53 protein-coding genes and 1 pseudogene are annotated in these 53,548 nt (G+C 60.9%); 38 read left to right on the plus strand and 16 right to left on the minus strand.

The window, feature by feature from the left end; genetic code table 11:
• Positions 1-173 precede the first annotated feature (173 nt).
• The 7 genes from ftsZ to BKN05_RS02315 all read left to right on the plus strand — a co-directional run bounded on the left by ftsZ (position 174) and on the right by BKN05_RS02315 (position 5,574).
• On the plus strand, positions 174-1,493 hold the full coding sequence (gene ftsZ, locus BKN05_RS02285) for a cell division protein FtsZ (protein ID WP_198491693.1): 1,320 nt from the start codon (positions 174-176) through the stop codon (positions 1,491-1,493).
• Positions 1,494-1,517: 24 nt separating this feature from the next.
• A complete protein-coding gene (gene pgeF, locus BKN05_RS02290; RefSeq protein ID WP_286687856.1) occupies positions 1,518-2,249 on the plus strand; it encodes a peptidoglycan editing factor PgeF in 732 nt (243 codons plus the stop codon).
• Complete coding sequence (locus BKN05_RS02295; protein ID WP_286687857.1) at positions 2,249-2,947, plus strand: YggS family pyridoxal phosphate-dependent enzyme; 699 nt, start codon at positions 2,249-2,251, stop codon at positions 2,945-2,947. Before pgeF ends, BKN05_RS02295 begins: the two co-directional genes overlap by 1 nt.
• A 104-nt stretch (positions 2,948-3,051) precedes the next feature.
• The gene (locus BKN05_RS02300; RefSeq protein WP_049377643.1) at positions 3,052-3,504 is read left to right on the plus strand and encodes a cell division protein SepF; all 453 of its coding nucleotides are present in this window, start codon (positions 3,052-3,054) and stop codon (positions 3,502-3,504) included.
• Positions 3,505-3,580: 76 nt separating this feature from the next.
• A complete protein-coding gene (locus tag BKN05_RS02305; protein ID WP_049377641.1) occupies positions 3,581-3,874 on the plus strand; it encodes a YggT family protein in 294 nt (97 codons plus the stop codon).
• A gap of 203 nt (positions 3,875-4,077) precedes the next feature.
• The gene (locus BKN05_RS02310) at positions 4,078-5,253 is read left to right on the plus strand and encodes a DivIVA domain-containing protein (RefSeq protein WP_286687858.1); all 1,176 of its coding nucleotides are present in this window, start codon (positions 4,078-4,080) and stop codon (positions 5,251-5,253) included.
• Between the two features lie 99 nt (positions 5,254-5,352).
• Positions 5,353-5,574 (plus strand): hypothetical protein, encoded by a 222-nt coding sequence (locus tag BKN05_RS02315; RefSeq protein WP_049377639.1) that lies wholly within the window; start codon positions 5,353-5,355, stop codon positions 5,572-5,574.
• Between the two features lie 75 nt (positions 5,575-5,649).
• Here the strand turns inward: BKN05_RS02315 and BKN05_RS02320 are convergent, their stop codons facing one another.
• Positions 5,650-6,651 (minus strand): HNH endonuclease signature motif containing protein, encoded by a 1,002-nt coding sequence (locus BKN05_RS02320; RefSeq protein ID WP_286687859.1) that lies wholly within the window; start codon positions 6,649-6,651, stop codon positions 5,650-5,652.
• 288 nt (positions 6,652-6,939) lie between these two features.
• Between BKN05_RS02320 and ileS the strand changes: the two genes are divergently transcribed.
• Entirely contained in the window at positions 6,940-10,110 is a 3,171-nt protein-coding gene (gene ileS / locus BKN05_RS02325; protein ID WP_286687860.1) for an isoleucine--tRNA ligase, read from the plus strand.
• 70 nt (positions 10,111-10,180) lie between these two features.
• Here the strand turns inward: ileS and BKN05_RS02330 are convergent, their stop codons facing one another.
• The 3 genes from BKN05_RS02330 to BKN05_RS02340 form a co-directional block, all read right to left on the minus strand.
• The gene (locus BKN05_RS02330) at positions 10,181-11,413 is read right to left on the minus strand and encodes an MFS transporter (RefSeq protein WP_049377633.1); all 1,233 of its coding nucleotides are present in this window, start codon (positions 11,411-11,413) and stop codon (positions 10,181-10,183) included.
• On the minus strand, positions 11,410-12,054 hold the full coding sequence (locus BKN05_RS02335; protein WP_286687861.1) for a GntR family transcriptional regulator: 645 nt from the start codon (positions 12,052-12,054) through the stop codon (positions 11,410-11,412). The genes BKN05_RS02330 and BKN05_RS02335 overlap by 4 nt, the downstream gene beginning before the upstream one ends.
• A gap of 65 nt (positions 12,055-12,119) precedes the next feature.
• Positions 12,120-12,743 (minus strand): metallophosphoesterase, encoded by a 624-nt coding sequence (locus BKN05_RS02340; protein WP_286687862.1) that lies wholly within the window; start codon positions 12,741-12,743, stop codon positions 12,120-12,122.
• Between the two features lie 304 nt (positions 12,744-13,047).
• On the opposite strand from BKN05_RS02340, the gene BKN05_RS02345 reads away from it, so the two are divergent.
• Positions 13,048-14,436 carry a DNA polymerase IV gene (locus BKN05_RS02345; RefSeq protein WP_286687863.1) on the plus strand — a complete coding sequence of 463 codons (1,389 nt, stop codon included), beginning with the start codon at positions 13,048-13,050 and terminating at the stop codon, positions 14,434-14,436.
• On the opposite strand, the gene BKN05_RS02350 is transcribed toward BKN05_RS02345, so the two are convergent.
• On the minus strand, positions 14,433-15,326 hold the full coding sequence (locus BKN05_RS02350) for an asparaginase (protein WP_198491684.1): 894 nt from the start codon (positions 15,324-15,326) through the stop codon (positions 14,433-14,435). The genes BKN05_RS02345 and BKN05_RS02350 overlap by 4 nt on opposite strands.
• Before the next feature lie 108 nt (positions 15,327-15,434).
• Between BKN05_RS02350 and BKN05_RS02355 the strand changes: the two genes are divergently transcribed.
• Positions 15,435-16,085, plus strand: a complete 651-nt coding sequence (locus BKN05_RS02355) for a WKL family lipoprotein (RefSeq protein ID WP_286687864.1) — start codon at positions 15,435-15,437, stop codon at positions 16,083-16,085.
• On the opposite strand, the gene BKN05_RS02360 is transcribed toward BKN05_RS02355, so the two are convergent.
• Positions 16,086-17,027 (minus strand): hypothetical protein, encoded by a 942-nt coding sequence (locus BKN05_RS02360; RefSeq protein ID WP_286687865.1) that lies wholly within the window; start codon positions 17,025-17,027, stop codon positions 16,086-16,088. It abuts the gene before it with no gap.
• Positions 17,028-17,068: 41 nt separating this feature from the next.
• On the opposite strand from BKN05_RS02360, the gene lspA reads away from it, so the two are divergent.
• From lspA to BKN05_RS02385, 5 genes are read left to right on the plus strand one after another with little or no spacing between them, the layout of a single operon-like run.
• Complete coding sequence (lspA, locus tag BKN05_RS02365) at positions 17,069-17,560, plus strand: signal peptidase II (protein WP_049377622.1); 492 nt, start codon at positions 17,069-17,071, stop codon at positions 17,558-17,560.
• On the plus strand, positions 17,553-18,479 hold the full coding sequence (locus tag BKN05_RS02370) for an RluA family pseudouridine synthase (RefSeq protein ID WP_286687866.1): 927 nt from the start codon (positions 17,553-17,555) through the stop codon (positions 18,477-18,479). The genes lspA and BKN05_RS02370 overlap by 8 nt, the downstream gene beginning before the upstream one ends.
• Positions 18,476-19,012, plus strand: a complete 537-nt coding sequence (locus BKN05_RS02375) for a hypothetical protein (RefSeq protein WP_286687867.1) — start codon at positions 18,476-18,478, stop codon at positions 19,010-19,012. Before BKN05_RS02370 ends, BKN05_RS02375 begins: the two co-directional genes overlap by 4 nt.
• 60 nt (positions 19,013-19,072) lie before the next feature.
• Positions 19,073-20,098 carry an HNH endonuclease signature motif containing protein gene (locus tag BKN05_RS02380; protein WP_049377617.1) on the plus strand — a complete coding sequence of 342 codons (1,026 nt, stop codon included), beginning with the start codon at positions 19,073-19,075 and terminating at the stop codon, positions 20,096-20,098.
• A gap of 53 nt (positions 20,099-20,151) precedes the next feature.
• Positions 20,152-20,421, plus strand: coding sequence for a hypothetical protein (locus BKN05_RS02385; RefSeq protein WP_049377616.1), 270 nt, complete (start codon positions 20,152-20,154; stop codon positions 20,419-20,421).
• Here the strand turns inward: BKN05_RS02385 and rarD are convergent.
• A complete protein-coding gene (gene rarD, locus BKN05_RS02390) occupies positions 20,408-21,259 on the minus strand; it encodes an EamA family transporter RarD (RefSeq protein ID WP_198493278.1) in 852 nt (283 codons plus the stop codon). The genes BKN05_RS02385 and rarD overlap by 14 nt on opposite strands.
• A 45-nt stretch (positions 21,260-21,304) precedes the next feature.
• Here rarD and dnaE point away from each other — a divergent pair, with 45 nt between their 5' ends.
• Positions 21,305-24,877 carry a DNA polymerase III subunit alpha gene (gene dnaE, locus BKN05_RS02395; protein ID WP_198491678.1) on the plus strand — a complete coding sequence of 1,191 codons (3,573 nt, stop codon included), beginning with the start codon at positions 21,305-21,307 and terminating at the stop codon, positions 24,875-24,877.
• A gap of 72 nt (positions 24,878-24,949) precedes the next feature.
• Positions 24,950-26,140 carry a cobalamin-independent methionine synthase II family protein gene (locus tag BKN05_RS02400; protein ID WP_286687868.1) on the plus strand — a complete coding sequence of 397 codons (1,191 nt, stop codon included), beginning with the start codon at positions 24,950-24,952 and terminating at the stop codon, positions 26,138-26,140.
• A gap of 50 nt (positions 26,141-26,190) precedes the next feature.
• Here BKN05_RS02400 and BKN05_RS02405 read toward each other — a convergent pair whose 3' ends face one another.
• Complete coding sequence (locus BKN05_RS02405) at positions 26,191-26,676, minus strand: hypothetical protein (RefSeq protein WP_049377611.1); 486 nt, start codon at positions 26,674-26,676, stop codon at positions 26,191-26,193.
• 62 nt (positions 26,677-26,738) lie between these two features.
• Positions 26,739-28,604: a choice-of-anchor I family protein gene (locus tag BKN05_RS02410; RefSeq protein WP_286687869.1), complete on the minus strand. Its 1,866-nt coding sequence runs from the start codon at positions 28,602-28,604 to the stop codon at positions 26,739-26,741.
• Positions 28,605-28,703: 99 nt separating this feature from the next.
• Here BKN05_RS02410 and ilvA point away from each other — a divergent pair, with 99 nt between their 5' ends.
• The 4 genes from ilvA to BKN05_RS02430 are packed head-to-tail and all read left to right on the plus strand — an operon-like array spanning position 28,704 to position 31,242.
• Positions 28,704-29,972 (plus strand): threonine ammonia-lyase IlvA, encoded by a 1,269-nt coding sequence (gene ilvA / locus BKN05_RS02415; protein ID WP_286687870.1) that lies wholly within the window; start codon positions 28,704-28,706, stop codon positions 29,970-29,972.
• A complete protein-coding gene (locus BKN05_RS02420) occupies positions 29,972-30,610 on the plus strand; it encodes a YigZ family protein (protein WP_269953135.1) in 639 nt (212 codons plus the stop codon). Before ilvA ends, BKN05_RS02420 begins: the two co-directional genes overlap by 1 nt.
• Before the next feature lie 2 nt (positions 30,611-30,612).
• On the plus strand, positions 30,613-30,852 hold the full coding sequence (locus BKN05_RS02425; protein WP_225746746.1) for a hypothetical protein: 240 nt from the start codon (positions 30,613-30,615) through the stop codon (positions 30,850-30,852).
• Positions 30,853-31,242 carry an RNA-binding S4 domain-containing protein gene (locus BKN05_RS02430; RefSeq protein ID WP_286687871.1) on the plus strand — a complete coding sequence of 130 codons (390 nt, stop codon included), beginning with the start codon at positions 30,853-30,855 and terminating at the stop codon, positions 31,240-31,242.
• 21 nt (positions 31,243-31,263) lie between these two features.
• On the opposite strand, the gene BKN05_RS02435 is transcribed toward BKN05_RS02430, so the two are convergent.
• From BKN05_RS02435 to BKN05_RS02455, 5 genes are all read right to left on the minus strand, one after another.
• The gene (locus tag BKN05_RS02435; RefSeq protein ID WP_269953133.1) at positions 31,264-32,262 is read right to left on the minus strand and encodes a GTP pyrophosphokinase; all 999 of its coding nucleotides are present in this window, start codon (positions 32,260-32,262) and stop codon (positions 31,264-31,266) included.
• A gap of 10 nt (positions 32,263-32,272) precedes the next feature.
• Positions 32,273-32,890, minus strand: coding sequence for a hypothetical protein (locus BKN05_RS02440; RefSeq protein WP_005328828.1), 618 nt, complete (start codon positions 32,888-32,890; stop codon positions 32,273-32,275).
• Between the two features lie 80 nt (positions 32,891-32,970).
• Positions 32,971-34,302 (minus strand): exonuclease domain-containing protein, encoded by a 1,332-nt coding sequence (locus BKN05_RS02445; RefSeq protein WP_286687872.1) that lies wholly within the window; start codon positions 34,300-34,302, stop codon positions 32,971-32,973.
• 13 nt (positions 34,303-34,315) lie between these two features.
• A complete protein-coding gene (gene glgX / locus BKN05_RS02450) occupies positions 34,316-36,514 on the minus strand; it encodes a glycogen debranching protein GlgX (RefSeq protein ID WP_225746749.1) in 2,199 nt (732 codons plus the stop codon).
• A 21-nt stretch (positions 36,515-36,535) separates the two neighbouring features.
• A complete protein-coding gene (locus BKN05_RS02455; protein ID WP_198491669.1) occupies positions 36,536-37,075 on the minus strand; it encodes a TetR family transcriptional regulator in 540 nt (179 codons plus the stop codon).
• A 162-nt stretch (positions 37,076-37,237) separates the two neighbouring features.
• On the opposite strand from BKN05_RS02455, the gene BKN05_RS02460 reads away from it, so the two are divergent.
• Positions 37,238-38,017, plus strand: coding sequence for a hypothetical protein (locus tag BKN05_RS02460; RefSeq protein WP_198491668.1), 780 nt, complete (start codon positions 37,238-37,240; stop codon positions 38,015-38,017).
• Position 38,018: 1 nt separating this feature from the next.
• Positions 38,019-38,504, plus strand: a complete 486-nt coding sequence (locus BKN05_RS02465; protein ID WP_286687873.1) for a hypothetical protein — start codon at positions 38,019-38,021, stop codon at positions 38,502-38,504.
• A 9-nt stretch (positions 38,505-38,513) separates the two neighbouring features.
• Here BKN05_RS02465 and BKN05_RS02470 read toward each other — a convergent pair whose 3' ends face one another.
• Positions 38,514-39,410 (minus strand): YbjN domain-containing protein, encoded by an 897-nt coding sequence (locus BKN05_RS02470; RefSeq protein ID WP_286687874.1) that lies wholly within the window; start codon positions 39,408-39,410, stop codon positions 38,514-38,516.
• Between the two features lie 126 nt (positions 39,411-39,536).
• Between BKN05_RS02470 and hisD the strand changes: the two genes are divergently transcribed.
• From hisD to BKN05_RS02545, 15 genes are all read left to right on the plus strand, one after another.
• Entirely contained in the window at positions 39,537-40,847 is a 1,311-nt protein-coding gene (gene hisD, locus BKN05_RS02475; RefSeq protein WP_286687875.1) for a histidinol dehydrogenase, read from the plus strand.
• A complete protein-coding gene (locus BKN05_RS02480; RefSeq protein ID WP_286687876.1) occupies positions 40,848-41,978 on the plus strand; it encodes a histidinol-phosphate transaminase in 1,131 nt (376 codons plus the stop codon).
• Entirely contained in the window at positions 41,975-42,577 is a 603-nt protein-coding gene (gene hisB, locus BKN05_RS02485) for an imidazoleglycerol-phosphate dehydratase HisB (protein WP_049377598.1), read from the plus strand. Before BKN05_RS02480 ends, hisB begins: the two co-directional genes overlap by 4 nt.
• 5 nt (positions 42,578-42,582) lie before the next feature.
• Positions 42,583-42,750 carry a CG2302 family histidine operon protein gene (locus BKN05_RS02490; RefSeq protein ID WP_049377597.1) on the plus strand — a complete coding sequence of 56 codons (168 nt, stop codon included), beginning with the start codon at positions 42,583-42,585 and terminating at the stop codon, positions 42,748-42,750.
• A complete protein-coding gene (locus tag BKN05_RS02495) occupies positions 42,747-43,997 on the plus strand; it encodes an MFS transporter (RefSeq protein WP_198491665.1) in 1,251 nt (416 codons plus the stop codon). The genes BKN05_RS02490 and BKN05_RS02495 overlap by 4 nt, the downstream gene beginning before the upstream one ends.
• 3 nt (positions 43,998-44,000) lie before the next feature.
• Entirely contained in the window at positions 44,001-44,633 is a 633-nt protein-coding gene (gene hisH, locus BKN05_RS02500) for an imidazole glycerol phosphate synthase subunit HisH (RefSeq protein WP_239273624.1), read from the plus strand.
• Between the two features lie 14 nt (positions 44,634-44,647).
• The gene (gene priA, locus BKN05_RS02505; protein ID WP_284836296.1) at positions 44,648-45,436 is read left to right on the plus strand and encodes a bifunctional 1-(5-phosphoribosyl)-5-((5-phosphoribosylamino)methylideneamino)imidazole-4-carboxamide isomerase/phosphoribosylanthranilate isomerase PriA; all 789 of its coding nucleotides are present in this window, start codon (positions 44,648-44,650) and stop codon (positions 45,434-45,436) included.
• A gap of 3 nt (positions 45,437-45,439) precedes the next feature.
• Positions 45,440-46,222 carry an inositol monophosphatase family protein gene (locus BKN05_RS02510; RefSeq protein WP_239273627.1) on the plus strand — a complete coding sequence of 261 codons (783 nt, stop codon included), beginning with the start codon at positions 45,440-45,442 and terminating at the stop codon, positions 46,220-46,222.
• A gap of 30 nt (positions 46,223-46,252) precedes the next feature.
• Positions 46,253-47,023: an imidazole glycerol phosphate synthase subunit HisF gene (gene hisF, locus BKN05_RS02515; protein WP_269953121.1), complete on the plus strand. Its 771-nt coding sequence runs from the start codon at positions 46,253-46,255 to the stop codon at positions 47,021-47,023.
• Positions 47,020-47,382, plus strand: a complete 363-nt coding sequence (gene hisI, locus BKN05_RS02520; RefSeq protein ID WP_239273629.1) for a phosphoribosyl-AMP cyclohydrolase — start codon at positions 47,020-47,022, stop codon at positions 47,380-47,382. Before hisF ends, hisI begins: the two co-directional genes overlap by 4 nt.
• Positions 47,379-48,017: a TIGR02234 family membrane protein gene (locus BKN05_RS02525; protein ID WP_286687877.1), complete on the plus strand. Its 639-nt coding sequence runs from the start codon at positions 47,379-47,381 to the stop codon at positions 48,015-48,017. The genes hisI and BKN05_RS02525 overlap by 4 nt, the downstream gene beginning before the upstream one ends.
• Positions 48,018-48,101: 84 nt before the next feature.
• The gene (locus BKN05_RS02530; RefSeq protein ID WP_198491659.1) at positions 48,102-48,932 is read left to right on the plus strand and encodes an indole-3-glycerol phosphate synthase TrpC; all 831 of its coding nucleotides are present in this window, start codon (positions 48,102-48,104) and stop codon (positions 48,930-48,932) included.
• Positions 48,933-48,977: 45 nt separating this feature from the next.
• On the plus strand, positions 48,978-49,931 hold the full coding sequence (gene lgt / locus BKN05_RS02535; RefSeq protein ID WP_049377583.1) for a prolipoprotein diacylglyceryl transferase: 954 nt from the start codon (positions 48,978-48,980) through the stop codon (positions 49,929-49,931).
• Positions 49,932-50,090: 159 nt separating this feature from the next.
• On the plus strand, positions 50,091-51,506 hold the full coding sequence (gene pyk / locus BKN05_RS02540; RefSeq protein ID WP_152687326.1) for a pyruvate kinase: 1,416 nt from the start codon (positions 50,091-50,093) through the stop codon (positions 51,504-51,506).
• Positions 51,507-51,799: 293 nt separating this feature from the next.
• A complete protein-coding gene (locus BKN05_RS02545; protein ID WP_049377580.1) occupies positions 51,800-52,690 on the plus strand; it encodes a cation diffusion facilitator family transporter in 891 nt (296 codons plus the stop codon).
• 30 nt (positions 52,691-52,720) lie between these two features.
• On the opposite strand, the pseudogene BKN05_RS02550 reads toward BKN05_RS02545, so the two are convergent.
• Positions 52,721-53,457: pseudogene (locus BKN05_RS02550) on the minus strand (IS1634 family transposase); the annotation flags it as partial.
• Positions 53,458-53,548: the final 91 nt, after the last annotated feature.

Below are 53,548 nucleotides of genomic sequence, written 5' to 3' on the forward strand. Positions count from 1 at the left end.
TGAGAAACCCTAAAGTGGAACTTGAGGGTCTCGACACGCGGAAAATGTGCGTGAAAATTACACCGCTGTCGTTAAAGATGGAAAGGAACGCGATTCGCCCTCGGCGGACCGCATTACATTCCTCGTTTAATGCACGTGCAGACTTAAAGTAGCGAAAGGTGAGACCAACTCACATGATCTCTTCCAATAACAATCTCGCGGATATCAAGGTCGTCGGCGTCGGCGGTGGCGGCGTCAACGCCGTGAACCGCATGATCGAAGAAGGCCTCAAGGGCGTGCAGTTCGTCGCCATCAACACGGACTCCCAGGCCCTCATCTTCTCTGACGCAGATACCAAGCTCGACATTGGCCGTGAGGCCACCCGCGGCCTCGGTGCCGGCGCTAACCCTGAGGTAGGCAAGACCTCCGCAGAAGACCACAAGTCCGAAATTGAAGACGCCCTCGAGGGCTCCGATATGGTCTTCGTGACTGCCGGCGAGGGTGGCGGCACCGGCACCGGTGCTGCTCCGGTCGTGGCGTCTATCGCGAAGAAAATGGGTGCGCTGACCGTCGGTGTTGTCACCCGCCCGTTCAAGTTCGAAGGTGCTCGCCGCACCCGCCAGGCCATGGCCGGTATTGAGGAGCTGCGCGAGGTCTGCGATACCCTCATCGTCATCCCAAACGATCGCCTGATGCAGCTCGGTGGGGAAGAACTCTCCATCGTTGAGGCTTTCCGCGCTGCCGATGAGGTGCTGCACAATGGCGTGCAGGGTATTACCAACCTGATCACCATCCCGGGCATGATCAACGTCGACTTTGCGGACGTCCGCTCCGTCATGTCCGATGCCGGTTCTGCGCTTATGGGTATCGGTTTCGCCCGCGGCGATAACCGCGCAATGACTGCCGCTGAGCAGGCCATTAATTCCCCGCTGCTGGAATCCACGATGGAAGGCGCCAAGGGCGTGCTGCTTTCCATTGCTGGTGGCTCCGACCTTGGCCTGCACGAGGTTAATGCCGCCGCCTCCATGGTGGAAGAGCGCGCCGATGAGGACGTCAACCTCATTTTCGGCACCATCATTGATGACACCATGGGCGATGAGATTCGCATTACCATCATTGCTACTGGTTTTGACGCCGAGGCCAACATGGCTCAGGCTGCTGCCGATCAGCAGCCGCAACAGGAACAGCGCAAGCCGGGTTCTCTTTTTGACAATCGTCAGCGCGAGAATGCAGAGTCCGTCACCCCGGCGCCGGCGCAGCCTGCTGCCGCTCAGCCGGTACAGGATGACTACTCCCCGCGCCACTCCTATGAGCCGCGCGCCGGCCAGGAGCGAGAGCACTACACCCCGCAGCGCCCTGCCGAGGAGCGTCGCCCAGAATCTAGCGGTCTGTTCACCAACTCTGATCGTTTCTCCCGCGAGGAACGCCGCGATGACTACCGTTTGTCCCGCCCGTCCCAGCGTCGTGACGATGACGGCGACGACGATCTGGACGTGCCTTCCTTCATGCGCTAAGCGCAAAGCGCTACGCTGGTGTGCATGCCAGTAAACGAGGAACATCGCACCACACGCCCCGTCCGCATGGTTTTTACTAGCCGTGCTGGCGGGGCGTCTGCTATTCCATACGACTCCTTCAACTTGGGGCACCATGTTGGCGATGACCCCGCCGCGGTTGCCGCTAACCGCGAGCGCCTGAAGCGCGTGACCGGTCTGGACGACATCGTGTGGATGGAACAGCTGCACACCAATACCGTCACCGTCGTCGATGGTCCACAGGACGAGCCCGTGCCAGCCACAGACGCAATTGTCACCACCCAGCGACGCCTCGGGCTAGGCGTTCTCGTTGCGGATTGCACGCCGGTGCTGCTTGTCGACGTCGCCGCTGGCGTCATTGCTGCCGCCCACGCCGGCCGCTTGGGCGCCCGCAACGGCATTGTGGTCAATACCGTGCGCGAAATGCAGAAGCTTGGCGCACAGCCCGAGCGCATTCAGGTGGTTATGGGGCCGGCTGCTTTGGGAAAGAATTATGAAGTGCCCGAGGAAATGGCCACTGACGTCGAGCGTCGCCTGCCCGGCTCCAAGACTCGGACGTCGAAGGGCACGTGGGGCATCGATGTGCGCGCAGGGCTGATTCGCCAGCTCATGGGGCTAGGTATCACCGCGATTGAATCCGACCCGCGCTGCACCATTGAAGACGAAGACTTCTTTTCCTATCGGCGCGAAGGAACCACCGGCCGCCAGGCTGGACTAATTTGGTTGGAGGCTAAGTAATGTCAGACCGAAAGGCACAGCTAGAACACAACCTATCGGACACCCGTGCCGAGATTGAAAGGCTAGCAGCGCAGTCAGGGCGGAAACCGCCGCAGCTGTTGCCGGTGACGAAATTTCACCCAGCTGCGGATATTTCCCTGCTGGCAGATCTAGGAGTTACCGACGTCGCCGAAAACCGGGAACAAGAGGCCCGTGCCAAGGCCGCTGAGCTGCCGCAGCTGCGTTTCCACATGATTGGCCAAATCCAGACCAAGAAAGCCAACCATGTAGCCCGATGGGCGGCCAGCGTGCATTCGCTTGATTCCCTCAAACTCGCCCACGCACTGGAGCGAGGCGTTTCCTTAGCCAAGGAACGAGGCGAGCGCGAAGGTAATCTGCCAGTTTTCATCCAAGTCTCCGTCGACGGCGATGGGGCTCGTGGTGGTGTAACTCCAGACGTACTCGATGAGGTCGTGCGTGCCGTAGAAGACGCGCAGCACTTGGAACTTGCCGGACTCATGGTTGTTCCGCCTCTCGACGCCGACGCAGGTGAGGTATTCCGGAACGTGCGTGGAGAGGTAGATCGCTTATCGTCTGATCTCAATCGACCGCTGAAAATGTCTGCTGGCATGAGTGCGGACATGGCCGAGGCAATTGCTGCGGGCAGCGATATCGTGCGTGTCGGAACCAGCATCATGGGACCGCGGCCAGTAGGTTAAAAACATCGCAAAAGCGCATTTCACAGCGTAAATCACATGAGTCACACCAGACACATTTTACGCGTTTAGACTTGTACAAATTTAGGTCAGAGGGAGACCCAAAAATGTCATTCATTGATAAGACGAAGGATTTCTTCGGGCTGGGCCCGGTGGATATCGAAGAAGACGATGCCTACTACAACGAGGAGCCGCGTTACTCCGAAAATAGCTCCTCGGCCTACGCACCTCGCCGCGCCCCGCAGTCCTATGAGCCGGCGCCAGTACACGAGGAATTCGTTCCGACTATCGTGGCTATTTCGTTGACGTCTTTCAATGATGCCGCCAAGGTAGGCGAGCCCTTCCGCGACGGTGATGCTGTGGTCTTCGAGTTGACTGACGCCGAAAAGGCCACCGCCAAGCGTTTCATCGACTTCGCTGCCGGTCTCTGCTTCGGCCTGGAGGGCCGTATGCTCAACCTCACCAAGGGCATGGACACTGAGCGCAAAGTCTTTTCCATCGTGCCTAAGTCTGCAGACATTGCAAAGCACGAACTCGAGCGTGCCGCAGGCCTGCGCTAGAGCGGCACGGTTCATTTAGCCCCCGCGGGGTGCCGATTGGGCACCCGCGGGGGTTTATTCGATAGGCTCGGTCATTGTGACACAACTCGGAATTATTCTTATCCTGCTCGTGCGGATCTACACGTGGGTGCTCATCGCCCGCATCATTATTGAGATGATCCAGTCCTTCTCGCGGCAGTTCAACCCTCCACGCTGGTTCATGGTTATAGCGGAGCCTTTGTTTGTAATTACGGACCCGCCGGTCAAGGCGTTGCGGCGCCTGATCCCGCCCCTGCAAATGGGTGGCATAGCGCTTGATGTATCGGTGCTTGTACTGTTCGTCTTGCTCTCGATACTCACACTGATCTTGCAGATGATTTTTCTGACTTAACACCCCCGTCGCCTCGAAACCTGTGGTAAACGTTGAGACTCGGCGGGGCGTCGATTATTGTGGGCGTTTGGTTACGATAAATCGCGATAACCCGTATTATGAACCACATGTACCTTTGTGGGGAAGGTTTAGTTAGACCTGAACCGCACTCCTAAGGCCCTGGAAGCTCCGGGGTTGTACCAACCTGAAGGGGAAGAGAAGACATGCCACTGTCACCAGCTGATGTTCACAACGTCGCGTTCAGCAAGCCGCCGATTGGCAAGCGCGGCTACAACGAAGACGAGGTGGATCAGTTCCTCGACCTCGTAGAGGACGCCCTTGCCCAGTTGCAGGATGAGAACGAAGACCTGCAGGCGCAGGTTAGCGATCTGAACTCCCAGGCCAAGGCGGGTGCTGGCGCCGGTGCTGCTGGTACCGCAACTGCGGCTTCCACCCGCACCGATGAGGCTGCGCTGCGCAAGGAGATTGAGGCTAAGCTGCGCGCCGAGTACGAAACCAAGCTGGCGGACTCCAAGTCCGAGGTTTCCCGTGCCAAGGAAGAGACCAAGAAGGCACAGGAGCAGGTTAAGGCAGCTCAGGCTGAGGCTTCCAAGGCACAGGCGTCTGGCTCCGCTGCTGCTTCCTCTTCCGCAGACCTGAAGGTAGCCCGCGATGAGGCGGCTCAGGCCAAGAAGGACGCCGAGGCAGCTCGCGCTGAGGCAGCCCAGGCAAAGAAGGACCTCGAGGCTTCCAAGAAGGAAAACGAAGAACTGAAGAAGTCCGCTTCCGCAGCTGGTTCCTCCAAGGCTGGTGCAGCGGCTGCGGGTATCGCAGGTGCTGGTGCTGCTCAGACCGCCGATGGCCTGGCTACCCCAGAAACCCACATGCAGGCTGCCCGCGTTCTGGGGCTGGCACAGGAGATGGCAGACCGCCTGACCTCCGAGGCTCGTGCGGAGTCCGAGTCCATGCTGTCCGAGGCACGCACTGCCGCTGAGAAGCAGCTGGCCGATGCAGATTCCCGCTCCAAGGCACAGCTTGCCGACGCCCAGAAGAAGTACGACGCCCAGCTGCAGGATGCAGATTCCCGCTCCAAGAAGCTGATATCTGACGCTGAGGCTAAGGCAAAGCAGACCGAGTCTGATGCTTCCTCCCGCGCTGAGGCACAAATCCGCCAGGCAGAGGAGAAGGCCGCTTCGCTGCAGGCCGATGCCGAGCGCAAGCACACCGAGGTTATGAACACCGTCAAACAGCAGCAGACCGCACTGGAGGCTCGCATCTCCGAGCTGCGCACCTTCGAGCGTGAGTACCGCACTCGCCTGAAGACCCTCCTCGAGTCTCAGCTGGAAGAGTTGGCTACCCGCGGCACCGCCGCACCGAACGGCGAGGCTGGCAACAATTAAGCCACCCCGTTCTTCGTAGCGCCTCCGCCACCGCGGCGGGGGCGCTATTGTTGTTTTAGACCGTCGTGCTTTAGCCCGCTCCTACCGAAAGGAACCACTGTGCTCGTTGCCGCTTTAGTTCTCGCCCTCGTGGCATTCGTGGCCTTGGTCAACTTCGTTATCTCGGGAGCCGACTGGTCGTTGTATATCGTTTTCGCCGCTGCTGGACTCGGACTCGTGTGTTTCATCCTGGACTGGGCGCATAAGCATCGCGCTGACAAAGCCCAAGCAACTGAATCCCCCGAACAAGAGGCTCTGCGCGCGGCCTTCCGCGAGGACTAACGCCGCGAGACCGCAAGCTTTCGGTTGCAGGCATGCCAATAAGGCGCACGAAGCGCCTTATTTCGCAGTCGGGTTCTAGCAATCGGGCGGTTGCCACTGAATCTGTCCGTTGGTACGGGCAAGTCGCCCGCGCAGCGGAGGGGCATTGGGATCGTCATCGTTGGCGCCATTGTGGTACGCGCAAGCTGTGGATAAGTTCGCGATATTGGTCAATCCACCGTGCAACCACGGCTCCAGATGGTGAATTTGGCATTCGTCGGCAGGCTTAGCGCAGCGCGGCCATGGGCATACCGGGTTTTCCGCGCCCGCCATCAACCGCTGCTTTGTATTGGCGAAGCGCTCCGTGCGGTACAGGTTCACCGCGCCTTCATAGGGGCTCAGCAGGGTAATGAGCCCCTGCTCCTTTAATGCGCGGCGCACATATTGCGCACCCGTAAGCGTTGCTCCGTTGGTCATCTGCAAGGTGATTTCTTCACCGTCACCGTTGACGATGCGCACGTAGTCCTCCAGCTGCACGATGACGTTGGTTACCACGGTGCTTCGTTGCCCCGTATTGTTGCCGAAGAAGGTATCTTCCACCACATCCAGCGGCTTTTTATCCTGGTTTTCCACCGCCGCGTGGAGGTCCGCAATAAACGAAGACGAGCCATCGATCGCTAGCGTCCACGGCGCATCCTTGCGTCTGATGATGCGTACACCAGGCTTCACCTTGCGCTTTTTCTTCGGGACCTTGGACTGGGCCAGCTTTTCTAGCGCCCCTGCTGTGGCCTTGGTGGTGCATAGCTGTTCGCGGAGGACCCAGGCGTCAAAAAGCGTAGGCATCTTGCGCGCATACTTTTCAATGATGGATAAAGCAACGATGGAATGCCCATTGTGCTGGGCACCTTCGATAGCACGACGACGCTTCCTAGTGAACTTGGTCGTGCCGCAGTACGCCTCTTTTAGCAATGCCAACTCGCGGGCCGTTTTTTCAGCGGCGCCTCGCGCGCAGAGGTCGTCCTCAGACATGCCTGCGCACCCGAGGACGATGTCCATCCCGGGTGCCATGGCTGCGAGGTAAGTATCTAGCGCGTTCACGATTCACAATTTATTTCCCCGCGCAAGCCCCCACAAGGGAAAATTTTTAGCCTGTGGATAACTTCTTGTGTACGAAGATTCTGGGGCGCTATACTGTGGCCTACACGCAGTGATCCGGCCATCACCGGGGAGCAATTCAGAAGAACAGCCAGTGTGGCCCAGTAGAACTGAACGGGTGGGACCGTCAACTCCTTCACCGAAACGAAGCGGAGCCTTCGGGCTCAAGCAGGGTGGTACCGCGAGCCTTGATGGCGCGTCCCTGCACCGTGTTAAGAGTGAAGGATAATTATGGCGAAAAAGGTTTACCCCAAGGTCGACATGACTGGCGGCTCCAGCCGCTTCCCAGATATGGAAGAGGAAGTCCAGAAGTACTGGAAGCAGGATGATACCTTCCAGGCTTCGCTAGAAAAGACCAAGGACTGCCCAGAGTACATCTTTTATGATGGCCCTCCATTCGCAAATGGCTTGCCGCACTATGGCCACCTGTTGACCGGTTATGTGAAGGATATCGTCCCGCGCTATCGCACCATGGCTGGCAATTACGTGCCTCGTGTCTTCGGTTGGGATACCCACGGTCTGCCCGCCGAGCTGGAGGCGGAAAAGCAGCTGGGTATCACTGAAAAGGCGCAGATCGAGGACATGGGCTTGGAAAAGTTCAATGAATACTGCGCCAAGTCCGTGCTGGAGTACACCGACGAGTGGGAAGAGTACGTCAACCGCCAGGCCCGCTGGGTGGACTTTGAAAACGGCTACAAGACCATGGATATCGACTACATGGAATCGGTCATGTGGGCGTTCAAGGAGCTTTATGACAAGGGCTTGATCTACAAGGGCTTCCGCGTCCTGCCGTACTCTTGGGCGGAGCACACTTCTTTGTCCAATCAGGAGACCCGCCTGGATGATTCCTATAAGATGCGCCAGGATCCGACCCTGACGGTTACCTTCCCAGTGGAGGGCGCGCGCGAGGGAAGCGCGGCAGAAAAGACGTTGGCGGAACACCCTGCGCTTGCCGACGCCTCCTTCCTCGCCTGGACCACCACCCCTTGGACCTTGCCTTCGAACGAGGCCTTGGCGGTTCATCCAGAGGTTACCTACGTGCTCTTTAAGGCTACGGAGGGTGATTTCGCTGGCCGTACCTTCATCATGGCGGAAAACCTGCTGGCCACCCTGGAGAAGGAACTAGGGGCGGCCGAGGTGCTGGAGACCTTTACCGGCGCGCAACTCGAGGGCTTTACTTATGAGCCGATCTTCGGCTTCTTCCCGGATCTGCGCAACGCCTACCAGGTTTTGATCGCCGATTACGTCACCACGGAGGACGGCACCGGTGTGGTACACCAGGCTCCTGCGTTTGGTGAAGACGATATGAATACCACCAACCAGTACGACATCGAGCTGGTTATCCCAGTGGATGAGGACGGCAAGTTCACCTCGCAGGTTCCGCCGTATGAAGGCCAGCTGGTCTTTGATGCGAATAAGGACATCATTAAGGACCTGAAGGCTGCTGGGCGAGTGGTGCGCCACGTCACCATCGAGCACTCCTATCCGCACTCGTGGCGCTCGGGCGAGCCGCTTATCTACATGGCGCTGCCGGCGTGGTTCGTGAAGGTGACGGAGTTCCGCGACCGCATGGTGGAGCTTAACCACAAGGAGATTGAGTGGCTGCCGGAGCATATCCGGGATGGCCAGTTTGGAAAGTGGCTCGAGGGAGCGCGCGACTGGAATATCTCCCGTACCCGCTACTGGGGTGCACCTATCCCAGTGTGGATGTCCGATGATGACAACTATCCGCGCATGGATGTCTACGGCTCCTTGGACGAGCTGGAGCGCGATTTCGGTGTCCGTCCGGAGTCGCTGCACCGTCCGCATATCGACGAGTTGGTGCGCCCGAACCCGGATGATCCGACCGGTAAGTCGATGATGCGCCGCGTGCCAGACGTGCTGGATTGCTGGTTTGAGTCTGGCTCGATGCCGTTTGCGCAAAAGCACTACCCATTCGAAAACAAGGAATGGTTTGAAACCCACTCGCCGTCCGACTTCATTGTGGAGTACTCCGGTCAGACGCGTGGTTGGTTCTATGTGATGCACGCGCTGTCCACCGCGCTTTTTGATCGCCCGGCGTATAAGAAGGTCGTGGCCCACGGCATCGTGCTGGGCAACGATGGCCTTAAGATGTCTAAGTCAAAGGGCAATTATCCGAACGTCAACGAGGTCTTTGATCGCGATGGTTCGGATGCCATGCGTTGGTTCTTGATGTCCTCGCCTATCCTGCGCGGAGGCAACCTCATCGTGACCGAGCAGGGCATTCGCGAGGGCGTGCGCCAGGCTATCCTGCCTATCTGGAATGCCTATACCTTCCTGCAGCTCTACGCAGAGAAGGAAGCAAAGTTCGACACCAGCTCCGCGCATGTTTTGGACCGCTATATCTTGGCTAAGACCCACGATGTCGTGGCCAATGTCAACGCGGCGCTTGCCGATACCGATATCGCCACGGCAACCGAAGAGGTGCGCCTGTTTGCCGACGTCCTTACCAACTGGTACGTCCGTCGCTCGCGCGATCGTTTCTGGGAGGGCGAGGACGCCCATCCTGAGGCGTTTAATACCCTGTACACCGTGCTGGAGACTGTGACTCGCGTGGTGGCACCGCTGCTACCGCACGTGGCGGAGGTTATCTACCGCGGGCTTACCGGTGAGCGTTCGGTGCACTTGGCAGACTACCCGCAGGCCGCGGATTACCCGTCTGATGCAGATCTCGTCTCTGCGATGGATGCGACCCGCGCGGTGGCCTCGGCAGCGTCCTCGGTGCGCAAGTCCAATAAGCTGCGCAACCGCTTGCCGCTGCCGAAGCTGACGGTGGCCCTCGACGGGGCGCAGCGCCTGGCAGACTTTGTCGATATCATTCGCGACGAGGTCAATGTCAAGGAAGTTGAGCTTACTGACGACGTCGATTCGGTAGGCACCTTCCAGGTTGTCTGTAACGCGAAGGTCGCTGGCCCGCGCTTGGGCAAGGACGTGCAGCGCGCCATCAAGAACCTCAAGGCGGGCAACTACGAACGCCGCGGCGAAGAGGTTGTAGTGGACGGCGATATCGTGCTTGGCCCGGATGAGTACACCGAGCGCCTGCAGGCAGCGAATCCGAAGTCGACCGCGCGTATCGAAGGTCTTGACGGCCTGGTAGTACTCGATACCGAGGTGACCGAAGAGCTCGAGGCCGAAGGCTGGGCGGCGGACGTTATCCGCGGCCTCCAGGATGCCCGCAAGGCTTCTGGGTTCGAGGTCTCGGACCGCATCGCGGCCGTACTCTCTGTCCCCGAGGAGAAGAAGGCCTGGGCGGAGCGTCACGCCGACCACATCGCCGGTGAAGTGCTCGCCACCGATTTCCAGGTGACCACCGAGGCGCTCGATGGTGCGGATGTGCACGAGGTGGTGAAGGGGGTTAGCGCTACCGTCGTCAAGCAGTAGCGCGTACGTTGCCACCTAAAAAATGATTGCCCAGCCAGTGCGGCTGGGCAATTTTTATGAGTGATAGGACTTAACGGACCGGGCCAGGCAGGTGGGCGCGCCAACCGAGGACCACGTTAATGAGGCAGCACACTGCGAGCACGGCGCCAATGAGGAATAGGGTGGTAAAGCCGACCAGCGGCGCGAGTGCGCTGAAGGCCATGGGGATAAAGAAGCCGGTATAGGACACCGAGTAGTAGACGGCGGTGAGGCCGGCGAGTTCTTCGGCGCGGGCGATGCGTTGGACCTCGGACAGACCGGCGACCAGGGCGAGGCCGTAGCCTGCGCCCATGACCGCCGCGCCGGCGATTCCGAGCGGCAGGGAGCGAGTATGGGAGGCAACCGCGCCGAGGATGGTGCCCACAGTGATAACGCCCATGGCAACTGCGGAAGCGCGGGCGGAGCGGCTGGTATCGATGACCTTGCCGAGCATCTGGATGCCGACGCCGCAGCCCAAGGTGATAACGGTCATCAGGCCCGAGAAAGCGATGGGGGCATCGCCGGCGGACTCGGATAAAAGCTGGGGCAGGAGGGCATAGGCGGCGCCAGCGCAGCCGAAGACCCACGGTGCGACTGGCAGGACAATGCGCACGAAGCGGCGGTGTGCTGCGGAGGGAATGTGCAGCATGCGCAGCATGTCGCGGATGCTTAAGTCAAGGAAGGTGTCTTTTACCGTGGCGCCACGCGGTGGGCGAGTCTCCGGTGTCTTCATCAACCAGATGGCGGTGGCAACCGTGAGGAGGATGTGCAGGATATACGCTAAGTGGGTGGGCCACGGACCCCACTGGGCAAGTACCGATGCGAGGCCGGCGCCGATGAGGAAACCTAAGGTCAGGCACATGGAGGCGTGGCGCGGCCCGGCAGCTGGATCGCCGCCAGCGCGGGTGATGAGCTCTGCCACCCATGTGGAGCCGACAGCCATGACGATGCCCAAAGCCAAGCCGCACATGATGCGGCCCACGGCGATGACGAGCGGCTCGTTCGGCGCGATGGATAACAGGAAAGAACCCAACAGTGACAGCGGCGCGGCAGGCAGCATCGTGGGGCGGCGGCCAATGTAGTCCGAAAGCGGGCCAGAAATCAGCAACGCCGGCACGATGCCGAGCACATAGGCGGCCAAGAGGCCATTGACGGTGACCTGCGAGAAGTGCGACTCCTCGCGGTACATAACTAGGAGAGGGGTGAACTCATTGCCGCCCCACGCGACAGCGACCATGCTGCCAGCGACGGGAAACCATGAGTGTTTGGCAAACTTTTCGGTCATAGTTGATTCCTCGAGTTGCTTAGGTGGGTGTCCAATGCGGAAAGGTAGGCGTCGAGGTCGCCGGCGCGGAGGGCATCGGCAAGCGTGCGGTGCTGATCCACGAAGGTGCGGGCGCGGGCTACGTTGCGGCCAATGGCCGTAGCGGTAAAACGCTGCTGGCGTTCGCGCAGCTGGTGTCCCAGCCCAGCCAGCAGGGTATTGGCACCGCCATCCATGATGATCTGGTGGAAACGCGCATCAAGATGCGTATAGGCATGCAGGTCTGCGCCATCCAACGCAGCGTCTTGTTCCGTGATGGTCGCGTCTAGCTGATCAGCGATGTCCGCGCGCTCGGTGTCAGGCATGGCGCAGATTTTCTCAGCGCAGTGCCTATCTACGAGCAAGCGTGCTTCATAGACCTCGCGAATTTCCTGCGGGCTGATCGGCACGATGAGCGCACCACGCCTGGGGTAGAGCTGTAGAAAGCCTTCGACCTCTAGGCGCAGGAAAGCCTCGTGCATTGGGGTGCGGCTAATTCCCATTTCGGTAGCCAGGGAGGCCTCGGAAAGCATCTGCGAGGGCTCGAAGGAACCGTCAATGATCTTCTCTTTGACGAAGTCATAGGCGCGCTCCGCGGCGGGCTGCATTCGTTCATTGGACATGCATCCATCTTGCATGCAAGCCTGCATGCAAGCAAAAATATGAGTGGGATTTGTGGGGAACGAATCTAGTAATACAAACGTGTGACGTGGCACGTATCAGGGTCGAAGAGTAAGCCGTGCCCCATGCCGACCCAGCCGATGAAGGGGGCGTCGGCAAGCGTGTGCGGGGTGTGGACGTGCCCAAGTATCCAGGCATCGGCCTCGCAGGCCTGTAGCTCAGCCACGGAAAGCGGTAGGCAGGTGCCTTTAGAAAACTCACCGGTGACGGAAGAATGTAGGAGGCCGAGGACGGGGCCGTTGCTGCGGCGGGGAGGAAGCTGGAGGCGGCGCGGGTCCGGATCGGTGGCCACCGCTGCGGTTAGAACCGTGGTGTTTCCTATGTGAAAGGTATGCACCTGCGTGCCGTGGACTGTGACCTCGGGCGGGAAGTCCAGGTTGTGGTGGGTATCGTGGTTGCCGGAAATGAAGCGGACTTCGCTGAACAGAGTGACAGCATGGGCCATAACGGTGCGGACCTGAGGTACAAACTCGGCCGAGTTAGCGTTACGGTCAATGATATCGCCCAAGCACACGCACGCCGTGGCCCCTCTATTGGCAGCAACCTCGAATGCCTGCAGGGCCCAGTCCACCCCAGGAGCGCCAGGGAGACCTAAGTGGAGATCTGAAAAGACGAAGATGCTAGCGGGCATGTGCGGCCTTTCGTTTGTGCTACCAAGACGAGGGGAAATACGTGCAATGGCGATTGTTTCCTCAGGGCTGTGGTGTCGATATCTTCGGCTCGGACAGTAAGGAGCGAGGCGAGTTGTGGACTCCGTGTGCAACTATGGAGGCTTCATAGGCTGAGGGTTACTTTCTGGAGAAAGTGTCTTTGAAAACCTAAATAGATGACTTTACGGGCGGGTGGCGGTGAGATGGAAGGAAATTAAAGCTTTAATTAACGGCATGCAAACATCCAGGAGTGCATGTGGAGGTACGCCTATTAGACTGGGCCGCATGCAACGCTGGGTTTTACATATCGACATGGACGCGTTTTTCGCCTCCGTCGAGCAGCTGACCCGGCCTACGCTGCAGGGGCGTCCCGTTTTGGTGGGAGGCACCAGTGGGCGCGGCGTGGTGGCCGGCGCCTCCTATGAGGCGCGCGAGTACGGCGCGCATTCGGCCATGCCGATGTATCGCGCGCAGCAGCTTGTTGGACTTCGCGCGGTGGTAGTGCAGCCGCGCCGGGCGGTGTATGCGGCGGCGTCGCGGCGCGTATTTGGCATCATCGCGCAACACGTGGAGGTCATCGAGCAGCTTTCCATCGATGAGGCCTTTATGGAACCCGCCGCCCTAGAAGGGGCGAGCGCGGAGGAGGTCAAGCGCTGGGCTGATGAGCTGCGCGGGCTCATTCGGGAAGAGACGGGTCTGCCGTGCTCCATTGGGGCGGGATCGGGCAAACAATTCGCCAAGATTGGATCGGGCGAAGCGAAGCCTGATGGCACCTTTGTTATCCCGGCGGAGCGCCAGCTAGATATGCTGCACCCCCTTGCGGTGAACAAGCTGTGGGGAGTCGGTCCGGTGACCGGGGCGAAGCTCAAGTCCATCGGCGTAGAAACCATTGGGCAGCTAGCGGCGATGACGCGCAAGGAAGTAGAGATTTCTATCGGCAGTGTGGTGGGGCTGCAGCTCTGGCAGCTGGCCCGCGGCATTGATGACCGTGAGGTGGCGCCGCGTGCTATTTCTAAGCAGATTTCTACCGAGCACACCTACCCGAAAGACTTGCAGACTGGCCCCGAGGTCGATGCAGCCATCACTCGCGCGGCGGAGGGCGCTCACCGTCGTTTGCTTAAGGACGGGCGCGGCGCGCGCACCGTAACGGTGAAGCTGCGCATGGCGGATTTTCATATCGAATCGCGCTCGACCACCTTGCCCTACGCGACTGACGACGCCGCCGTGCTTACCGCTGCCGCCTTCAAGCTTGCCCGCTACCCCGATGAGCTGGGGCCCATCCGCCTGGTAGGGGTGAGCTATTCCGGGCTAGAGGCCGCTCGCCAAGACGTGCTTTTTCCGGAGCTCGACCGTGAGATCGTGCGTCCTGCACCGGCGGATACGGACTATGAGACTGGGGTGAGCGACGACGCAACACCGGCCATTCCAGCGCCTACGGTAACGGTGGAAGAAGAAACCGATAGCCAGTGGCACGCTACGCAGGATGTTTTCCACCCCGATTACGGCCACGGTTGGATTCAAGGCGCCGGCCACGGGGTGGTGAGCGTGCGCTTTGAAACCCGCACCACGGGTCCCGGCCGCACCACATCCTTCGCGGCCGACGATCCCGCGCTCGTGCCAGCAGACCCGCTCGACTCACTGGATTGGCAGGACTGGCTGACCAGCGAGGACTAGCCCTCCTGGGTAAACAGCTCCGCCGGATCGGTGCCGGTGGCCAACGCCGCCGCGAGCAGGATTCGCGCTTGGCTCGGTCGGAACCATCCGGCGTTGATGGCACCACGTTTCCCCAGGCTTGCGCCACCACCGTCTCCACCGTAAGCCAGCGCCGTCGGGCCATAGGGTGTGCGGGTAGAAATGATGACAGGGAGGTCGGCGTGGAGGGCGTCGGCAAGCGCGCGGCCCATGTCCTCGCCCATATTTCCCGAGCCCATGGCCTCCACAATGAGACCGGAAGTGGGGGAGTTTACGGCGGCGTCGACCAGCAGGCGCCCCGCTCCCGGATAGGCGGGGATGATCTCGATACGCTGCGACGCCAGCGGGGCAGGATGCAAACGTGGGGTGGTGCCAGGAACGGGCAGTGACTCAAACCCGCGCAGTTCACTGGTGTGCCGCTTGCGCGCACCGCGCGCCGGGATGGTCTCGCCGCCGAAGCAGAGGAAAACCCCAGGGCGCCCGCTGGCCGCAATCTCGCGGGCAGCGCGCAGATTGGTGGGGCCGTCGGCCGCGGGGTGATCGTAGGCGCGCTGCGCGCCCGTAAGCACGATGGGTTTTGTGCCACTACAGAAAATCTCCAATGCTAGCGCGGTTTCCTCCATGGAGTCGGTGCCATGGGTGATGATCACGCCACCGATATCCTCGCGCGCGGTGTGCTCGTTGACCACCGCAATGAGCTCATCGAGGTCCGCCAAAGTAATAGATGACGAGTCGAGCTGGCGAAACTCCACTACCTCGGCGTCGATTTCAGCGGCGAGGTCCGCGCCGGAGACGGTGGGAACCAAGGAACCATCGGCCACGGTGGTGCACGCGATCGTGCCGCCGGTGGCGATCAAAGCAAGTCGGGTCATGCACCTAAGGTTAAAGAAATCTTCGCCCACGCGGCGGGCGCAGCCCGGAAAAAGCTGGTGCAGCTGTAAACTGATGGGAGTTTAGAACCCAGACGTGAGGAGTTAGAAGTGAAATTCCGCAAGTTTAGCGCCGCGTGCCTCGCACTGACCGCGGCCACCGCCCTGGCCGCCTGCTCTTCCGACGACGAGCAGGACGATACCGCCGCCACCAACACCGAGGCGCAGGAATCCGCCTCTTCCGACGGCGATTCCGCCGCCCCAGCGCTGCCGTCCCCGGCGGATCTCAACGCCATCTTGGCCAAGGCCACCGACCCGAACGCCTCTGAGCAGGAAAAGACCGCCACCGTGCAGGGCGGCGAGACCGCACCGGAAATCTTTGACACCATGGCACAGTCCAAGCAGGAATCCGGTGCCGAGTTCGAAGTCGTCGATCCTGTGCTTCCGGGCTATGACCCGCAGTCCGTGCTGACCACCGTGAACTTCACCACCGCTGACGGCCAGCAGCAGACCGCTGACCAGGTGGAGTTCGTGTACGAAGATGGCACCTGGAAGCTCTCCAAGGCGTGGGCTTGCACGCTCATCCAAAACACCGTGCCGCCGGAACAGGTTCCGGAGATGTGTGCAGATACCGGCGCCAGTGCCTCCGCACCCGCCCCGGCGCCGGCCGAGGGCGACGCTGCTCCGGCTGAAGGCGACGCCCCGGCTGCCGGCGCCGAGCAGGCGCCAGCTGAGGCCCCTGTGGAAGCCCCGGCCGAGTAACTAGGAAAAGTTCAGCTCCGTCAGGCTCGACTGCACCACGCGCAGCTGCGAGCCGGCGGCGCCATAAATGACCTTCGTATCGAAAGACACGTCACCGCCCACGGGCAGCGGCTTGCTCAGGTCTACCGTGATGGTGCCCTTGGACTGGGTGCTGGAGTCCACTACTTTGAGCTCCTTGTCCTCCAACTCCGTGCCCTGGGCCTGGCCTTCAAAGGACAGCGCGCCTAGCGACGGCCGCTGTTCTACCTCCACGTTGAGCTTGACCTGGTCGCCCTCGATGGAAGCGACCGTATAGCGCGTGGTCTGCAGCAGGGTGGACTCGCCGGTAACGCGCGAATCCACCGTCCAGCTCGCTCCCTTGCCTACCTCCTCGGTGGGGAAAACCACGGGTAGCGCCGTCAGCTTCATAATCGCCTGTTCGACGGCGCCGCGGGCTTCATCCGTGGCGTCCTGGGGTGCGGCCAAGCGCAAGGAATTCATCTGGCCGGTGTTTTGGCCACGCCAACCAAATTGGAATCCCTCTGCTGAGGAGATGTCTTTATCTCCGGTAGATTCCGGGGCTCCGGCCGTGACGAACGCATTGCGGGTAGCGGGCAGCTGATCTTCAACGTCCTCGCTAGCCTTATCTACCTTGGCCGATAGCGGCAGGGTAGTGGTGGTGGATTCGACGTCGGAGGCCTGAAACTTCTCGGCCGCGGACTTTTTGAGCAAGTCCTGCGAAAAACCCTCGGTAACGCGGTAGTTCACGTCCTGCGTGGAGTCGATATCCCGGTATTCCAGGAGCTTTTTCTCCCCGGTGCCGGGATTGTCCACGGTGACGCGTGGGGCGTCGATAGTCAGGCCCACGGGCTGTTCTACCGTGGGTCCCGGCTTTTCATAGGAACACGCCGTAAGCGCTACGGCGGCTGTGGTCAGGGCTGCAAAAACTTTGACTCGAAACACGCTTACCAAAATACCGGACGCTCCCGTTTAGAATAGAGCGGGTGAGTCAAAAACGAAGGAGCAAGACAGGACTTATCGCCGCGGTTGTCATCGCCGTGGCGCTGGTGGACCAAGCCGTGAAACAAATAATGCTCTCCATCCTTACGGAGGGCGAGCCCCTGGCGGTTATTGGGGATTGGTTCCGGTTTACCCTGCTTTTTAACCCTGGCGCCGCCTTTTCCATGGGCGGGGAGGGATCGACGTGGCTTTTTACCACCATCCAGCTGGTCTTTGTGCTCGGCGTGGCCATTGCCGCCCCGCGCATTACCCACTCCGGCCAGGCGGTGGGCCTAGCGCTCATTGCCGGTGGCGCGCTGGGTAATTTCGCCGACCGCATCTTCCGCGCCCCTGGCTTCTGGTTCGGGCACGTGGTGGACTATATTTCGGTCGGCTCTTTCGCCGTGTTCAATATCGCGGACGCGGCCATTACCTGCGGCGTGGTGATCTTCATCATCGCCATGGTGCTGGAGGAAAGGAAGGCCGAGCATGAATAGGCAGATGCGCAGCTTCCCCATTCCCGAAGGCCTAGAAGGCATGCGTGCCGACGCCGCCCTGGCCAAGCTCCTTGGCCTTTCCCGCAGCGCCACCGCGCAGTTGTGCGCCGAGGGCAGCGTGACCATCGATTCCCAGGAGCTGGGCAAGTCCGAGCGATTGATTTCCGGCAACGTGGTTTCGGTGCTTTTGCCGGAGCCAGAAAAGCCGTTGCTGCCGCGCGAAGAGCTGGTCGAGGGCATGGACGTGCTCTATAGCGATGCCGATATCATCTGCGTGCATAAGCCGGTGGGCGTGGCCGCGCACCCCAGCGTGGGCTGGGACGGGCCGACGGTGATCGGCGGGCTGCGCGCGGCCGGCTATACCGTGGCTTCGTCCGGGCCGACCGAGCGCCAAGGCATCGTGCACCGCCTCGATGTGGGTACGTCTGGCGTGATGGTCGTGGCTTCCTCGGAGCGCGCTTATTCCGCGCTCAAGCACGCCTTTAAGTACCGCAGCGTAAAAAAGACCTACCACGCTGTGGTGCAGGGCCTGCCGGATCCTATCGAGGGCACCGTTGATGCGCCCATCGGCCGCCACCCCAAGTCGGGCTGGAAATTTGCCGTGCTTGACGACGGCAAAGCGGCCGTCACCCATTACAGCCTCATCGAGGCCTTCCGCGAGGCCAGCCTCATCGAGGTGCACCTAGAGACCGGCCGCACCCACCAGATCCGCGTGCACATGTCCGCCACCGGCCACCCGTGCGTGGGCGATCCGATGTACGGCTCGGATCCGAACCTGGCTAAGCGCCTTGGGCTCCAGCGCCAGTGGCTGCACGCGGTAAAACTCGGCTTTACTCACCCCGGCACCAGCAAGTGGTTCGAGATTGCGGCGCCGTACCCGGCAGATCTCGAGCACGCCTTGGAGGTTTTGCGGGGATGAGGAAGGTCTACCGGCGGCGTCGGCTAGCGGCCTTGGCGGTGCTGACGGTGCTTTTCCTTGCCGCCCTTGCGCTCTTCGGTGCCTTGGGGACCCAGGCTTCTTCGCAGGTGCAAGGCGATCAGCTCGGCCCGGATGGCGAATCGCGAGCGGAGTATATTGCGCGCGTGGCAGGCAATGACATTCCAGACGCGCCTGCCTACGCCCTTGTCACCTTCGACGAGGACTTACCACCCGTAGCAGCCGCGGCCGCCGTTGCCGCAGCCCCGCGCATGGACGCTATCCTTATCGGCTCCACCGCCCCCATCGACGTCCCCGAACCGACCGCCGGCGAAGACCGCGCCGCCGTTATCCAGCGCGCTTTCGACCGCATCGGTGCCTCCTATGGGCAGCGTCCCACCGCGGTGAGCGCGGCCGTGGTGTGGGGGTCGGGCGCCCAGCTTGCCGACGTCGCCTCCACCCCCTCCGTCGCCGCCGTCGAGCCCGCACCTGCCGACGCCGCCTGGGGCAGCTTCGCCATCCGCCCTCCCAGCTAATATCGCCCTCCTGGACCCTGTGGCGCGCGGTGGCCGCCCAGCGCTTTTAGCATCTAGGGCATGGAACACATTCGGGCCTATATTGCGGCACTCAACTCGGCGATGGATATCCTCGCCGAGGCCGCCGATGCCTCCGCCGCGGACCTTAATGCCGCCGGCATGCCCGATGCCGAAGCAGAATCCATTGCGCAGCTAGCACAGGTCTATTTCGGGCCCACACGCTTTCGCCGCCGCCAACGACGTGCGGTAGATGGGGCCCGCCGCAACCGGCATTCGCTGCCGACGCTGGAGGTCATCGAAAAGCATGCCCGGCGCGCGCCCACCCAAGCCCGCGCCTGGGCCCTGCGCGCCGAACTCACCCACATTGCCTGCGATACGCGGGAGATGGAAAGGCGTGCCCGCAAGAAGCTGCGTGAGATGCGCGCGCCGCGCGAACCCAAGCCGGGGGTGCGGTTGCGGCGCCGCGCTGCCGGAAAGCCGTGGACGCTGTCTGTCACCGGGCCTTCCGCGCTGATTGCAGAACTCCACCAGTGTGCCGGCTCGCTTGCCGACGTCGCCTCTTTATTCCGCACCGGCGCCTCTACCTCTACCGTGCGCACTAATGTTGTGGTGCCACTAGATAAGTTGGTCGGCGTGGCCCATGGCAGCGACGATGTGGTGCTGACCATGACCAATGGCGCGCAGATAACCGGTGCCGAATTGGCCCAGCGCGCGCTCGCCGAGGAGGGATTTGTCACCCTGCTCCACCCCGTAGAGGGCCCAGTGAACCTGTACCGCATGCGCCGTGGGGCCACCTGGAAGCAGTTCATGATGGCTGCGGCGGAAAATCCCACTTGTCCGGTCAAGGGATGCAGTAAGCCCGCCGATGAGTGCCAGGTCCACCACATCTTCAGCTGGGCCGGCGGAGGATGGACCAATGCGAAAAACCTCACCACCGCCTGTGCCTATCACAATGGCCGCAATGATGACCATCGCTCCGGCACGCCGCGCAATGGCCGCTTCGAGCGCACCTCCCGCGGGGTGCGCTGGGTCAACCCCTGGGATCCGCCCCCACCCGACCTCGTCGATACCGGGCCCACCACGTGATTTTCGCGGCGTCACTGAGGCGTCGCGCGTTGTGGCGATCCTAAGCTAGGACCATGGCCTCAAAACAGCCCTTTTCGCAGTGGATGCCCAATTACAAGTTTGCCTATATCGCCGCGTGGGTCGCGGTGGTGGTATCCGGCATCGCGCTTTTTATCGGTCTTTTCACCGGCGGCACGTCGATGACGCTGGTGTTTTCCGGGATCGTGTGTGTCTATGGCATCTTTCTCGTCGTGGTAATGCCGCGCTGGGCGCTGCGGGCAGAAGAGGAACAGGCGGCGCGTCGCCGCGCCCGCGCTGCTCGCGAAGAACTTAAGCGCTCCTAGCCATGCGCACCAAGTCGGCGACGTAAATCGCAACGGCCACGCCGATAATCCCGAAGCCGATCCAGCGGTGCGTCGAAAAATGCTCGTGGGTGACGAAAAGCGCCCACAGCATCTGCATGATGGGGGTGAGGTATTGGAGCATCCCGATCGTCGATAAGCGCAGCGTCCGTGCGCCCTCCGCAAAGCAGAGAAGCGGCAGCGCGGTAATCAAGCCGGCGCTGACCAAAAGCAGCGCGTGGCCGACGCCCTCGCTGGCGAAAGTGCCCTGGCCGCTTGTTTCTAGCCACAGGATGTAGCCCACCGCCAGCGGCGACATCACGAGGGCTTCTGCTGCGACCGAGACGGCCGAGGACACCCGAACCTGCTTTTTGAGCAGCCCATAAAAGCCGAAGCTGAACGCCAATAGCAGCGAAATATACGGCGCCTGGCCGGTAAAGAACGTCAAATACAGCACCGCGATGGCCGCAACGCCCACCGCGCCGGCCTGCCACGGCCGCAGTCGTTCCTTCAAAAACACCATGCCAAGGGCGACCGACACCAGGGGATTGATGAAATACCCCAGCGCCGCATCGGCCACGTGGTTGCTATTAATCGCCACCACGTAGGTACCCCAATTGACCGTGATGAATACACCCGCGGCCGCAAGCCAACCCCACGTGCGCTTGTCCATGCGCGCCATTTCGCGCCACCGGCCGCTGAGGAATAAAAATCCCGTAACCAACACCGCGGTCCACAACACGCGATGAGCCAAGATTTCCAGCGGCGATGCCGGCAGCAACAGAGGGAAGAACGCGGGGAAAAATCCCCACATGATGTAGGCGGCGAGCGTGTAGAGCATCACAAAATAATAGCCCATTTTGACCGCCCCGCTATGATGAGCCGCATGGCCAAAAACTCCTCCTTCGTCCACCTGCACAACCACACCGAGTTTTCCATGCTGGACGGCATGGCCAAGGTCGATATGCTGGCAGACGAGGTGGTCCGCCAAGAAATGCCGGCCGTCGGCATGACCGACCACGGCAATATGTATGGCTCTGATGCCTTCTACCGCCGCATGACCGGCGCCGGCGTCAAACCCATCATCGGCATCGAGGCGTATATGGCGCCCGAATCCCGCTTCAACAAAAAGCGCGTGCTGTGGGGCACGCCGGACCAAAAGCGCGACGACGTCTCCGCCTCTGGTGCCTACCTCCACCAAACGATGATCGCGGAGAACGCCACCGGCCTGCGCAACCTTTTTACCTTGTCTTCGCTGGCTTCCTATGAAGGTCAGTTGGGCAAATGGCCGCGCATGGACGCCGAGCTCATCGCCGAGCACGCAGACGGCATCATTGCCACCACCGGTTGCCCCTCTGGCGACGTCCAGACCCGCCTGCGCCTCGGCCAGTTCAACGAGGCGCTGGAGGCCGCGGCCATGTGGCAGGACATCTACGGCAAGGACAACTTCTTTTTGGAGTTGATGGACCATGGGCTGGACATCGAAAAGCGCACGCGCGATGGCCTGCTAGAAATCGGCCGCAAGCTAGACCTGCCCCCGCTGGTGACCAATGACTGCCACTACGTGCTGGAGTCCCAGGCGCCGGCGCACGAGGCGATGCTGTGCGTGCAGACCGGCAAGACTTTCATGGACCCGGACCGCTTCAAGTTCGGCGGCACCGGCTACTACATTAAGTCGGCCGCGCAGATGCGCGAGACCTGGGACGATATGATTCCAGATGGCTGTGATAACACCCTGTGGATTGCTGAGCGCGTGCAAGACTACGGCGAGATTTGGGAAGAACACACCCACGATCGCATGCCTATTGCCGACGTCCCCGAGGGCCACACCCCAACTTCCTGGCTCACCCATGAGGTGATGGAGGGCCTGCAAAAGCGCTTCCCCGGCCAGGATGTTCCGGAGGAGTATATCGAGCGCGCCAAGTATGAGATCTCCGTTATTGAGATGAAGGGCTACCCGTCCTACTTTCTCATCGTGGCCGAGCTCATTAAGCACGCACGCTCCGTGGGCATTCGTGTGGGGCCGGGCCGTGGTTCGGCGGCCGGCGCGCTTGTCGCCTACGCGCTGACCATTACCAATATCGACCCGCTGGAGCACGATCTCCTTTTCGAGCGATTCTTGAACCCTGAGCGCCCGTCCGCACCCGATATCGATATCGACTTCGATGACCGCCGCCGTGGCGAAATGATTACCTATGCGGCCGAGCGCTGGGGCGAAGACAAGGTGGCGCAGGTGATTACCTTCGGCACGGTGAAGACCAAGCAGGCCATTAAGGACTCGGCCAAGGTGCACTTTGGCCAGCCTGGCTTCCAGATGGCCGACCGCATCAACGGCGCGCTGCCGCCGGCGATCATGGCCAAGGACATTCCGCTCAAGGGCATCACGGACCCGGACCACGAGCGCTACTCCGAGGCCGCCGAGGTCCGCCAGATGGTGGAATCCGACCCGGATGTGAAGAAGATTTATGACACGGCGCGGGGTTTGGAGGGCGTCGTCAGGCAGGCGGGCGTACACGCCTGTGCGGTGATTATGGCTTCGGTCCGGCTCATGGACCACATTCCTATGTGGAAGCGCCCGGCCGACGGCGCTTATATCACCGGCTGGGACTACCCGGCGTGCGAGGCCATTGGCCTGCTGAAAATGGACTTTCTGGGCCTGCGCAACCTCACCGTTATCGGCGATGCGATTGAAAACATCAAGCGCAACCGCGGCGAAGAAGTCCACCTAGAGCAGCTGCATGCCGACGACCCCAAGGTCTCCAAGGTCTATGACCTACTCTCGCGCGGCGATACGCTGGGCGTCTTCCAGCTCGACTCCGGCGGCATGCAAGAGCTGCTCAAGCGCATGAAGCCGACCGGCTTTAAGGATATTGTGGCCTCCCTTGCGCTCTACCGCCCCGGTCCGATGGGTGTCAACGCCCACTGGGACTACGCGGATCGTAAAAATGGCCGTAAGGAAATCACTCCAATTCACCCGGAGTTGGAAGAGCCGCTCAAGGAAATCCTGGATGAGACCTACGGTCTCATCGTCTACCAGGAGCAGATCATGCGTATCTCGCAGAAGGTCGCCAACTACACGGCCGGCGAGGCAGATGGCTTCCGTAAGGCAATGGGTAAGAAGAAGCCCGAAGTGCTGGCCCAGCAGTACGACAAGTTCTGGGGCGGCATGCAAGAAAATGGCTACTCCAAGTCCGCCATGGATGCGCTCTGGGGCACCATCGAGCCCTTCGCGTCCTACGCGTTTAACAAGTCCCACGCCGCGGGCTACGGCTTGGTGTCCTTCTGGACGGCCTACCTCAAGGCCTACTACGCACCGGAATATATGGCCGCGCTGTTGACCTCGGTGGGCGATAAGAAGGATAAGTCCGCCATTTACCTTTCGGACTGCCGCCACTTGGGCATTAAGGTGCTGCCGCCGTCCGTCAACGAGTCCGAAGAGGATTTCCAAGCGGTGGGAGAGGATATCCGCTTCGGCATGGGCGCTATCCGCAATGTCGGCTCGGAAGTGGTGGAATCCATCATCAAATCCCGCCACGACAAGGGCGCGTTTACCTCGTTTAGTGATTACCTGGACAAGATCGAGCTCGCCGCCTGCACCAAGCGCGTGACAGAGGCGCTCATTAAGGCCGGCGCCTTCGATGACTTGAACCACCCGCGCAAGGGCCTCATGCTCATCCACGAGGACGCGGTGGATGCGGTGCAAACCACCAAGAAGGCCGCGGATAAGGGCCAGTTCGATCTCTTCGCTGGAATCGGCGGGGGAGAGGACGACGCGGCTTCCAACGCCTTTGCCTTGGATATCCCGGAAGACAACTGGGATCGCAAACACGAACTTGCCCTCGAGCGCGAGATGCTGGGCCTATATGTTTCCGGCCACCCTCTCGATGGCTTCGAGGAGGCGCTGGCCGCGCAGACGGATACGCCGCTGACCAAGATCCTCAACGACGAGGTGCATAACGGCCAAGAGCTCATCATCGGCGGCATCATTTCGGGCGTGGACCGTCGCTTTTCCAAGCGCGATGGCTCGCCGTGGGCCATTGTCACGGTGGAAGACCACAATGGCGCGCAGGTGGAAATCCTGGTATTCAACAAGGTGTACTCGCTCGTCGCCCCGCAGATTGTCGAGGACAATATCATCCTCGCGCGAGTGAACGTCAAGGTGCGCGATGAGCGCCGCTCGCTGTTCTGCTCCGATATCCGCGTGCCGGAGCTGGGCCCTGGCGGTGGCGCCGGCCTGCCTCTGCGGCTGACCATGCGCACGGATCAGTGCACCATGGAAAATATTGCCCGCCTCAAGCAGGTCCTGCTCAAAAACCAGGGCGAGTCGGATGTCTACCTCGAGCTTGTCGATGGCTCCGAGTCCACCACCATGATCCTCGGCGACCACCTGCGTGTGGAGCGATCCGGCAACCTCATGGGCGACCTCAAGGCCACCATGGGCGCGGGCATATTAGGCTGAATTTAAACTCGGCGGCGGCAGGCGCCCTCCACTAATCTAGACAGCACAGTCTATATTGATGGAGAAAACCTGATGGTTAACAAGATTCGCACCACCCACGTCGGCTCACTGCCGCGCACCCCGGAGCTGCTGGAAGCCAACCTGCAGCGCGGGGAGCTGCCGGTCGCGGAGTTTCAGGGGATTTTGGAGTCTGCGGTGGCGGACGTCGTCAAGCGGCAGCTCGATCTCGGACTCGATATCATTAACGAGGGAGAGTACGGCCATATCACCTCTGGCGCGGTGGATTATGGCGCGTGGTGGAATTATTCGTTTAGCCGCCTGGGCGGGCTGACGATGACGGATACCGACCGCTGGGAATCGGCCGAGGTGGTGCGCTCCAAGCCGGGTGAGCCGCGGCTGACGTCGTTTATTGATCGCCGCGACCGCGCGTTGTTCTCGGAGGCCTATAATGATCCGGATTCTGGCATCTTCACCGGCCGCGCCAAGGTGGCGAACCCAGAGTTCACCGGACCGGTAACCTACATCGGCCAGGATGAAGTCGCCGCCGATGTGCGCTTGCTTGCCGACGCCCTCCCAGCCGGCACCCCCGGGTTCATCGCCGCCCTTTCGCCCGGCTCGGCCGCACGCCTGACCAACCGCTACTATGACGATGAGCATGAGCTGCTTGCCGACGTCGGCCGCGCCATGCGCACCGAATACCAGGCCATCACCGATGCTGGGCTTACTGTGCAATTCGACGCGCCCGACCTGGCCGAGGCTTGGGACCAAATCAACCCGGAGCCGTCGGTGGAGGACTTCCGCGGTTTTATCCGCGAGCGCATCGACGTCCTCAATGATTCCATCGCCGGCCTGCCCAAGGAACAAACGCGCCTGCATATCTGCTGGGGCTCCTGGCACGGACCGCACGTTACCGACGTGCCCTTTGCGGATATCGTCGAGGAAATCCTGCGTGCCGAGGTCGGAGGATTCTCCTTCGAGGCCGCTTCGCCGCGCCACGCGCATGAGTGGCGCGTCTGGCAGGACCACGCATTGCCGGAGGGCACCGTGATTTACCCGGGCGTGGTCTCTCACTCCACCAATGCGGTAGAGCATCCGCGCCTCGTGGCCGATCGCATTATTCAATTCGCCGAGGTAGTCGGCCCCGAAAACGTCATCGCGTCGACCGACTGCGGCCTCGGCGGCCGCCTGCACCCCCAGATTGCGTGGGCGAAGCTGCGGTCCTTGGTCGAGGGCGCTGATATCGCTACCCGCGAGCTGTTCTAAAAACGCGCAAAGCCGCTCCGGAACTCCGGAGCGGCTCAATTATTCAGTGCTTAGAAGCGCACGCCCAGCTGCTTGAGGGCGTTTTTCATCGGCTCCAGCACAGCCGGGTTCACCGTGGCAACCATGTTGAAAGCTTGCAGCAGCGCAGCGACGAGGCTGGCGGCTACGGTCACCCAGCTCATGACCTCGAGGAACTTTTCTGGGGTGGAAGAGCCCCAGATGGGAAGCTTCTCGAGTGCCTCGATCTGGCGCTGTTCCGCCTCCTTGGCTACGCAGTCCGGCTCCTTGGGCATTCCGGAAGAACCGTAGCCATTGGCAATGCCCTGCATGAGCTCCTGCGGGGTGCGGGCGGAAGAGCCGAGCTCGCCGTTCTTAATCTTCTCGAGGTGCTCTTCCTTGGCGTTGTCGACCTCGGCCTGGCACTCAGCTGAAAGCTGCTTTGGCTGCTCTTCAGCGGCAGAAGCGGTTGCTGGTGCGACAAGGCCCGCTGCCACGGCGGTGGCGGCGACGAGCGAAGTGCTGAGACGGTTGCGCATGGTTCTCCTTTAGAGTGAGAGGTATTAGCCTCAAATAATTTAGCAGGTAAATTCCAGAAGATCTATGGCAAAAGCTTGCGCACCTGCGCCGGCAACAGCGCATAGAACTCGTCGACGGTCTTCGGCAGGAAGCCCAGCGCCCCGCCGATCAGGGCACCAAGACCTACCAAACCGGCCACGATGCCCACGCCGGCAGCGACGCTGCTGCCACTGCTGCCGCTGCTGGAACCAGTGGAACCCGCGGACGTGGAGGGGGAATCGGTGTTATCGGAGGCGTCGGCAAGCAGGTCCTTGACGGAGAACACGGTGGTGGTGCCGGAGACCTCGTTGCCGGCGATGAGGAGTGCGTTATCGGTAGGGGAATCTGCGGCGGGAACGAAGGCTAGGCCCTCTGGTCCGAGGTCGCCGGCCTGGGTGGTGGCGGCAACATCGTCCTCGTCGTAGCCAACGGAGAAATCGCGATTGTTGACGTAGGTGACAAACTTTGCCTCGGCGGGGGTGGTTACGTCGTAGACAAAGATGCCGCCCACGCGCTCTGCGCCGATGAAGGCGTAGGTGCGATCGCCAACCTTGCCGATGGTCAAGGCTTCCGGCTCTGGTCCCTTATTATCGGAGCGGTCATCGAAATCCGGATCCTCGTTATCGGCGTTGAAGTTAAGGCCGGGCATATCCTTGGTGACTTTCTCGAGGTCCGCACCGGAATCGAAGACGACGTTGCCCTCGGCGTCGTAGATGCTAAAGGAGCGCGAGCCATAGGAATACAGGCCGTCGAAGCATTCCTTTTCTTCGTTCCAGCCAGAAGCGTTGGTGAGCTTGAGGTTGCCGGCGACCTTCTTGTCCTCGATGCCCTCGGGAAGCTCGAGGTCATCACAGACCTTGCCGTCCTTTACCAGGTCCTTGAGCTCTACTTCATCGGTATAGCCTCCCCACTCGCGAGCATCGCCCTCGTTGGCGGTGGCGAAATAAGTCTGGCCTCCTGCCTCGAAGGCACCGATGGAGTCCGGCATGGACAGGCCTTTGACCGGAATGGTGCGCAGCTCCGCGGCGTCATCCTTATTGGACGGATCCATCGGCACCTGGGAGTGGTCTGCGATATGAGCGGGGATGATCTTTTCTACGGTGGCAGACTCGATATCGATGACCGCGATCGCGTTGTTTTCCTGCAGCGTAGCATAGGCCTTGCCGCCCGCGGAGGAGATGTATTCCGGCTCGAAGTCCCGCGAGGGCAGGTTATGGTGTGCGGAGGGGCCGAAAACGCGGATTGAAGGGTCAAGGTCGGCGGTGTCAAAGGCGGTGAAGTCGGCCGTGTGGACGTCGCCAAGCGCGGGCGCCGCGACGTCCGCGGGCAGGCTGATGACAGAAATGGAGCCCTCTGGGTCCTTGAGGTAGGCGGTGCCCTCGGCATTGAGGGCGTCGGAAGGCTCGCCCTCGTTGGCTACCAGCGCGTGGCGGCCGTCGGCGGTGAGGTGCACGTTATCGGGCAGGGCGCCTACGCCTACGCGCCCAAGCTCCTCGCCGGTTTCGGCATTGAAGAACAGAGCTTCGCCGTTATCGGTTTTGTCCGCCTGCTGTACCGCGGCGACGGCCAGGCCATCGGGGCGCACGGCCACGGAGTTGATTTCCTTGTCCCCGCCGGCGGAGATGGCGCCGATCTTGCGCGGCTGGGTGGGATCGGAGGCGTCAAGGATATCGACCTCACCGGAGCGCGCATTGACGGTGAGGATTCGCTGGGACGCAGCGTGGTAGGCGACGATTTCGGCGGCGGATTTGCCTAGCACGCCGGATTCATGGGAACCGATGGGGGTCAGTTGCAGCGCGGCGTTGGGGGCGGAGTGTTCCAGCACGTTATCCACAATGTGGGCGTGGGCGGCTGGGGCGCAGGCCAGGACGAGGGAGGAGGTAACGCAGAGAGAGATGCGCTTGAGCATAGATATTCCTTTCTTATGGTTATGTCCACTATTGCTGATGGAGGTAACGGTGCAACTAAAGGACAGTGAATTTCCCGTGAATGGGTAGACTGTCAAGACATGACTGATTCGACCATCCATGCATCCGATATCCAGCAGGCGCAGGCGCGGATTAGCTCGGAAATCGCCCCGACTCCGCTGCAGTACTGCGCCCGGCTGTCGGCCGAGACGGGCTGCGAGGTCTATCTCAAGCGGGAGGATCTGCAGGACGTGCGCTCCTATAAGATTCGCGGCGCGTTAAACGGTATGTCGAATGTTCCCCAGGAAGAGCGCGGCCGGGGCATTGTTACGGCGTCGGCCGGCAATCATGCGCAGGGCGTGGCCTATGCTTGCCGCACGATGGGCATAGCCGGCAAGATTTTTGTGCCGGAGCCCACGCCGATGCAAAAGCGCGACCGCATCCTGGTCCATGGCGGCGACCAGGTGGAGCTGGTGGTGATCGGCGCCAACTTCGATGAAGCAGCCGCGGCCGCGCATGCCGACGCCGCCGAGCGCGACGCCACCTTCATCGAGCCCTTCGACGCCCGCGATACCATCACCGGACAAGGCACGGTCGCGGCGGAGGTTCTGGCGCAGCTTTCGGCCAAGGGCAAGTCTCTCGATACCATCGTCGTTCCTGTGGGAGGCGGTGGCCTGATTTCCGGCATCACCTCTTACGTGGCGGATATGGCACCGCACACCCGGGTGGTGGGCATGGAGCCGGAGGGGGCGGCGTCGCTAAGAGCGGCGTTTGACCACGGCGGCCCGGTCACGCTGGAGGAGGTCGACCCCTTCGTCGATGGCGCGGCCGTAAAGCGCTTGGGCGCGCTGCCCTATGAGATTTTGGACGCCAATCGCGAGCGCCTGAGCTTTGACACCGTGTCCGAGGGCGCGGTGTGTACGGACCTGCTCAACCTGTATCAAAATGAGGGCATCATTGCGGAGCCGGCCGGTGCACTGTCGGTAGCGGGCCTGCACCAGTTGGACCTGGAGCCCGGTTCGACGGTGGTGTGCGTGATTTCTGGCGGCAATAATGACGTGCTGCGTTACGCCGAGATCATGGAGCGCTCTTTGGTCCACCGCGGCCTGAAGCATTATTTCTTGGTGAATTTCCCGCAGGAGCCGGGCCAGCTGCGCCACTTCTTGCAGGAGATTTTGGGCCCGACCGATGACATCACGCTCTTTGAGTACTTAAAGCGCAATAACCGCGAGACGGGCGCTGCGCTGGTGGGCCTGCAGCTTAGCCGCGCCGAGGACCTCGACGGCCTGCTAGAGCGCATGGGAGAATCCAAGATTTCGGTGCAGTACCTCAAGCCCGGCACCCCCGAGTACGAATTCCTCGTGGCCTAATGCAGGATTCTTATCGTCGCCCAGTGGGCCAGGTTGAACACGAAATTGAAATTAAGCGATCCCGGTTCATTACCTTGATCGGCCGCGTGACCAACGAGGAAGAAGCTCGCGCGTTTATCGACGCCGCCCGCAGCCGCTTTCCCGATGCCCGCCACCACTGCTCCGCCTACGTCTTTCACGTCGACGGCGCGAACCCGGTGGAGCGCTCTTCCGATGACGGCGAGCCCTCCGGAACGGCCGGAAAGCCGATGCTGGACGTGGTGAAGGGGTCCGGCATGCTCGATGTATGCGCGGTGGTCGTGCGCTACTTCGGCGGCATCAAGCTGGGGGCCGGCGGACTGGTGCATGCCTATGGCGGCGCGGTGAGCGAGGCCATGGAGAAGGTGCGCGCGGTAACCAGGGCGCGTCGGGAGCTTTATGCGGTGAAGTGCCCGCATGCGACGGCCGGGCGCGTGGAAGCGGACCTGCGCGGGCGCGGCTACGAGATAACCGATACCGCGTATGCGGCGGCGGTGACCTTTACGCTGGCCGTGCGCCCAGGCGGGCTGGATGAGCTGGAAGCTACGCTGGCAGCGATCTCGCAGGGCCAGCTCGAAGCGGCAGAGGCCGGCAGCGCGTGGGTTGAGGTAGGATCCTGACCATGAGTATGCAGCAACGACCGAATAACCCCATTGCGCAGCGCAAGCAGCAGGTGCGCAAGCACTCCCGCAACGCCGTCGTATGCGTGGCCGGCGGCATCGGTGTGGGCGTAGTGCTCGGCGTGCTTTCGGCTAACTTCTGGGCTTGGATGCTACTTGGTGCCATCGTTGCCGTCGCAGGTGGCGGCTATAACTGGCTGAAGATCCAGAAAATCGTCAACGAGAACCACAACCAGTACTAAATGCCGGCACCGCAACCTAGCGGCTGCCCCGTCAGGATTGATGCCTGGGTGTGGGCCGTTCGTATGTTTAAAACCCGGTCCGCGGCCGCGACCGCCGTGCGCGCCGGACACGTGAAGATCAATGGCGAGGCCGTCAAGCCTTCCCAACAGGTGGTGCCGGGCGACCGCGTGCGCGTATGGCGCAACCACCACGAGCATGATCTCGAGGTTTTAGCGACCGTCGCTAAGCGCGTGGGCGCGCCCGTCGCGCGCACCTGCTATACGGACCATGCGCCACCGCCGCCGCCCAAGGAGTTTATGCCGTCGGTTCCGGTGCGCCCGCGCGGTGCCGGTCGGCCGACGAAGAAGGAACGCCGCGACATGGAGAAATTCCGTGGCGGTTTCCGGTAAGTGGCCGAAAATCCTGAGTAGTTAGTGGGCAGCGCGCAGCGCTTTCAGGCGCGCAGTAAGCCGCCGCTTGCGGCCTGGGCGGTCGCCGGATTCGGCGGTGGCCTCGATGTGTTGTTTGCCAAACTTGTTGAGCAGGAGGTCGTCGATAAGCCGCACTTGGCCGGGGCGGAAACGGTAGCGCATGGCGTCGTGGACGTGGGCAATGGCGGTGTCATCCAGCAGCTGCTCAAGCTGGCCCAAGTGGCGCACGCCGTTTTGCTCCAGCAGCTCCGCCAAGAAGCGGTAGTGCTCCGAACGCGAGAGCGGGAAGCGGTTGCCCAAAATGATGGCGAGTACGCCCGGCAGGGTCTCGGCGGTAAGCTCGACGTCCTTGTCGGTTTCTGTATCGGGGGCCTTGAGGGCGGCGATCTCATCGAATTGCTGGTCGGCGAGCTCGATGAGCCCCGCGGCCAAGGTAAAGAGACGGTCCACCTCCGGCGAGGGAGGGTTCGGTCCTTGCTTATAGCGGATATCGTGCTCAAACTCCGCCCACGCGTGCTGCAGGACGGTGCGAATCTGCACCTCAAAGGTCCAGCCGACATAGTTCGCCAGTTCTTCCATCGCGACGGCGCTATCCTCGGTCACGGTGAGCACCAAGTGGTGGGAACCATAGCCGAAACCTCCCGAAATGCGAGTTTCGGCCGCCTTGTCCACGGAGCGCTCCACGTGGAAAGACTCCCCAAAGACGTTGAGCGCTTGGGGGATGGCGGTGGAGTGATACACCGTCACGCGCACGCCCATCACATCGTGGATCTCTTGCCAGGGCTGGGGATAGACAAAATCGCCGTTCTCGCGGCGCTTTTTTGCTTTCGCCTTCAGCGAGGGCCAGGTTTTGACGCGGGTAGAGACGCGATCGAAGATGATGCCGGCGTCATTGAGGAGGTCCTCGATGGCGGTCCGGAAGTCTACCGCGGCGGTGGGGTGGCTGCGCGTCCAGTCGTGGTACTGGTTGCTCAGCCGTGACATCCTACTTTCCGGCATAGTGCTCCTTTCATAACTCCCGCGGGAATCCGTTAGACCATACTAGCGGGCGTGGGTGGAGCACGGTGCGATGGCGGGGCACGCGCGCGACGGCATCGGCGGCCAGCTGGCGGGCATAGGTGTCCGGCAGGTGGGCAAAGGCAAAGAGCGTAGCGGAGTCCGGCACTAGGTAGGTCAGCGAGTGGGAACGCAGCAGGCGACGCATGTGCTTGTCCAGCACGGTAAAGGTCTCTGGGTGGGCAATCCAAGAGGAAATGGGCGCGCCGTGCGAGCGGACCTGCAAGCCACCGAAACGGGCGGCGGAAGGAAGCTCGCAGGCCGCAGGGCGGGTCCAAAAGCGCAGCCCTTGCGAATCGAGGGCGGCGCGCTGCAGGTTATGGGAAGCATGGTTCCATGCTCGGCGCGCGGAGATATCCATGTCCGCGAGGCCCCGGTGGCTGAGCCGGCGAAAGGTCTGCTTGCCGGGAAAGACCAGCGCCATGGACAGGCTGGGGGAGAGCTGGATGGTGGCGAGGGAGTCGCAGAAGCCGTCGTCAGAAAGCCGCTGTTCTTTCAGCCAGGAACGGGCAAAGAGCGCAGGCAGCAGGTTTGCGGTGGTGGGACGAGGCGGGCGCAGGGCGACGGTCACGGCGAGTTCTCCAGAGTGGCGGTAGGGTGCGGTCGCCTTTATTGGACTGGAGAAACCGCCGTTTGGTTCCCCGGTTGGGCCTAGAAGGGCGGCTCGGCGTCGAGTTGCAGCTCGGCAAAGAGCTTATCGGCCGGCCAGATGTCGATTTCTTGGCCCTTGGCCTGCAGCTCCTCCGCGCGCTTTTCCTTGGAGGTTTTCTTGGCCCATTCGCCCACGATGAGCAGGGTGGACTTTTTGGTGACGTTCTTTGCCACTTGGCCGCCGCGCTCGGCGATGCCCTGCCACAGCACGCCCTTGTCATAGGGTTCGAAATCGCCGGTGAGGGTGACGTGCTGTCCGTAGAGTGCGCCTTCCGGGTCGGCGTCGGGGTTCGGCTCTGGGATTGTGTCCGGGGTGGCTACGGACTGCCACGGGGCGGGACCGCGAGACTTGTTCTGTGCGGAGCCGGCCGCACGGGTTTGGTCGCGGAAGTCGGTCCCAGCGCCGAGATCCGCGCCGGAGGTGGGGGCGGTGTGGGCACGCAGGACGGGCAGAATGGCCTCGGAATCGAGGCGGCCCAAGGTGAATTCGCGTGCGGTGAATAGGTCGCGGATGCTGCCGGTGTGTCCGAAGCGCTCGGCCAAGCGGGCGATGATTTCGCCGGCCGCACGGGCATCCTCGGTGGCGTCGTGGTGGCTGAAGTCCGGCGCGGACAGGTGGGCGGCGACGGTGGGCAGCTTGTGGTTGCGCACCGAAATAACCTTGGCCTTGGAAGCATCGCGGGACAGCGCGAGGGAGCAGGCCAGCGGCACGGTGGGCACCTCGGCGCCGGCGGAAAGCAGGCCGGAGCGCAGGGCGGTGGAATCGAACTGGGCGTTGTGCGCGACAAGCACGTCGCCGCCGAGGAAATCGAAGAGCTCCTTGGCGGCATCGGCAAATGCCGGCGCTCCTTGCACATCGTCCGCGGTAATGCCGTGGATGGAGACGTTAATATCCGCGAAGTGCTCGAGGCCTGGTGGAGGGGTGCACAGCCAGGACCGGGAGGCGGTCTCTTGGCCGTCGCGGAAGCGCACCGCGCCGATTTGGCAGATAGAGCCCCAGTTATCGTTGGCCGTTTCCACGTCCACGGCGGTGAAATCGAGGCCGGGGATGGTGGCGGCGGAGGAGGGTGCTTCGCCGCGCTGTGCGGCGGAAATGGCGCGGGCGACGGCTTGCGGGTCTTGGTGTGGGGCGAAGGCTATCGTGCCGGCGTTGCCCAAGTCGAGGGTGCCGAAGCCGGTGGGGGTCGGTTCACTCACACGCACGGTGTCGATGGACTCGAGCGGGATATCCTGCGTGGCGGGGGCGCCGAGGCTGGTGGCCAGCAGGGTGCGGTGAAGCACGAGTTTATCCGCTGTGACATCGATGAGTGCGCCGTGCGCGGGAAATGACACGAGGGGCCTTTCTTTAGGAATCGAAGATGGGCGGTTCAATCTGACGCAGAATCAGCGTTGAACGCGGCTGCACCGTGATCGTACCCTCTGCCTCAATGAGGGTTTCCTCCGCGGGGTAGCCACCGGAATCGGCGGTATCGACCATCAGCCGCCACGTAGCGCCGAGATCCTTGGTGGGCAGGGTGAACTCGATTTCGCCGTCGTGGGAATTGAAGATCATGATGAAGGAATCATCGGTGATGCGCTCGCCGCGGGCGGTGGTTTCCGTAATCGCATTGCCATTGAGGTAGACCATGAGGGCGCGGCCGAAGTCGTGGTCCCAGTCGTCCTGGGTCATCAGGCGGCCCGAAGGAACCAGCCAGGCGATATCGCGTTCCTGGACATCCGCGCCGAGCGGGCCGCCGGCGAGGAAGCGCTTGCGGCGGAAGACGGGGTGGTGGTTGCGAATGGACAGCACGCGCTTGGTAAAGCCCAGCATCGCGGCGGATTTTTCTTCCTCCAGCATGGACCAGTCCATCCACGACAGCTCGTTGTCTTGGCAGTAGACGTTATTATTTCCGTCCTGCGTGCGGCCGAATTCATCGCCATGCGAGAGCATAGGAGTGCCCTGGGAAAGCAGGAGAGTGGTCAGGAAGTTGCGCACTTGGCGGCGGCGTAGCTTGCGGATTTCATCATTATCGGTGGGGCCTTCTTCACCGCAGTTCCAGGAGCGGTTGAAGGATTCGCCGTCGCGGTTATCTTCGCCATTGGCCTCGTTGTGCTTGTCGTTATAGGAAACGAGGTCGCGCAGTGTAAAACCATCGTGGGCGGTGATGAAATTGATGGAGGCAGTAGGGCGGCGATCATTATCGGCATAAAGATCCGAAGAGCCGGTCAGACGGGAGGCGAATTCACCTAGGGTAGCGGGCTCGCCGCGCCAGAAATCGCGCACGGTATCGCGGTACTTGCCGTTCCATTCGCTCCAAATGGGCGGGAAGTTGCCCACCTGGTAACCATCGTGGCCGATGTCCCAAGGCTCGGCAATGAGCTTAACCTGGCTGACAATGGGGTCTTGCTGGACTAGGTCGAAGAAGGTGGCGAGCTTGTCGACGTCGTCAAGCTCCCGCGCCAACGTTGCCGCCAGGTCGAAGCGGAAACCATCGACGCGCATCTCCGTAACCCAGTAACGCAGCGAATCCATAATGAGCTGCAGCGAGTGCGGGTGGCGGACATTGAGGGAATTGCCGGTGCCGGTGTAATCCATGTAATGGGCCTCATCGCCCTCGACGAGGCGATAGTACGCGCCATTGTCGATGCCGCGGAAAGCAATGGTGGGGCCCATGTGATTACCCTCGGCGGTGTGGTTATAAACCACATCGAGGATGACCTCGATTCCAGCCTCGTGGAAGGCGCGGACCATGGCCTTGAACTCGGAGACCACCTCGCCCGGCTTCTTGGCAAAGGCATAGTCATGGTGTGGGGCGAAAAAGCCGAAGGTGTTATAACCCCAGTAATTGCGCAGGCCTAGGTTGCGCAGGCGATCGTCTTGCAGGAATTGGTGGACGGGCATGAGCTCCACGGTGGTAACGCCAAGCTCTTTGAAGTAGTTAATGACGGCAGGGTGGGCCATGCCGGCGTACGTGCCGCGGAGCTCTTCCGGTACGTCCGGATGGGTCATGGTCATGCCCTTGACATGGGTTTCATAGATGACCTTTTGATTATCGGGAATGTGGGGGCGGTGGTCGCTGCGCCAGTCAAAGAAGGGGTTAATCACCACCGACAACATGGTGTGGCCTAGCGAGTCTTCTTCGTTGCGGCCGGTGCCGGGTTCCTCGGCGTGGATGTCATAGGAGTAGAGGGAGGCATCGCCGTCGAATTCGCCGTCGAACGCCCGGGCATAGGGGTCTACAAGGAGCTTGGAAGGGTCGCAGCGCAGACCGTTTTCTGGTTCATAGGGGCCATAGACGCGGTAGCCGTAGCGCTGGCCAGGGGTGACGTTGGGGAGGTAAATATGCCACACATGGGCGGTGACCTCCGACATTTCGATGCGTTCCTCGTTGCCTTCTTTGTCGATGAGGCAGAGCTCGATCTTGTCTGCTACCTCGGAAAACAGAGCAAAGTTGGTGCCGGATCCGTCAAAGGTGGATCCCAGTGGGGTGGGTTTGCCGGGCCAGATTTGGCGGCCGTAGCGCTCGGTGGGTGTGGGGACTGCGTCCATGGCGGGAGTGTTCATGCCCACGAGCATAACCGCTTTTTAGGCGCCGGCGCCGTGCGTAAGTCCAGCGTTAATAATGCGCACGCCGCGTATAAGATCTGCGCGATAATCTGTGACCGGAGACTCACCGGTGGTTTCTGCAAGCTGGCGTTGGGATTGTTCCATTAAGGTGGCGCCGAGCACGAGGTGAATGGCGGAGAGCGCGGCGGCGCGGTGGGCGCTGGTGACAGCGAGGGTGCTGCGCGTGGCTGCAGCGGTGAAGGCCACCAAGAGGCGGTCCCAGGCAGGGGCCTGCGGGAGGGAGAGGCCGGCAATGACTACCTCGGCGCCGTCGCGGCGGGCGAGCAGTAAATCACGAAGATTGAGGCTGATATCCTCGAGCGACTCCCCAGAAACGGGGGAGATAATCTCCTCCGCAAGGGCTGCAATGAGCGCTTGTTTATTGGCAATGTGCCAGTAGAGCGCGCCGGGGGCGACGCCGAGGGAGGAAGCAACGCGGCGCATGGTGACGTCTCCAAGCCCGTAGGCATCAAGCAGGGAAAGAGCGGCGTCGATAATACTCTCGCGGTTTATGTGCACCTTGGCAATTGTACGGACTTGGCCGGGGGACGGTAGTTCACAGGTTCTTTTAACGGAGTATCAATGTCATTTCCATCGTCGGGTTGTTAGTATTGCGAAGACAAATAAGAGGCCGCCCTTGGGGTGGCTTCACATTCGCAAGATTGATTCAGGAGCTTTCCCTTGTCCTTTTTGACCCCTGCAAAGAAGTCCCTCATCGCAGTTGCGCTGGTCACCCCGCTGGCGCTAGCTGCGTGTGGTTCGGATGACAATGACGACTCCAAGAAGGCGGCCGCCACCACGGCATCCAAGTCTTCTGAGGATAAGTCTGCAGATAAATCCGAGGACAAAGATGCCGATAAGTCCGAGGATAAGGACAAGGAAAAAGAAAAGGATCAGAATAAGGACGGCGAAAAGAAGGACGCCGCTGCGGGTGCAGAGGGCGAGGACGGTGCTGGCGAGGGTCCCGATCAGCTGGCTAACCCGCTGAACAATGGTGAGGATCCTTTCGCGGGAGCGAAGGACATCAAGCCGATTGAGGGCGGCCAGAATGCTAATGATGCCGATAAGCAGGCCATCGAGCAGCTGGTCCGCGGTCAGCATGAGATCGACAATGTGAAGGAATACTTCAACTACATGCCGCAGCATGCCTGCCAGGCGGTGCGCGATGAGCAGTCCCAGGAGTTCGCCCAGTACCAGCAGTACGTCGATAGCCTGCCGAACCAGTCCTTTGCCGAGTACGCCAACACTATGCGCCAGCAGGGCGGCGGCAATAGCGAGGTGGAGAAGTTCGCTAGCCAGTTGGAGTCCATCCCGCAGTCGACCAAGCTGCAGTCCGTCAACGACGTTGTGGTCAATGGCGACGATGCTTCTGCAACCGTGAGCGTGTCCAACTCTGAGGGCACTGAGACCTCTACGGTCCGCTTCCGTCGCGAGAATGGCAACTGGACCTTCTGTAACTAAGTTGTCTCTGTTAAAGCGCCGGTTACCCCGCACCCTAGGTTTTGGTGCGGGGTTACTCGCGTGTGCGCTCCTGGTGTATGGCGCGGCCGGTGCGCTGTGGGGGATTTTTCGGCCGACGCTTACCGGCCGTGAGGTAGACGATGGCGGCTATGCCATCGATGCGATGGGAAGCGTTCAGTTCATCGCCTTTATTACCTTTGCCCTCATTACCGGCCTGCTTGGTTTGTTCTTGGGGTTGGGCGCGTATTTGCGCCGGCAGGGGCGGGGCTTGTCGATGCTCTTGTGGGTCGGCGTGTGTGCCCTGGCTGGGGCGGCGTCGTTTTATGTCTTTGGTGGGGTCACGGCCACGCATCCACCAGAAAACCCAGGGGAAGTCGTAGAGTTTGCGCCGAATTTCTCCCCAGCCATCTCGTGGGCGGTGGCGCCCTTTATGGCGATGTTTGCCTATTGGTCCACGGCCTTTGTGAGTGCCGATGAAGATTGGTGATGTGCGCGTCTAAGGCCATTCGACGGGGGAGGCGCCGGTTACTTCGTGCGCGATGTCATCGATGCCGTGCAGGATGTGCTTGAGCCCGCGGCCGATGGCGCTAAATAGTTGCGGCCGGGTAAGTCCCGCGGCGGTAATGGTGGCGGCATCCATCCGCACTTGCAGGCCCTCGGAGGTGTGGTGGCAAAATGCCACGGCGCCATGGTGGGCGCGATTCCAGTCATTGCAAATGAGGAATAGCCGGGTAAATTCCGCCTCGTCCAGACTGGGGTCCCAATGCCCTTTGATAATGAGGCTGGGCCCGTTGTCCAGTGCAAAGGCGAAAAGAACATCATTGACCCAGGCGTAGATCGCGGTGCCGCCGTCGCTTTGGAAGCGCTGGATCCCAATAAGCGGTAGGAGCCCGGCCAGGCTATCGAGGGTGAAGGGTTCCAAGGGGGCGTCGGCAAGCGGGGCAAGCTCCGGTGAGGCTTCGCGCACGAGGACAGGATGGGATTGGGCGAGCAGATCCATGAGGACCTCCGCGTTGCGCAGTGCCGGTAGGAGGAACGCTGCAAGCTGTTCGCGGCTGGGGGAGGTATCGGCCGGCAGATAGCTGTGCCCGGACACGCTCACGCAGTCAGGCTGGTCATAATCAACCACGACGACCGGGGAGATGCAATCGTGATTCCACTCGTTGGCCAAGTACGCGAGCTCGGAGATCTCGCTGAGATCGACGCCGCCGCGGGGGCTGGTGTGCAGGTGGAGCACCGGTTCTTCCAGCTGGTCTACAAAGATGAAGGTGGAGCCGCCTGCCGCATGTGGAACGAGTAGCTCGCCAGTAGGCAGGGCCCAGCAGGACACGTCATTATCGCGGACAATGGTGCGGGCATGCGCGAGCAGAAGAGAGGGTTCAATTTCGCTCATCGCTGCCACCACCTTAAAGCTATGTTGACATCGAGTCTATAGCCCAAACCGGCCCCCTCGCTGGCGTTTGACCATTAGGATATTGGTTTAATAACAGAAATCCGATAGGGAGAAGAGGAACCGGGAATGCTTCGCACCATCGATCTGCGTGGCCAAGAGCTGCGCCCCGCCCAGTTGCGGCGAGTTTTACCGCGCGGTGGCACCGACGTCGCCGCCGTGGTGGACAAGGTGGCGCCGCTGGTTCATCGAATACGCCAAGAAGGCGCTGCGGCCGCCTTGGACTATGGCGAGCAATTCGATGGCGTGCGCCCAGCCCATCTGCGGGTGTCCCAAGCGGAGTTGGAGAAGGCCGCTTCCGAACTAGACCCGCAGGTGCGCCAAGCGATTGAGGTCTCCATCGAGAGGGTCCGCAAGGTTCACGCCGAGCAAAAACCGGCCGCGCACACCACCGAGCTAGCACCAGGTGCCACGGTGACCGAGGTCTTTCGCCCCATCGAGCGCGTCGGACTATACGTGCCGGGAGGCAAGGCGGTCTACCCGTCCTCGGTGATTATGAATGCCGTGCCAGCGCAGGCGGCCGGCGCGGAAAGCTTGGTGGTAGCCTCGCCGCCACAAAAAGAATTCGGCGGTCTGCCGCACCCCACGGTGCTGGCCGTGTGCCAGATGCTGGGCGTGGATGAGGTCTGGGCGGTAGGAGGCGGCCAGGCCGTCGCGCTGATGGCCTACGGGGATGATGACGCCGGACTAGCCCCGGTGGACATGATTACCGGCCCTGGAAATATCTTCGTCACCGCGGCCAAGCGGTTGGTGCGCGGCGTGGTGGGTACTGATGCTGAGGCAGGGCCGACCGAAATCGCCATTATCGCTGATGACACCGCGAATCCGGTGTATGTGGCCTATGACCTTATCTCCCAGGCCGAGCATGATCCGATGGCGGCGAGTGTGCTCATTACGGCATCGCCAAGCCTAGCTCAGCGTGTGAATGCCGAGGTAGAAGCGCGCTACAGCGCCACCGCAAATGCGCAGCGAGCGGCCGAAGCCTTAGGCGGCGAGCAATCCGGAATTGTGCTGGTCGATTCCCTGGATGTAGCGGTGGCGGTGGCCAATGCCTATGCTGCTGAGCACCTGGAGATCCACACCGCAGAGCCCGGCGCGGTGGCCGAGCGGATTAAGCACGCCGGTGCCATCTTTGTAGGGGACTTTGCTCCAGTGCCGCTCGGAGATTACGCGGCCGGCTCCAATCACGTATTGCCCACCTCCGGTACGGCGCGTTTTTCTGCCGGCCTTTCTACCCATACCTTTATGCGGCCGGTCAACCTTATTGATTATGACCGAGCTGCGTTGGAAGAGATTGCCCCGCACGTTATCGCTTTTGCGGAGGCCGAGGGGTTGCCTGCCCACGGTGAGGCTATCCGCGCCCGATTCGAGGAGAATTAAATGACGCACTTGAATGATCTTCCCCTGCGCGAAGAGCTGCGCGGCAAATCTGCCTATGGGGCGCCGCAACTCCACGTGGCCTACCAGCTCAATACCAACGAAAATCCTTATCCTCCCTCGCAGGCACTAGTGGATGACTTGGTGGCGGAGACCCGGCGCCTTGCCACCACACTCAATCGCTATCCGGAGCGCGATGCGGTGGAGCTGCGCCAATCCTTGGCGGACTACGTATCTGAACAAACCGGCGTGCGCGTGGGCTATGCGCAGGTGTGGGCGGCCAATGGCTCGAATGAGATTTTGCAGCAGCTGTTGCAGGCATTCGGCGGTCCAGGCCGCAGCGTGCTCGGTTTCACCCCGTCTTATTCCATGCACCCTATCCTCGCGGATGGGACTCACACGCAGTTTCTGGAGTGTCCGCGCGATGAGAATTTCCGCATCGATATGGACCGGGCGCTCGCAGCTGTCGCGCAGCACCAGCCGGATATCATCTTTGTGACTACGCCGAATAACCCCACCGGTGGGGTGACCAACGTGGACGATATTGCCGCGCTTGCCGACGCCGCCCCGGGCATCCTCATCGTCGATGAAGCTTATGGCGAATTTTCTTCCTCGGCATCTGCGGTGACGCTGCTGGAGAAATACCCCACGAAGCTGGTGGTCTCGCGCACCATGTCTAAGGCCTTCGATTTTGCCGGCGGCCGCCTCGGTTATTTCGTGGCGGACCCGGCCTTTGTGGAAGCCGTGATGCTGGTGCGGCTGCCGTATCACCTTTCCGTGCTATCCCAAGCGGCGGCCACGGTAGCGCTACGCCATAGTGCCGATACGCTCGCCACCGTGGAAAAGATTGCCGCCGAGCGCGAGCGGGTGGCCGCTCGCTTGCGCGAATTGGGCTATACCGTTTTACCCAGCGAATCCAATTTCCTCTTCTTCGGCCGCTTTGCTGACCAACACCGCGTGTGGCAACAGTTCTTGGATAAGGAAGTGCTCATTCGCGATGTTGGCATCGCAGGCCACCTGCGCATGACCGTGGGGCTGCCAGAAGAAAATTCGGCCTTTTTGGCCGTAGCTGAGGACCTTGCGGATACAGTAGTGGCTGATTTCCCGGTCGCAGGAGAAAGGAGCGAAGCATGAGCAACCGCGTAGGACGCGCCCAGCGGGCGACGTCGGAATCGCAAATTTCTGTGGTCATCGATCTCGATGGCACGGGACAAAGCGATATTTCCACCGGACTGCCTTTCTTTGACCACATGCTCACGGCCTTTGCTACTCATGGCAGCTTTGATCTCACCGTGCAAGCTGAGGGCGATGTGGAGGTAGATGCCCACCACACTGTGGAAGATACCGCCATCGTGCTCGGCACCGCGCTGCGTAAGGCGGTGGGGGATAAGGCCGGCATTCGCCGCTTTGGCTCCCAGCTTTTGCCCATGGATGAGGCCTTAGTGGAAGCGGTGGTGGATTTTTCTGGGCGCGCCTATTTTGTAATGAACGGCGAACCAGAGCACCTGCAGTGGCAGACCATCGGTGGGCATTACGCCACGGTGATCAACCGCCACTTCTTTGAAACGCTCGCCACCCACGCTGCGGTAACGCTCCACCTCAACGTGCGCTATGGTCGCGATCCGCATCACATTACGGAAGCGGAGTATAAAGCGGTAGCGCGTGCGTTGCGCGGTGCGGTGGAATTCGATCCGCGCCAGACTGGCATTCCTTCGACGAAGGGAGCACTCTAGAACGCATGCATTTTATGATCTTGGTCCTCTTCCTCGTCGCCGGCATGTTGGTGGGCGGTGCGTGGTCTGCCTACCAACAGGGATCGAAGGCAATGACAGTAGTAGCCTCTTTATTGGCCGCAATCACCGCGGTGGCAGCAATCTCGTGGATGGTAGGAGCGTTCGGTAAATGAGCAATACCCAAGAAACTAATATCTGGAAGGTTCCGGGTTATACCGCGACCATGTTGGCCATCGCCGCAGCCTTCGGTGCTTGGTCCATCCTCCTTCCAGTGGTGCCGCTAGCGGTCATTGACTCCGGCGGCTCAGCCACCTTGGCGGGCTCATCCACGGGCATCTTCATGGCCTTCACCGTGCTTACCCAGATCATCTCCCCGTGGCTGCTGCGCCGGTGGGGCTACCGCCGCGTGATGGCACTGTCCGCTTTTACCCTGGGCGTACCTGCCTTTGGCCACCTCTTGGGTACCGATGCTTGGGTTGTCCTGCTCTTTTCTGCTCTGCGCGGCGTGGGCTTTGGCGCGCTGACCGTTTCTGAGTCCGCGCTCATTGCGGAACTGGCGCCGGTACGCCTGCTGGGCAAGGCCACCGGCATGATTGGTGTTTTCACTGGCCTGGGCCAAATGGTCTTTTTGCCACTGGGATTGACCATGGCGGAAAAGCTGGGTTATGCCTCGACGTATATCACCGCCGGAGTCATTGGGTTCGTGGGCTTTGGTCTGTGCCTGCGCATTCCCAAGATCAAGGTCACGCTCGCCTCCGATACCGAAGAAGAGCCGAACCTTATCCGCGTTCCTACGTGGAAGCTAGTGCTTGTTCCGGCGCTGGCGCTAACGACGTTTTCTATGAGCTATGGCGCCGTATCATCCTTCCTGCCGCCGGCGGTACAAGAACTCGATGCAGAGCGCGGCGCCAGCTTGGCCGGCATCATGCTGTCCATTGTGGGCGGCGCCGCCATGATTTTCCGCTACCTCGCGGGCATGGTGGCAGACCGCGTGGGCACTCCCGGCCGACTCTACATCCCCGGCCAGGTAATGGCTATCGTGGGCGTGCTTGCCATTGCCGTTCCTCTTTATCTCGATGGTTCCGTATGGTGGCTCGTGCTTGGTGCCTTCCTGTTCGGTGGCGCGTTCGGTATTGCCCAAAATGAGGCGCTGCTGTCCATGTTTGATCGCCTGCCGCGCGAGCGGGTCTCGGAGGCTTCTGCCATCTGGAATATCTTCTATGACGGCGGCACCGGCTTGGGCTCGACCCTCTTGGGTGCCTTGGTTGCCGGCTACGGCTATGCGGGGGCTTTTGGGGCCGGCGTGGTCATCCTCGTCGCAGGCGTTGTGATGACGTCGGCAGATTTTGTCCTTGGGCGCACCCGCGTGAGCGAAACCAACGATATCCGGACGCGTCTGCGTCGCATGCGTAAGGTATAGCCCATGGCAAAGACGGTCGCATTATTGGATTATGGCGCGGGCAATGTGCGCTCAGCCCAGCGTGCGCTGGAACGGGTGGGCGCGGACGTCACCGTTACCGCGGACCCCAAAGAAGCGGTGGAAGCGGACGGTCTGCTTGTCCCTGGGGTGGGTGCCTTTGCTGCCTGCATGCGCGGGCTACGGGCGGTGCAGGGCCCTCGGGTCATCGGCCAGCGCTTGGCAGGAGAGCGGCCGGTGTTGGGCATTTGCGTAGGAATGCAGGTGCTTTTCGACGCCGGAGTGGAACACAACATCAACTCCACCGGTTGCGGCGAGTGGCCCGGCACTGTGGAAAAGTTGCAGTCTGCGGTGCTGCCGCACATGGGGTGGAATACCGTGGAAGTACCCGTCGGCAGCGATATGTTTGCCGGACTACCGGAAGACGAACGTTTCTACTTCGTACATTCCTACGGCGTTCGCCGTTGGGAATTGGAAACGGAAATTACCCGTCCGCCGCAGGTGAGCTGGGCGGAGCACGCGGGCGATAGGTTCGTCGCGGCGGTAGAAAACGGTGCCCTGTGGGCGACTCAATTCCACCCTGAGAAATCCGGGGACGCCGGTGCTCAGCTTTTGGAAAACTGGATGCGCACGCTCTAGGTAGGATGAAGAATATGACTTTTACGCTTTTGCCAGCAGTCGATGTATCTCAAGGCCAAGCCGTGCGCTTGGATAAAGGCGAAGCAGGCACCGAAACCTCGTATGGTTCCCCGCGCGATGCCGCACAAAAGTGGCAGTCCCAGGGTGCACACTGGTTGCATTTTGTGGATTTGGATGCGGCCTTCGGCCGGGGCTCCAACCACGAGGAAATGGCGATGATTACTCGCGATCTGGGGGTAAATGTGGAGCTTAGCGGTGGCATTCGGGACGATGCCGCGGTGGAGCGAGCACTGGCTACCGGTGCGCAGCGCATTAGTATCGGCACGGCTGCTCTAGAGCGGCCGGAATGGATCGAGGATATCCTCGCGCGCTACGGAGATAAGGTCGCCGTGGACCTTGCCGTGCGCGAAGATGGCGGCGAATGGCGTACCGCCGGCAATGGCTGGGTCTCCGATGGCGGCGATCTGTGGGAGGTACTCGAGCGCCTCGATGCCGCCGGATGCCAGCGCTTTGTGGTGACAGACGTATCTAAAGACGGCACGCTCACCGGACCTAATATTGAGCTCCTGCGCGAGGTAGCGATGGCGACGGAGGCAAAAATCACCGCCTCCGGTGGCATTTCTAGCGTGGAAGATCTGTGCGAGCTCGCGCTTTATGAAAATGAGGGCATCGATTCCGCCATTATTGGCAAGGCCCTGTACGAGGGGAATTTCACCCTCGACGAAGCACTCGCTGCGGTGGCCGAGGTAGAGCCGCTGCCGGCGGAAGAAACCATTGACCCTTTCGACCCTGAGGACAACTAAGTCATGATGGAACCCCGCGAGTTGGTGGCCTTCGCGGAGGCGGCCGTAGACCAAGTAGAACCCATTTTTCGCTCCGGCCTCGGAGCTGCGCCCGCCCGTTTTAAGGGGCAGGGAGATTTTGCCACCGAGGTAGATCTCGTCATCGAGCAACAGCTGCGCGATATCTTGACCCAGATGACCGGCATCCCGGTCTATGGAGAAGAATCAGGCGGCAGCGTGCTCGATACCGTGTGGGTGGTAGATCCGATCGATGGCACCGCAAACTACTCTGCCGGAAACCCCATGGCCGGCATCCTGGTGGCGCTCATTTATGAGGGTGCGCCTGTTGCCGCGGTATCTGACTTCCCGCTTCTGGGGCGCCGTCTGGTCACCTGCGATGGCGCCCCACTGCGCTCGGTAGGTGGGCCGACCACTGGCTTCGGCGGAGGGGACGATGCGATGGGTTTTGATGAGGCGCGCGGTCACGTGGGGTGCTCTTCGCACCTGCCCACCGAAATTTTCCACGAGCTGCGCGAGACCGGACTGCGCCCGCGAATGACCGGTTCTGTGGGCCTTGATAATGCCTTCGTCGCGCAGGGTGTGTTCGATGGCGCGATTAACTTCTCTCCGCACCCATGGGATAACGCCGCGGGAGCATTGCAGATTCAGGCCGCTGGTGGCGTTGTCACCGATCCGGAAGGAAATCCATGGACTGCGCAGTCGCGCGGCATGGTGGCAGGTACCCCGCAGGTTCATGCCACCATCGTGGATATCCTGTCCCGTCATACCGGTACATTTCACCGCTAAGACTAAATACCCGAAAAGGAGGCGGCCGCCATGGCTGTAGCCGTACGCGTGATCCCCTGCCTAGACGTGGACCAAGGCCGCGTGGTCAAGGGCATCAACTTTGACAGCCTGCGCGATGCCGGCGACCCAGTGGAGCTGGCCGCGCGTTATGACGCCCTAGGAGCCGATGAACTTACCTTCTTGGATGTCTCTGCTTCTAAACAGGGCCGCTCCACCATGCTCGAGGTCGTGCGCCGCACCGCAGATCAGGTATTCATCCCATTGACGGTGGGTGGCGGAGTTCGCAGCGTTGATGACGTTCGAGAATTATTGCGCGCCGGGGCAGATAAGGTCTCTGTAAATACCGCGGCCATTAAGAATCCGGAACTGCTGCGCGAGATGGCTGAGATTTTCGGGGCTCAATGCATCGTGCTGTCAGTTGATGCCCGCCGGTGCCACGAAGAGTATGCGCCATCCGGCTTTGAGGTCACCACGCACGGCGGTACGGAATCGGCCGGGATCGACGCCATCGAATGGGCACGCCGCGGCGAAGGACTCGGCGTAGGGGAGATCCTCCTCAACTCGATGGATGGCGATGGCACAAAGGAAGGATTTGACCTTGAATTGCTGCGCGCCGTGCGCGCAGCGGTGAGCATTCCCGTTATCGCCTCTGGCGGCGCGGGAAGCGCTGCGGACTTCCCGCCGGCCGTTGCAGCAGGCGCCGATGCCGTCTTGGCAGCAAGCATTTTTCACTTCGGTGAGGTAGAAATCAGCGATGTGAAAGAGGCTCTAGACGCTGCGGGCTACGAGGTGCGCCGATGAGTAGCCCGGGCGACTTTGAACTTAACGGGGACATCGCCAAGCAGCTCAAGCGCAATGACCAAGGCTTGGTGCCGGCCATTGCCCAAGCTGAGTCTGGTGAGGTGCTGATGATGGCCTGGATGGATGACCACGCTCTGGCCCATACCCTCGCCACCCGCAAGGCAACGTATTTTTCGCGCTCGCGCAATGAATATTGGGTCAAGGGAGAAACTTCTGGAAATACCCAAGAGGTGCTGGGCGTTCGCCTTGACTGCGATGGAGATACTATTCTGCTGACCGTGCGGCAGCGCGGCGGCGCCTGCCATACCGGTGACCGCACGTGCTTTGACGCCACCGATCTCCTAGGAGGGCAATCGTGAAGGCCAGACGCCTTGGACCACTACTTATCGCTGTAGGAGCCATCGTAGTGTGGCTGTCCTCCCGTGCTACGTGGGTGGTAGCCTCCAGCGAAGACGACAAGGCCGGCTCTGCGGCCAATGACATCATCGGCTCGGCCTGGTCGCTGGAAATCATGGCCTTGACCCTAGTTCTGGTAGCCGGTGCCGTCGCGGGGATGGCGCTGCGGCGCGTCGGTAGACGAGTGGTGGGCATTGTGTGCGCCCTCGCTGCGGCGGCTAGTGCATGGACCCCGGTGAGCCTGCTGACTGCGGGCGCGGACGCTGAGCGTGCGCAGAAGATCTTGCAGGGAGCCTCGGCCAATGAAAACGCCGTAGACTCTGCCCAGATTTCTGACTGGGCCACGGTCGTTTCCACCGAGGTGCATTCCCTGGGACCAATTCTGGCCCTAATAGGAGCGGCAGCGGCCCTATTCGGTGCGGTCATGCTTGCGCGCAATCCAGGCGTGGATAAGGCGAAGGCGTCTAGCAAATACGAAACCCCAGCGGCACGACAAGCAAAGCTGGAGGAGGATTTGGAAACCTCCTCCGACTCTGGCCGCGTGATGTGGGACGCCCTTGATAGTGATATCGATCCCACTGATATGGGCAAAAATTAGCCCCGTTTCCTGTGTAATTTCCGGAACGGCACGCGAGCGGGTTAACCTAAGTGTGATTTTAATCGCCCGTGGAGGGAGGTGCTGATGCCTACGCCCATTGCCGTTGACCACCTAGTTGCAGGAGTCTTGGAGGACGTCGCTGCGCGGGAAGCCCGCGTGTCTTTTAAAGAGGTGAAGGCGCGCTCGCGTGACATGGAACCTCCCCGGGATGCCCGCGCGGCGTTGCTACGCACAGGCTGCTCGGTCATCACAGAGCTCAAACGCGCCGTACCCTACGGCGGCGAAATCGCTCATGTTGGCTCTGCGGAACAGATGGCGGAATGGGCCCGCACTTTTGAACACTGCGGCGTACATCTCATGGCGTGCCAGACTGATTTCCGCCGCTTCCACGGTTCTTTAGAAGATATGGCGGCTGCCCGTGCTGCGATTGATATTCCCATGATGTCGCGCGATCTCATCGTGGACCCTTACCAAATTCATGAAGCCCGGTGCTTTGGGGCCGATGCTATTCCGTTGCAGGTTGAACTCTTAGAGCAAGCTCGCCTGGAGGCACTTTTGGACCGGGTGGAATCGCTCGGGATGGCCGCCATCGTTGAGGTGCGCAACTGCGCCGAGGTCGACCGCGCAATCAAGGCGGGAAGTAGCATCATCGCCATTAATGCATGGTCGTTGGCTTCGGATGCCATTAACCGCGAGGCGTTTAACGATATCGCCCCGGGCTTACCCGAATCCATCCTGCGCATCGCAGTAGGCGGGGTAAATAACGCGCGCAACCTGTTTCACTATGCTTCACGCGGCGCCGATGCAGTTTTGGTGGGCGAATCAGTCATGGCTGCCCAGGATCCTACGGCGCTGGCGCGCTCTTTGGTGGCTGCCGGGCAGCATCCAGCGTGCCCCGCGCGCAAAATAGAATAAGGCCCTAACTAGCTGGTGGGGTGGGGGATAAGGCACACTGGGTACGTGCACACAGAAATTCTTGCAAATATTCCGTCTCCGCCGCAGGGCGTGTGGCAGTTGGGGCCCATTCCCATTCGTGCCTATGCGCTGTGCATCATTGTAGGTATTATCGTCGCCTTGCGAATGACCTTACGCCGCTACACCGCACGCGGCGGTAACCCAGACACAGTATGGGATGCCGCCATCGTGGTCATCCCAGCCGGCATCATTGGCGGGCGGCTCTACCACGTCATCACCGATAACCAGAAGTACTTCTGCGATAGCTGCAATCCCGCGGACGCGCTGAAGATTACCAATGGCGGACTGGGCATTTGGGGCGCCGTAGCCTTGGGCGCACTAGCTTTGTGGGTGCTTTTCAAAGTGAAAAAGGTGCCGCTCGGCCCCTTTGCTGACGCGGTGGCGCCAGGCCTCGTCCTCGCGCAGGCGATTGGACGCCTGGGTAACTGGTTTAACCAAGAGCTCTATGGGCGCCCGACCGACGTTCCGTGGGCTTTAGATATCTATTACCGTGTCAATGAAAACGGCGGCTATGCTCCCGTTTCTGGGCATTCCACGGGGGAGGTCATGACCTCGGTGCACCCGACCTTCCTGTACGAGCTCGTGTGGAATGTTCTAGTCTGCCTTTTCCTCTTGTGGGCTCACAAGGCCTGGAAGTTGGGGCACGGGCGCGTCTTTGCCCTCTATGTCATGGGCTATACATTGGGCCGCTTCTTTATTGAAGGGATGCGTTCCGATGAGGCGACCCATATCTTTGGGGTCCGCGTGAATCTCATCGTCTCCCTAGTGATTTTTATCATCGCCGCGATTGTCTTCTTCATGCTTGATAGGCACCGCCAGGGCCCAGAGTCCCCCGAAGAGGTGGATCCTAAGTATTGGGCAGAGCACCGCGCACATGATGCGCACCGCGATGAGCACGCGGTATCTGACGGGCAGCAACCGGGTTCTTTATCGACGTAAACACTGCCCAAGTGTGTCCGGTTGGTTTTGGTTTTGTGGGAAATGGGACGTTTTGGGGTGCCCGTTCAGAAAATGAACCCGAGAAATTGTGGCCCCAATCCTTTCGAAGGAGTAGGTTGGGGAGTGTTCAGTTTCCCCCGACGGAATAGGCCAATAATGCTGGATAGAAGAACGAAGATTGTTTGTACTCTCGGCCCTGCCGTTGCTAGCGAGGAAGGCATCTTGCGCCTCGTACAGGATGGCATGGACGTTGCCCGCTTGAATATGTCTCACGGCGAGCATGCAGACCACGAGGCGAATTACAACTGGGTGCGCCAAGCTACCGATAAGACCGGCCGCGCCGTAGGCATCCTGGCGGACCTCCAGGGCCCCAAGATTCGCCTTGGCCGTTTTATCAATGGCGAGGAGCAGTGGGATAACGGCCAGATCGTCCGCATTACCGTGGACGATATCGAAGGCACCCATGACCGCGTCTCCACCACCTACAAGGGCCTGGCCAAGGACGCCAAGCCAGGTGACCGCCTGCTAATCGACGACGGCAAGGTTGCCGTTGTTTGTAAGGAAGTCGACGGTAACGACGTTGTCTGTGAGGTCACCGAAGGTGGCCCGGTTTCCAATAACAAGGGCGTTTCCCTCCCTGGCATGGATATCTCTGTTCCGGCTTTGTCGGAAAAGGATATCGCTGACCTGCGCTTCGCTTTGAAGCTCGGCGTTGACCTCGTGGCACTGTCCTTTGTCCGCTCCCCAGCAGATGTGGATAAGGTCCATGAGATTATGGACGAAGAGGGTCGCCGCGTTCCGGTCATTGCCAAGCTGGAAAAGCCTGAGGCAGTAGACGCGCTCGAGTCTATCGTGCTGGCATTCGATGCCATCATGATTGCCCGTGGTGACCTCGGTGTTGAGGTGCCGCTGGAGCGCGTGCCGCTGTTCCAGAAGCGCGCTATCCAGATTGCTCGCGAAAACGCTAAGCCGGTCATCGTGGCTACCCAGATGCTGGATTCCATGATTTCTAACCTGCGCCCGACCCGTGCAGAGGCTTCCGACGTGGCTAACGCCGTTCTCGATGGCGCTGACGCCGTTATGCTCTCTGGTGAGACTTCCGTGGGTATTGACCCGCAGAACGTCGTGCGCACCATGTCCAAGATCGTGGCTAATGCTGAAGATGGCGGCAAGGTTCCACCGCTGACTCACGTTCCGCGCACCAAGCGTGGTGTGGTGTCCTATTCCGCCCGCGATATTGCCGAGCGCCTCAATGCAAAGGCTATCGTAGCCTTTACTACCTCCGGCGATACCGCTAAGCGAGTGGCTCGCCTGCGCTCCCAGCTTCCGCTGTTGGCGTTTACGCCGGACCCAGCGGTTCGTTCCCAGCTGGCTCTGACGTGGGGTGCTGAGACCTTCTTGAGCCCGGACGTTAAGTCCACCGATGACATGATGGAAGCCATCGATGATGCATTGCTGGAGATGGACAAGTACGAGGAAGGTGACATGATTGTCGTCATTGCTGGTACTCCTCCAGGAATTGCTGGCAACACCAACATGATTCAGTGTCACTTGTTGGGTGAAACCAAGAAGTAGATTTTTGGCACGAGCGCCGCGACCCACCCTTTAACATGTTCCACGGGTCGCGGCGCTTTTCTATATACATTTATACAAATGTAGATTTATATTTACCTCGAGTACACTCAGCGGTTGCTTTCCTGACATGCGGCTGCAGTACTTTTTGGTTGTTCATGTTTCAGCTTCTCTACACATTCAAAGGACAACTGCACAATGACCTAAATCAGGCCGACTTGGCCTCAGTGGCTGCGCTTACCGCCATCCATTTTCATTTAATTGTCAATAAGTGTCGACGGGGGTAGGCTGAGTGCATGGCACACGAGCACCACGACCACGATCACTCCAGCACGCCGCTGCGCGCACTCTTGATTGCGCTAGGCATTACCGGCACCGTCTTCTTCGCGGAGCTGATCGGCGGCTGGTTGGCGGGTTCGATGGCGCTGATGGCGGATGCGATGCACATGCTTTCCGACGCTGCGGGGTTGATCATCGCGGTGTTAGCGGTGTTGGTTGGGCGCCGACAAGCATCGGCTCAGGCCACGTACGGCTACCGACGAGTGGAGGTGCTTGCTGCACTGGCGAACGCAGTGATGGTGCTGGCGATCTCGGTGTGGATTGTCGTCGAGGCGGTGCGCCGCCTGCAGAGCCCGGCCGAAGTGCAGGGAAAAACGATGCTGATCATCGCGGTGATCGGCCTGGTGGCGAATGCGCTATCGGCGTGGGTTCTGAACCGGCACCGCAAATCCTCGATCAACGTGGAGGGCGCGTTCTTGCACGTGTTAGTGGATATGCTCGGCTCGGTCGCAGTAATCGTGGCCGGCATCGTGGTACTGACCACGGGGTTTGTGGCGGCGGACGTGATCGCCTCCCTAGCGATCGCGGCGATGGTGCTGCCGCGCGCCTGGCAGCTCATGCGGCTTTCGGCGAGCGTGCTGCTCGAGCAAGTCCCGGCGGACTTCGACGCCAGTGCGATCGAGCCCGCGCTGCGGCAGGTCGAGGGCGTTGCTGACATCCACGACCTGCACCTGTGGAGCCTGGACGGCGTGAACGTGCTCACGACCGTGCATATCGTGCGCGACGGCACCGTCGGCACCGGCCCGCTGTTGGATGCCGCTCAGCAGGCCCTGCGCGAACACGGTATCGAGCACTCCACCATCCAGATTGAGCACCCAGAGCACGAATCCCACGAGACGGTGTGCTGATTCCCTTCTAACCTGACTTAGGCCAATTTTGTGCGGAAGTTCGCGGCCGGTGATTACTTGGATGGTGGCAGTGAGGTCGGGCGGGAATGGTACGGCGGCGTGAATGGTTTCGCCGCCAACGACGAGTTGAAAGCTGCGGTATTTCTTGAGTGTTCTCACGAGGCGTTTGATGAAGTGACCACTGCGGGTCTCCATCAGGTGGGTCACGGCTAGTGCTGCCATCACAATATTGAGATGTGCTGTGATCGAGTTTTGTTTCCTCGCATAGATTGGGCGTGCTTTCAGGTCTGATTTCGACATCCGATACGACATTTTCAATGTGAAATAGCCTGCGGTAATGCCCGATAACCTCCTGGGCGGGAAGAGCGGTCAGGTCGGTTTCATAGCCTTTAATTCCGGCTAGGGCTCGGTGTTTGGCAGCAAGAGCGTAGTTGACCTTCTTGTTCGGGGTGGAAAGATCGAAATAGCGGTTGCGCTTAATGGCGATTTCGCCGTCAACAGCGCGTTTGGTTTTTGCGACTTGCTCTTTGATTCCGCGCAGGCCGCGTCTGGCCCGATCATAGGAGTACTGGAAGTGGGTCACCGTATTCGGGGTTGTGTGTTTGCGCGCATCGCTTGCCGAGGCTTGTGTCCAGATCCGGCCGTGGGCGTAGGCTTCACCAGGGATTTCCCGCCGCCAGGTTTCAATCACCTCAGGCACGGTGGGGTTTCACCGACAAAATGTAGTGCAGACCTGCATCTATCAATGCTTGCTGTTCGGAGGGTGATGCTCCTATGTTGTGTCAAGCTGATTTGAGAAGTTCTTCATAAGCCAACCTCAACTCCGGCAAAGGGCGCTTGCCGGTTTCGATATCACTG

Origin of the sequence: Corynebacterium sp. S5S1 (assembly GCF_001913985.1) — a bacterium.
GTDB lineage: Bacteria > Actinomycetota > Actinomycetes > Mycobacteriales > Mycobacteriaceae > Corynebacterium > Corynebacterium marquesiae.

Excerpts from the sequence above, each read along its gene's own strand:
- BKN05_RS02435 (WP_269953133.1), bottom strand. The coding sequence starts at position 32,262 with ATGCCGGAAAGTAGGATGTCACGGCTGAGCAACCAGTACCACGACTGG.
- BKN05_RS02510 (WP_239273627.1), top strand. The coding sequence starts at position 45,440 with ATGATGGAACCCCGCGAGTTGGTGGCCTTCGCGGAGGCGGCCGTAGAC.
- BKN05_RS02480 (WP_286687876.1), top strand. The coding sequence starts at position 40,848 with ATGACGCACTTGAATGATCTTCCCCTGCGCGAAGAGCTGCGCGGCAAA.
- ilvA (WP_286687870.1), top strand. The coding sequence starts at position 28,704 with ATGACTGATTCGACCATCCATGCATCCGATATCCAGCAGGCGCAGGCG.
- BKN05_RS02420 (WP_269953135.1), top strand. The coding sequence starts at position 29,972 with ATGCAGGATTCTTATCGTCGCCCAGTGGGCCAGGTTGAACACGAAATT.
- BKN05_RS02425 (WP_225746746.1), top strand. The coding sequence starts at position 30,613 with ATGAGTATGCAGCAACGACCGAATAACCCCATTGCGCAGCGCAAGCAG.
- BKN05_RS02350 (WP_198491684.1), bottom strand. The coding sequence starts at position 15,326 with ATGACCCGACTTGCTTTGATCGCCACCGGCGGCACGATCGCGTGCACC.
- BKN05_RS02545 (WP_049377580.1), top strand. The coding sequence starts at position 51,800 with ATGGCACACGAGCACCACGACCACGATCACTCCAGCACGCCGCTGCGC.
- BKN05_RS02495 (WP_198491665.1), top strand. The coding sequence starts at position 42,747 with ATGAGCAATACCCAAGAAACTAATATCTGGAAGGTTCCGGGTTATACC.
- BKN05_RS02385 (WP_049377616.1), top strand. The coding sequence starts at position 20,152 with ATGGCCTCAAAACAGCCCTTTTCGCAGTGGATGCCCAATTACAAGTTT.
- BKN05_RS02375 (WP_286687867.1), top strand. The coding sequence starts at position 18,476 with ATGAGGAAGGTCTACCGGCGGCGTCGGCTAGCGGCCTTGGCGGTGCTG.
- hisD (WP_286687875.1), top strand. The coding sequence starts at position 39,537 with ATGCTTCGCACCATCGATCTGCGTGGCCAAGAGCTGCGCCCCGCCCAG.
- hisH (WP_239273624.1), top strand. The coding sequence starts at position 44,001 with ATGGCAAAGACGGTCGCATTATTGGATTATGGCGCGGGCAATGTGCGC.
- BKN05_RS02340 (WP_286687862.1), bottom strand. The coding sequence starts at position 12,743 with ATGCCCGCTAGCATCTTCGTCTTTTCAGATCTCCACTTAGGTCTCCCT.
- BKN05_RS02410 (WP_286687869.1), bottom strand. The coding sequence starts at position 28,604 with ATGCTCAAGCGCATCTCTCTCTGCGTTACCTCCTCCCTCGTCCTGGCC.
- BKN05_RS02370 (WP_286687866.1), top strand. The coding sequence starts at position 17,553 with ATGAATAGGCAGATGCGCAGCTTCCCCATTCCCGAAGGCCTAGAAGGC.
- rarD (WP_198493278.1), bottom strand. The coding sequence starts at position 21,259 with ATGCTCTACACGCTCGCCGCCTACATCATGTGGGGATTTTTCCCCGCG.
- BKN05_RS02295 (WP_286687857.1), top strand. The coding sequence starts at position 2,249 with ATGTCAGACCGAAAGGCACAGCTAGAACACAACCTATCGGACACCCGT.
- priA (WP_284836296.1), top strand. The coding sequence starts at position 44,648 with ATGACTTTTACGCTTTTGCCAGCAGTCGATGTATCTCAAGGCCAAGCC.
- BKN05_RS02345 (WP_286687863.1), top strand. The coding sequence starts at position 13,048 with ATGCAACGCTGGGTTTTACATATCGACATGGACGCGTTTTTCGCCTCC.
- BKN05_RS02470 (WP_286687874.1), bottom strand. The coding sequence starts at position 39,410 with ATGAGCGAAATTGAACCCTCTCTTCTGCTCGCGCATGCCCGCACCATT.
- BKN05_RS02330 (WP_049377633.1), bottom strand. The coding sequence starts at position 11,413 with ATGACCGAAAAGTTTGCCAAACACTCATGGTTTCCCGTCGCTGGCAGC.
- dnaE (WP_198491678.1), top strand. The coding sequence starts at position 21,305 with ATGGCCAAAAACTCCTCCTTCGTCCACCTGCACAACCACACCGAGTTT.
- ileS (WP_286687860.1), top strand. The coding sequence starts at position 6,940 with ATGGCGAAAAAGGTTTACCCCAAGGTCGACATGACTGGCGGCTCCAGC.
- hisF (WP_269953121.1), top strand. The coding sequence starts at position 46,253 with ATGGCTGTAGCCGTACGCGTGATCCCCTGCCTAGACGTGGACCAAGGC.
- BKN05_RS02490 (WP_049377597.1), top strand. The coding sequence starts at position 42,583 with ATGCATTTTATGATCTTGGTCCTCTTCCTCGTCGCCGGCATGTTGGTG.
- BKN05_RS02530 (WP_198491659.1), top strand. The coding sequence starts at position 48,102 with ATGCCTACGCCCATTGCCGTTGACCACCTAGTTGCAGGAGTCTTGGAG.
- ftsZ (WP_198491693.1), top strand. The coding sequence starts at position 174 with ATGATCTCTTCCAATAACAATCTCGCGGATATCAAGGTCGTCGGCGTC.
- BKN05_RS02430 (WP_286687871.1), top strand. The coding sequence starts at position 30,853 with ATGCCGGCACCGCAACCTAGCGGCTGCCCCGTCAGGATTGATGCCTGG.
- pgeF (WP_286687856.1), top strand. The coding sequence starts at position 1,518 with ATGCCAGTAAACGAGGAACATCGCACCACACGCCCCGTCCGCATGGTT.
- BKN05_RS02300 (WP_049377643.1), top strand. The coding sequence starts at position 3,052 with ATGTCATTCATTGATAAGACGAAGGATTTCTTCGGGCTGGGCCCGGTG.
- hisI (WP_239273629.1), top strand. The coding sequence starts at position 47,020 with ATGAGTAGCCCGGGCGACTTTGAACTTAACGGGGACATCGCCAAGCAG.
- BKN05_RS02380 (WP_049377617.1), top strand. The coding sequence starts at position 19,073 with ATGGAACACATTCGGGCCTATATTGCGGCACTCAACTCGGCGATGGAT.
- BKN05_RS02335 (WP_286687861.1), bottom strand. The coding sequence starts at position 12,054 with ATGTCCAATGAACGAATGCAGCCCGCCGCGGAGCGCGCCTATGACTTC.
- glgX (WP_225746749.1), bottom strand. The coding sequence starts at position 36,514 with ATGAACACTCCCGCCATGGACGCAGTCCCCACACCCACCGAGCGCTAC.
- BKN05_RS02400 (WP_286687868.1), top strand. The coding sequence starts at position 24,950 with ATGGTTAACAAGATTCGCACCACCCACGTCGGCTCACTGCCGCGCACC.
- hisB (WP_049377598.1), top strand. The coding sequence starts at position 41,975 with ATGAGCAACCGCGTAGGACGCGCCCAGCGGGCGACGTCGGAATCGCAA.
- BKN05_RS02310 (WP_286687858.1), top strand. The coding sequence starts at position 4,078 with ATGCCACTGTCACCAGCTGATGTTCACAACGTCGCGTTCAGCAAGCCG.
- BKN05_RS02405 (WP_049377611.1), bottom strand. The coding sequence starts at position 26,676 with ATGCGCAACCGTCTCAGCACTTCGCTCGTCGCCGCCACCGCCGTGGCA.